Origin of the sequence: Streptomyces sp. NPDC048441, assembly GCF_043200235.1 — a bacterium.
Taxonomy (GTDB): domain Bacteria; phylum Actinomycetota; class Actinomycetes; order Streptomycetales; family Streptomycetaceae; genus Streptomyces.
In genome coordinates this window covers 1-57,671 of the sequence record NZ_JBICXM010000008.1, presented here as the reverse complement: position 1 = coordinate 57,671, position 57,671 = coordinate 1, and the positions used below count along the sequence as shown (strand labels likewise).

Annotated in this window: 34 protein-coding genes and 1 riboswitch (1 of these 35 running past the window's edge); of the genes, 12 read left to right on the top strand and 22 right to left on the bottom strand. The window is 70.8% G+C overall.

The window, feature by feature from the left end:
- The 4 genes in view from ACGFSB_RS20960 to ACGFSB_RS20945 are tightly spaced (at most 10 nt apart) and all read left to right on the top strand, a layout consistent with a single transcriptional unit that may run on beyond the window.
- Nucleotides 1-17,684: the 3' portion of an SDR family NAD(P)-dependent oxidoreductase gene (locus tag ACGFSB_RS20960; protein ID WP_393401283.1), read on the top strand. It extends 2,488 nt beyond the left edge of the window; the window shows 17,684 of its 20,172 coding nt (coding positions 2,489-20,172); its start codon lies beyond the left edge, outside the window; it ends in the stop codon at nt 17,682-17,684.
- Nucleotides 17,681-18,952, top strand: coding sequence for a hydroxymethylglutaryl-CoA synthase family protein (locus ACGFSB_RS20955; protein WP_393401281.1), 1,272 nt, complete (start codon nt 17,681-17,683; stop codon nt 18,950-18,952). Before ACGFSB_RS20960 ends, ACGFSB_RS20955 begins: the two co-directional genes overlap by 4 nt.
- 10 nt (nt 18,953-18,962) lie before the next feature.
- Nucleotides 18,963-19,232, top strand: coding sequence for a phosphopantetheine-binding protein (locus ACGFSB_RS20950; protein ID WP_393401279.1), 270 nt, complete (start codon nt 18,963-18,965; stop codon nt 19,230-19,232).
- Nucleotides 19,225-20,481, top strand: a complete 1,257-nt coding sequence (locus ACGFSB_RS20945) for a beta-ketoacyl synthase N-terminal-like domain-containing protein (protein ID WP_393401277.1) — start codon at nt 19,225-19,227, stop codon at nt 20,479-20,481. The genes ACGFSB_RS20950 and ACGFSB_RS20945 overlap by 8 nt, the downstream gene beginning before the upstream one ends.
- Before the next feature lie 107 nt (nt 20,482-20,588).
- On the opposite strand, the gene ACGFSB_RS20940 is transcribed toward ACGFSB_RS20945, so the two are convergent.
- The gene (locus ACGFSB_RS20940) at nt 20,589-21,302 is read right to left on the bottom strand and encodes a Crp/Fnr family transcriptional regulator (protein ID WP_393401274.1); all 714 of its coding nucleotides are present in this window, start codon (nt 21,300-21,302) and stop codon (nt 20,589-20,591) included.
- Nucleotides 21,303-21,693: 391 nt separating this feature from the next.
- Between ACGFSB_RS20940 and ccrA the strand changes: the two genes are divergently transcribed.
- From ccrA to ACGFSB_RS20920, 4 genes are read left to right on the top strand one after another with little or no spacing between them, the layout of a single operon-like run.
- Nucleotides 21,694-23,070, top strand: a complete 1,377-nt coding sequence (gene ccrA, locus ACGFSB_RS20935) for a crotonyl-CoA carboxylase/reductase (protein WP_393401272.1) — start codon at nt 21,694-21,696, stop codon at nt 23,068-23,070.
- 36 nt (nt 23,071-23,106) lie between these two features.
- Nucleotides 23,107-24,609, top strand: coding sequence for a class I adenylate-forming enzyme family protein (locus tag ACGFSB_RS20930; protein WP_393401270.1), 1,503 nt, complete (start codon nt 23,107-23,109; stop codon nt 24,607-24,609).
- Nucleotides 24,606-25,982, top strand: coding sequence for an MFS transporter (locus ACGFSB_RS20925; protein ID WP_393401268.1), 1,377 nt, complete (start codon nt 24,606-24,608; stop codon nt 25,980-25,982). Before ACGFSB_RS20930 ends, ACGFSB_RS20925 begins: the two co-directional genes overlap by 4 nt.
- A 37-nt stretch (nt 25,983-26,019) precedes the next feature.
- Nucleotides 26,020-27,339 (top strand): cysteine--tRNA ligase, encoded by a 1,320-nt coding sequence (locus tag ACGFSB_RS20920; protein ID WP_393401266.1) that lies wholly within the window; start codon nt 26,020-26,022, stop codon nt 27,337-27,339.
- A gap of 32 nt (nt 27,340-27,371) precedes the next feature.
- Here the strand turns inward: ACGFSB_RS20920 and ACGFSB_RS20915 are convergent, their stop codons facing one another.
- The 4 genes from ACGFSB_RS20915 to metE all read right to left on the bottom strand — a co-directional run bounded on the left by ACGFSB_RS20915 (nt 27,372) and on the right by metE (nt 35,069).
- Nucleotides 27,372-29,213: a protein kinase gene (locus ACGFSB_RS20915; protein ID WP_393401263.1), complete on the bottom strand. Its 1,842-nt coding sequence runs from the start codon at nt 29,211-29,213 to the stop codon at nt 27,372-27,374.
- A 157-nt stretch (nt 29,214-29,370) separates the two neighbouring features.
- On the bottom strand, nt 29,371-31,743 hold the full coding sequence (locus ACGFSB_RS20910; protein ID WP_393401261.1) for a SpoIIE family protein phosphatase: 2,373 nt from the start codon (nt 31,741-31,743) through the stop codon (nt 29,371-29,373).
- Between the two features lie 72 nt (nt 31,744-31,815).
- The gene (locus ACGFSB_RS20905) at nt 31,816-32,628 is read right to left on the bottom strand and encodes an amidohydrolase family protein (RefSeq protein ID WP_393401259.1); all 813 of its coding nucleotides are present in this window, start codon (nt 32,626-32,628) and stop codon (nt 31,816-31,818) included.
- Nucleotides 32,629-32,756: 128 nt separating this feature from the next.
- Nucleotides 32,757-35,069 (bottom strand): 5-methyltetrahydropteroyltriglutamate--homocysteine S-methyltransferase, encoded by a 2,313-nt coding sequence (gene metE, locus ACGFSB_RS20900; RefSeq protein ID WP_393401257.1) that lies wholly within the window; start codon nt 35,067-35,069, stop codon nt 32,757-32,759.
- 160 nt (nt 35,070-35,229) lie between these two features.
- Nucleotides 35,230-35,448: riboswitch (cobalamin riboswitch) on the bottom strand.
- Nucleotides 35,449-35,530: 82 nt separating this feature from the next.
- Between metE and ACGFSB_RS20895 the strand changes: the two genes are divergently transcribed.
- Complete coding sequence (locus ACGFSB_RS20895) at nt 35,531-35,899, top strand: hypothetical protein (RefSeq protein WP_393401255.1); 369 nt, start codon at nt 35,531-35,533, stop codon at nt 35,897-35,899.
- Between the two features lie 43 nt (nt 35,900-35,942).
- Here ACGFSB_RS20895 and ACGFSB_RS20890 read toward each other — a convergent pair whose 3' ends face one another.
- The 11 genes from ACGFSB_RS20890 to ACGFSB_RS20840 form a co-directional block, all read right to left on the bottom strand.
- Nucleotides 35,943-36,776: a carbohydrate ABC transporter permease gene (locus ACGFSB_RS20890; protein WP_393401252.1), complete on the bottom strand. Its 834-nt coding sequence runs from the start codon at nt 36,774-36,776 to the stop codon at nt 35,943-35,945.
- Between the two features lie 6 nt (nt 36,777-36,782).
- Entirely contained in the window at nt 36,783-37,628 is an 846-nt protein-coding gene (locus tag ACGFSB_RS20885) for a carbohydrate ABC transporter permease (protein ID WP_393401979.1), read from the bottom strand.
- Between the two features lie 113 nt (nt 37,629-37,741).
- Nucleotides 37,742-38,986, bottom strand: coding sequence for an ABC transporter substrate-binding protein (locus ACGFSB_RS20880; protein ID WP_393401249.1), 1,245 nt, complete (start codon nt 38,984-38,986; stop codon nt 37,742-37,744).
- Nucleotides 38,987-39,153: 167 nt separating this feature from the next.
- Entirely contained in the window at nt 39,154-41,910 is a 2,757-nt protein-coding gene (locus ACGFSB_RS20875) for a fumarate reductase/succinate dehydrogenase flavoprotein subunit (RefSeq protein ID WP_393401247.1), read from the bottom strand.
- 13 nt (nt 41,911-41,923) lie between these two features.
- Nucleotides 41,924-42,739, bottom strand: coding sequence for an ABC transporter ATP-binding protein (locus ACGFSB_RS20870; RefSeq protein WP_393401245.1), 816 nt, complete (start codon nt 42,737-42,739; stop codon nt 41,924-41,926).
- 7 nt (nt 42,740-42,746) lie between these two features.
- A complete protein-coding gene (locus tag ACGFSB_RS20865; RefSeq protein WP_393401243.1) occupies nt 42,747-43,589 on the bottom strand; it encodes an ABC transporter permease in 843 nt (280 codons plus the stop codon).
- Nucleotides 43,586-44,935, bottom strand: a complete 1,350-nt coding sequence (locus ACGFSB_RS20860) for an ABC transporter substrate-binding protein (protein ID WP_393401240.1) — start codon at nt 44,933-44,935, stop codon at nt 43,586-43,588. Before ACGFSB_RS20860 ends, ACGFSB_RS20865 begins: the two co-directional genes overlap by 4 nt.
- 67 nt (nt 44,936-45,002) lie before the next feature.
- Entirely contained in the window at nt 45,003-45,230 is a 228-nt protein-coding gene (locus tag ACGFSB_RS20855; protein ID WP_266479325.1) for a ferredoxin family protein, read from the bottom strand.
- A 69-nt stretch (nt 45,231-45,299) separates the two neighbouring features.
- Nucleotides 45,300-46,070, bottom strand: a complete 771-nt coding sequence (locus ACGFSB_RS20850) for a GntR family transcriptional regulator (protein ID WP_393401237.1) — start codon at nt 46,068-46,070, stop codon at nt 45,300-45,302.
- A gap of 133 nt (nt 46,071-46,203) precedes the next feature.
- A complete protein-coding gene (locus ACGFSB_RS20845; RefSeq protein ID WP_393401235.1) occupies nt 46,204-46,935 on the bottom strand; it encodes a hypothetical protein in 732 nt (243 codons plus the stop codon).
- Nucleotides 46,932-47,717: a TioE family transcriptional regulator gene (locus ACGFSB_RS20840; RefSeq protein ID WP_393401234.1), complete on the bottom strand. Its 786-nt coding sequence runs from the start codon at nt 47,715-47,717 to the stop codon at nt 46,932-46,934. The genes ACGFSB_RS20845 and ACGFSB_RS20840 overlap by 4 nt, the downstream gene beginning before the upstream one ends.
- A 69-nt stretch (nt 47,718-47,786) precedes the next feature.
- Between ACGFSB_RS20840 and ACGFSB_RS20835 the strand changes: the two genes are divergently transcribed.
- Together ACGFSB_RS20835 and ACGFSB_RS20830 are read left to right on the top strand one after the other, a co-directional pair.
- Nucleotides 47,787-48,995, top strand: coding sequence for an erythromycin esterase family protein (locus ACGFSB_RS20835; RefSeq protein ID WP_393401231.1), 1,209 nt, complete (start codon nt 47,787-47,789; stop codon nt 48,993-48,995).
- Between the two features lie 169 nt (nt 48,996-49,164).
- Nucleotides 49,165-49,428: a DUF1206 domain-containing protein gene (locus ACGFSB_RS20830; protein WP_393401228.1), complete on the top strand. Its 264-nt coding sequence runs from the start codon at nt 49,165-49,167 to the stop codon at nt 49,426-49,428.
- On the opposite strand, the gene ACGFSB_RS20825 is transcribed toward ACGFSB_RS20830, so the two are convergent.
- The 4 genes from ACGFSB_RS20825 to ACGFSB_RS20810 form a co-directional block, all read right to left on the bottom strand.
- Nucleotides 49,425-50,213 carry a VOC family protein gene (locus tag ACGFSB_RS20825; protein ID WP_393401225.1) on the bottom strand — a complete coding sequence of 263 codons (789 nt, stop codon included), beginning with the start codon at nt 50,211-50,213 and terminating at the stop codon, nt 49,425-49,427. The genes ACGFSB_RS20830 and ACGFSB_RS20825 overlap by 4 nt on opposite strands.
- A 104-nt stretch (nt 50,214-50,317) precedes the next feature.
- On the bottom strand, nt 50,318-51,919 hold the full coding sequence (locus tag ACGFSB_RS20820) for a sigma-70 family RNA polymerase sigma factor (protein WP_393401223.1): 1,602 nt from the start codon (nt 51,917-51,919) through the stop codon (nt 50,318-50,320).
- A gap of 168 nt (nt 51,920-52,087) precedes the next feature.
- Nucleotides 52,088-53,260, bottom strand: a complete 1,173-nt coding sequence (locus ACGFSB_RS20815; protein WP_393401221.1) for a serine hydrolase domain-containing protein — start codon at nt 53,258-53,260, stop codon at nt 52,088-52,090.
- A 114-nt stretch (nt 53,261-53,374) separates the two neighbouring features.
- Nucleotides 53,375-54,253, bottom strand: a complete 879-nt coding sequence (locus tag ACGFSB_RS20810) for an alpha/beta fold hydrolase (protein WP_393401219.1) — start codon at nt 54,251-54,253, stop codon at nt 53,375-53,377.
- Nucleotides 54,254-54,366: 113 nt separating this feature from the next.
- Here ACGFSB_RS20810 and ACGFSB_RS20805 point away from each other — a divergent pair, with 113 nt between their 5' ends.
- Nucleotides 54,367-56,346 (top strand): BTAD domain-containing putative transcriptional regulator, encoded by a 1,980-nt coding sequence (locus ACGFSB_RS20805; RefSeq protein WP_393401217.1) that lies wholly within the window; start codon nt 54,367-54,369, stop codon nt 56,344-56,346.
- 11 nt (nt 56,347-56,357) lie between these two features.
- On the opposite strand, the gene ACGFSB_RS20800 is transcribed toward ACGFSB_RS20805, so the two are convergent.
- Nucleotides 56,358-57,320, bottom strand: coding sequence for an electron transfer flavoprotein subunit alpha/FixB family protein (locus ACGFSB_RS20800; protein WP_393401215.1), 963 nt, complete (start codon nt 57,318-57,320; stop codon nt 56,358-56,360).
- A gap of 39 nt (nt 57,321-57,359) precedes the next feature.
- The coding region (locus ACGFSB_RS20795) for an electron transfer flavoprotein subunit beta/FixA family protein (RefSeq protein ID WP_393401213.1) at nt 57,360-57,671 on the bottom strand (312 nt) is incomplete at its 5' end.

Here is a 57,671-nt window from a genome sequence, read left to right as displayed (position 1 = left end):
CCGATGGCGGTATGCACCCGCCCGGCGACGCGGCGGAGCGGGCCCGCCCCGACTGCGGACGCTGGCCCATGCCGAGTGCTGTCGGACTCGACGCGCTCGGCCAGTGTCTGTCGGGCCCCGAGGGCAGGACCCTCGTCATCTACGGCGAACCCGACGCGTTCGAGGCGGTCATGCCCCTGGCGAGGACCGTGCACGGCGCCCCCGCCGACACCCCGGACGCGGCCCCGGCCACGCGCCCGGCCGACGCCTCCGAGGACGTGGCGATCGTCGGCATGGCAGGCCGCTATCCGCAGGCGCCCGACCTCGCGGCCTTCTGGTCCAACCTCGTACAGGGCAAAGACTGTGTCACCGAGGTGCCCGCGGAGCGCTGGCGGCACGACGACATCTACGACCCGCGTCCCGGCGTCCCCGGACGCACCTACGGGCGCTGGGGTGGATTCCTCGACCACCACGACCACTTCGACGCGCCGTTCTTCGGCATATCCCGCAGGGAAGCCGAGCGCATGGATCCGCAGGAGCGGCTCTTCCTCACGACCTGCTGGCAGGCCCTGGAGAACGCGGGACACCCGGCGCTCGGCCGCACGGCGCGCAGCGTCGGTGTCTTCGCCGGTGTCATGTCGCACCACTACCAGCTCGTCGAGGGCGCCGAGGACGCGGTGGCACCGCTTGCCATGCACGCGTCCGTCGCGAACCGGGTCTCCTTCGCCCTGAACCTCACCGGGCCGAGCATCGCCATCGACACGGCCTGCTCATCGGCTCTGACCGCACTGCAGCTGGCGGTCGCTTCGCTGCGCCGCGGCGAGTGCGCCATGGCCCTCGTGGGCGGCGTCAACGTCATGACGCACCCGCAGAAGTATCTGCAGATGGCCCAGGGCAAGTGGCTTTCGACCGACGGCCGGTGCCGCAGCTTCGGCAGTGACGGCAGCGGATACGTACCCGGCGAGGGCGTGGGCGCGCTGGTGCTCAAGTCCCTGGACAGCGCGCGGGCGGACGGGGACCACGTCTACGCGGTGATCAAGGGAGCCGCTCTCAACCACAGCGGTCGCACCAGCGGATTCACCGTGCCGAGCCCCACCGGGCAGGCCGAGCTGATCCGCGGCGCCCTGCGCACCGCGGGGGTGTCCCCGCACCAGATCGGTTACGTGGAGGCGCACGGCACCGGCACCGAACTCGGCGACCCCATCGAGGTGGAAGGGCTGCGGCAGGCCTTCGACCAGGACGGGGGTGAGACGGACGGCTGGGCCATCGGATCGGTCAAGTCCGTCATCGGTCACCTGGAGAGCGCGGCAGGGGTCGCCGCCGTCACCAAGGCGGTCCTGCAGCTCGCCCACCGCCGCATGGTTCCCTCCCTGCACGCCGAGGTGCTCAACCCGCACATCGACTTCGCGGCCGCCCGCGTCACGGTGCAGCGCGAGGGCGCGCCGTGGCCGGAGCCGAAGAGCGGTGGGCTGCGGCACGCGGCCGTCAGCTCCTTCGGGGCGGGCGGAGCCAACGCGCATGTGATCATCGCCGAGCCGGACAAGCCCACGGGAGCTCCGCAGGACGATGGCCAAGGGCCAGACGGTGCGCAAGAGCCAGACGGTGCGCAAGAGCCGGGCGGCGCACACCTGTTCACCCTTTCAGCCCGCGACGACGCTGCCCTGCGGCGCTACGCCCAGAGTTTGCGCGACTACCTCACCAGGCCGCCGGGGCCCGACCCGCTGACCGGCCGCCCGCACGGTCCCTCCTGGCTGCGCGACCTCACGCACACGATGCGCGTCGGTCGCACCCCCATGCCGGTGCGTCTCGCGACCGTCGCCCGGGAGACCGGTGACGTCGTGCGGTGTCTCGACCGCTATCTCGACGGCCTGCCGCCAGGGCCGGACGACGCGCGCGGCACGCCGTCCGCCGAGGTGCGGCGGCCCGCGCCGGACGCCGACCCGGGACGGCTGCTCGCCGCGGACCGGATGTACGAGGCCGCCGTCGCGTGGTGCGCGGGCGCTGAGACGGACTGGTCCCATGGCCCGGGTCCGCACGGCCGTGGCGCCCGCCGCATCCCGGTCCCGGGCTACCCGTTCCTGGAACAGCCCTACTGGCTGGGGGGCTGGCACGGGCGTACGACGGACACGGACACATCGCACCTCGCGGCACCACAGCTCACTCCCGCGACGGAGGTATCGGCCGCCGCTCCCGTACCTGCGGAGCCCGTACCCGCAGATCCCGTATCACCCGCACCGGCCGCGACCGGGTCCGGCGGCGCGCCGCGCGAGGACGTCCTGGCCGCCGTCCGCGAGGCGCTCGGTGACCAGCTCTACCTGGCTCCCGAGGAAGTGGATCTGCAACTGAGCTTCGGGGACATGGGAGTTGACTCGCTCGCCGCTCAACGCCTGCGGGCGTACCTGAACGAGCGCTTCGGCGTGGACCTGGACTCCGTGGCCGTCTACGACCATCCGACCGTGCCGCGCCTCGCGGCGCACGTGGCCGAGTTGGCCGCCCTGTCCGGCGCCACGGCGAAGGCCGCCGCCGTACCGGAACCCGCCGTACCGGAACCCGCCGTACCGGAGTGGCGCGCCCCACTCCCCGACCCGCTCCCCGCCCCACTCCCTCCGCCCCCCGCCGCCGCACTCGACCCGGCGCCCGCCCCGCAGCGGCCGCATGACGGTCGGGACGAGGACATCGCCGTCATCGGCATGGCGGCGCGGTATCCGGGAGCCGCGGACACCACGGAGCTCTGGGCCGACCTCGCGAGCGGCCGGTGCCGGATCGCCGAGGTTCCGCCGCGGCGATGGGACGTCGGCTCCGTCTTCGCGCCCGCGCCCGCTCAGCCCGGACGCACCTACAGCAGGTGGGCCGCGATGCTGGACGGCGTCGACGAGTTCGACGCCGGATTCTTCGCGATCTCTCCGCTGGAAGCCGACCTGATGGACCCTCAGCACCGGCTCTTCCTCATGGAGGCGTGGAAAGCCCTGGAGGACGCCGGGTACGCCACGGGCCCCGGCCCGGCCACGTCGTGCGGAGTGTTCGTCGGCTGCGAGGCACGCGACTACGGGCAGTTGCTGCACGAAGCGGGCCAATTCGACTCCATCCACGGTGCGTTGGGCTGCATCCCGTCGATCCTGGCCAGCCGCATCGCGTACTTCCTGAACCTCACAGGCCCGACCCTCGCCGTGGACACCGCATGTTCCTCGTCGCTGGTCGCCGTGCACCTCGCGGCCCAGAGCATCCGTCAGGGGGAGTGCGAGACGGCCATCGCCGGCGGGGTCTCGCTGATGCTGACACCGCAGATGCTGGTGCGCACCAGCCAGGTCGGCATGTTGTCGCCCAGCGGCACCTGCGCCCCCTTCGACGTCTCGGCGGACGGCACCGTCCTGGGCGAGGGCGTAGGCGTCGTGGTGCTCAAGAGCCTGGCGCGCGCCCAGGCCGACGGCGATCACATCCACGGTGTCATCCGCGCGTCGGGCATCAACAACGACGGCAGGACCAACGGCATCACCGCGCCGAGCGCCACGTCCCAGGCCGCGCTGATGACGCGGGTCCACCGGGCGGCAGGCATCCGCCCCGAGGACATCGGCTTCGTGGAGGCGCACGGCACGGCGACACCACTCGGTGACCCCATCGAGGTGAAGGCCCTGCACGACGTCTTCCGCGCGGACACGTCACGCCCCCCGCTGCCGGGGATCTGCGGGATCGGATCGCTGAAGGGCAACGTGGGGCACACCACGATGGCCGCCGGAGTGGGCGGCCTGATCAAGGCGCTGCTCTCCCTCCGGCACCGGCAGTTGCCGCCGACCCCCGGCTATCGTGCGCCCAACCCGGAGATCGACCTGACCGACAGCCCGCTGCGGGTCATCACCGAACTGGAGGACTGGGCACCCGGATCCCGGGGCGAGCGGATCGCCGTGACAAGCAGCTTCGGCTTCAGCGGCACGAACTGCCATGTCGTGCTCGCCGAGGCGCCCGCGCCCGCCGTCCCTGCCAGGCCCGACACCCCCGTGGCCGTCCCCGTGTCGGCGGCGGGCCCGCGGCAGCTCACCGAGAGCCTGACCCGCATCGCGGACGCCCTCACCGGCGTGGAGTGCCTGTCCGACGTCGCGTACACGCTGGGCGCCGGGCGCCGCCATCTCCCCGTACGGGCCGTGGTAGTGGCCCGTGGCGTCGACGACCTGCGCGGCAAACTGCGCGCGCTGGCCCGCGGCGAGACGCCCCCCGGCACCTACCGCGGGCCCGTGGACGGCGACTTCGCGGACGCGCGTCCCGTGACCGCCACGCCGGGCGGCCCGGCCCCGGTGACACTGGCCGACTGGCAGCGTCTTGCCGAGGCGTACGTCGACGGAGCGGACCCGGACTGGGCTGCGCTGCCGCGCGGTCGGCGCGTCCCGCTGCCCGGCCACGCCTTCGCCCGCGAGCGCCACTGGGTGACCGCGGAGCCCGGCCCGGCCGTCTCCGAGCCGCCCGGCACCTCCGCCGCCCACGCGGCCACGGTCGTACGCGAACTCCTGCCGGACAGCTGGCTCGTGGCCCACCACCAGGTAGCAGGGACCCCCGTGCTTCCCGGCGTCGCCTGCCTCCAGATGGCGGCGGAGGCCGCCGCGGGCCGCGGGCGTGCGCTGCCGCTGCGGATCGCCTCGATACGCTGGCTGCGCCCCCTCGAAGTGACGGAGCCCCGGCAGGCGGCACTCCTCATCGGCGAGCCGGAACCGGTGTCGGGCGACCAGTCCTTCGAGTTGACCGACGACGGTGACCTCCACGCCACCGGAACCCTGAGGAGCGCGCCGGACCGCCCGCGGCCGCTCGACCTCGAAGAGATCGGCCGACGCTGCACGCACACGCGTGACGCCGACGCCGTCTACCGCGCCTACGCCGATGGCGGCATCACGTACGGCCCCGCGTACCGGCTTCTCGAGCAGGTGCGGTTCGGAGCCGACGAGGCGCTGGCACGGATCGCCGCGCCCGGCACGGCAGGGGCGCACCACGGCCCGCACCACGACCCGCACCCCGCGGTGCTCGACGCGGCACTCCAGGCGGCGTCCGTCCTCACGGCAGGGCAGGACGCGGAAGGCCCCCTGGTCCCGTTCGCGCTCGACAGCTTCGACCTGTGGAGCGTGCCCCAGAACGTCTCGTACGCCCATGTGGTCCGCGAAGGCGAGGGCCGCTACCGCATCCGCGTGACCGACGCCGGAGGGCGGGTCCACGCGGAGTTCTGTGGCCTCGTGGTGCGCCGCGCCGCCGACCCGCTCCAGGGCATGGTGCACGTCCCCGCGTGGCGCCGCGGCGAACCGCCGCGGGAGCGTGCCGCATACGGCGGTACCGGCCGCGTCGCCGTGCTGCACACTCCGGCGGGCGGCGCCCTTGCCAGGGCCCTCGTCGACCGGTGCGGGCAGCGGGCGTGGGCGATGCCGCTGGAATCCGCCCTGGACCGAGCGGACGAGCTCCGTGAAACGGACGAGATCCATGTGCTCGCCGCCGTGGCGGACGCCGAGCGGCCGCCCGAGGACGACGACACCCTGCTGAGGGTGTTCCGGCTGATCAAGCGGCTCATCGCGGACGGCGCCGACCAGCGGCCCCGCACGCTGGTCTGCGTCACGGACCGTGCGGTGCCCGCGGTCGAAGGCGACCGGGTCCTGCCGCACACGGCGGGACTGATCGGCCTTGTCCGCAGTGTGGCGGCCGAGTTCCGCCGGTGGCGGGTGACCTGTGTCGACATCGGCGCGGACGACTGGGCCGATGCCGGGGCCACGGCCGGACGGCTGCTGGCCGAGGACGGCTCCGCGCGGCTCGTCGCGCTGCGCGGCGGCGTACGTCTGCTGCCGACCGTGCACGCCCGCACGCTGCCGCCGCCCGAGCGGGCCCCGCTGCGGAACGGCGGAACCTATCTGCTGGTCGGCGGAGCAGGCGGGATCGGGTTCGAACTGAGCAAACACCTGGCGGCCACATACGGGGCCCGCATCGCCTGGGTCGGCCGCCGCCCCGCCGATGACGCGATCGCCGCCCGGACGGCGGAAGTGACCCGACTCGGCGGCCAGGCGCACTACTTCCAGGCCGATGTCGCCGACGAGGCCGCCCTGCGCGGTGCCGTCGCGGACGTACGGCGCCGCGTCGGCCGGATCGACGGGGCCTTCCACAGCGCCCTGGAGCTGCGCGACCGCACCATCACGCAGCTGACGGAGGAGGACTTCACCGCCGCCCTCGCCCCGAAGGTCACCGGAGCCGCGGTGCTGGGCAGGGCCCTGTGCGAAGAGCCGCTGGACTTCCTGATGTTCTTCTCGTCCGCCGCGTCGTTCATCGACAACCCTGGGCAGGCCAACTACGCAGCTGCCGGGACCTTCGAGGACGCGTACGCACGCCATCTCGACGCGCTGGTCGACACGCCCGTATCGGTGCTCAACTGGGGGTATTGGGGGACGACCGGGGCAGCGTCCACACCCGAGGACCGCGCGCGGTTCGCCGCGGCGGGAGTGGGCACCATCGAACCCCGACAGGGCATGGCGGCCGTGGCACGCGCGCTGGCCGGGGACGAGCGGCAGCTGCTCGTCGTCAAGGCACAGCCGCACTGGCTCGACCTGTTGCGCGGTGCACCCGTCGAGCCCACGCCGCCGGTACCCGGACCTTCGCACACCGAGGCTCCTCTCGGCCGACGGGTGCTGGAGTATCTCCGCCAGGTCTTCGCCGAGGTGCTGCGACTCGACGAGGCCCGGATCTCCGCGCGCTCCACCTTCGACAACTTCGGGGTGGACTCACTCGTCGGCATCTCGATCCTGGCCCGTCTCGAACACGACCTCGGTGACCTGCCGTCCACGCTGCTCTTCGAGTACCAGACGCTGCGGCAGCTGGCGGAATACCTGGTGAAGGACCGTCCGGAGCGCCTCGGAAGCGTGCTGGGGGAACCCGAAACGGACCAGGACCCAGCCCTCCTGGAAGCGGTGCCCACCCCCGCCACCGCACACGCACTCCCCGAGACGCCCACCACATCACCGCTCACGGAACCCATCGCCATCATCGGCGTCAGCGGACGCTTCCCGGGCGCCCGTGACCTGAGTGCCTACTGGGAGCAGATCTCCCGCGGAGCCGGCGGCATCACCGAGATACCCGAGGACCGCTGGGACTGGCGCCCGTACTTCGACAGCCGTCGAGGGCGCCCCGACCGCACGTACTGCCGCTGGGGCGGATTCCTCGACGGCGTCGCCGACTTCGATCCGGGGTTCTTCGGGATCCTGCCCCGGGACGCGCGCGCCATGGACCCGCAGGAGCGCTTGTTCCTGGAGACCTGCTGGAATCTCCTGGAGGAGTCGGGCCACCTCGGCGAGCACACCAGGCGCACCCGTACCGGGGTGTTCGTCGGGATGATGTACGGCACCTACGGAGAGCTGGGCGCCACGGCGTGGGCGCAGGGGCGGCTCAGCGGTGTAGCGCACGCGCCCTACTGGTCGGTGGCCAACCGCGTCTCGCACTTCTTCGACTTCCAGGGCCCGAGTTTCGCCGTGGACTCCGCCTGCTCGTCCTCGCTCACCGCCGTCCACCTCGCCTGTGAGAGTCTGCGCCGCGGCGAGTGCGAGGCTGCCGTCGCGGGCGGGGTCAGCCTGATTCTGCACCCTTCGCACCACGTGTCGCTCTCCGCGATGAACATGCTGTCGAGCGACGGCGCGTGCAAGGTCTTCGACGCCCGCGCCGACGGCTACGTGCCCGGCGAGGGAGTGGGCGCGGTCCTGCTCAAGCCGCTGTCCCGGGCCGTCGCCGACGGGGACGAGATCTGGGGCGTCGTCCGGGGCAGCTCGGTCAACGCCGGTGGCAGGACCAGCGGGTACACCGTGCCCAACCCCAACGCCCAGGCGGATCTGGTGGCCGATGTGCTGCGCAGGGCCGGGGTCGACGCGGCGTCGATCGGCGCCATCGAGGCACACGGGACCGGGACAGCGCTCGGCGACCCCATCGAAGTGGCCGGTCTCGCCCGGGTGTTCGGGGGCACCGGCACACCGGAGAGCTGCGCGATCAGCTCGGTCAAGGCGAACATCGGGCACCTGGAGGCGGCGGCGGGCATCGCGGGCCTGACCAAGCTGCTGCTCCAGCTCAAGCACGGCATGATCGCACCGTGCGCGGGGCTCGACGAGATCAACCCGAAGATAGATTTCACCGGCACCCCGTTCTACACGCCCCGCGTCCTGACGCCGTGGCCCCGCCGGGGAGACGGCGGTCCGCCCCGCAGGGCCGGACTCAGCTCCTTCGGCGCAGGCGGTGCCAATGCTCACCTCGTCATCGAGGAGTACCTCGGACAGGACGCCGAGCGGCCGGAGGATGACGACCCGGGTACGGGTGAGGACCAGCTCTTCCTGCTCAGCGCGCGCGGCCCCGAGCAACTGCGGGCGCACGCCGCCGCGGTGAGCGCCGACCTCGCCGATGCCACGCAGGACCGGCGGGCGCGGACAACCCTGCGCGGGCTGGCTGCCACCAGCCAGCTGGGCCGGCCGGAACTCTCGGAACGGCTCGCGGTGACGGCGCGGAGCATCTCCGAACTCGCGGATCAGCTGGGGGAGTTCGGTCGCGGAGCGGACCCGTCCGGCGGCCGGACGGTGGCGGGGCGGGCCGAGGACGGGCTGCCGGGACAGGACCTGTTCGCGGACGGCGAGGGCGCCGATTTCGTTTCCGGTCTGGTCGCGCGGCGGCGCCTCGCCGACCTCGCGCGGCTGTGGGTGAGCGGCGCACGCGTCGATTGGCGCCCGCTGTGGCCGGGGCGTCCGCCCCGCGGTGCGGCTTTCCCGACGCAGCCCTTCCGGCGCTCCCGCTACTGGGCCGATGTACCGTCCGGCTCCACCGGTGCGGAGCGGAACAGCGCGCCGTCGCGGTCCGTGGAACGAGTCCTCGACCCGGCGGCGAGCTACCTCACAGAGCACGTCGTCGCCGGTACGGGACGGGTACCGGGGGCGGTGCTGCTCGAGCTGCTGCGCGCGGCGGCGGCCGACGCTGTCGGGGGCGACGACCCCGTGCAGTTGGAGGACATCGCCTGGGTGAGCCCGCTGGAGGGCCGGGCGGGGCGGTGTGCCGTGCGCGTCGTGGTGGAACACGACGGTGCCAACGATCTGCGCTGCAGCGTGATCGACCCCGAGGACCGGGGCACGGTGTACGCCCGAGCGCGTGTCACCGTACCCACGCGGGCATCGCGGGCATCGCGGCCGACGGGGCTGCTTGACCTTGACGGGAGTCGCAGGCGTTGTGACCGGCGGACCGAACCGGACGACCTCTATGAGGAGTTGTCGCGGGGAGGCCTGGAGTACGGAGAGCGGCTCCGCGTCCTTGAGGAGGTGTGCTGGGGAGCGGGGGAGTGCGTGGCCACGCTGCGCGCCGAGTCCGGCCCCCGGGCCGCGGAAGCAGGTCACGAAGGTGCGGGGTGGACGCCGGAGCTCGTCGACGGCGCCTTGCAGACCCTGGCCGTTCTGGGGGACGGCTCGGCCTACCTGCCGGTGGGGATCGCCCGCGTGACGAGCCGCGGTCCGCTGTCCGGCGCCTGTGTGGTGCACGCTCGTGAGACGGGCGACGTCACCGACGCCGCCGATGGGACCGGCGGGACCGGCGGGACCGCGTCGGCCGCCGGAAAGCGTCGTGCCGTACGCCGGTTCGACGTGACCCTGACGGACAGCACGGGCACCGCGCTGCTTGAGCTGGCCGGTGTCACGCTCGCCCGTGCGGCCATGGCGCCGGGCGCCGCCGTGCGGCCGGACATCGGTACGCCGCGGTCCGGGGTCCGGTACCTGCGGCCGCACTGGCGGCAGGCACCGCTGCCCGAACCGGGGCCGTGGGCCGGGCGCGTCCTGGTGGCCGGCGCGGAGTGTGACGTCCTGGACGCATGTGTCCTGCGGTTGACCGACCTCGGCGCGGAGTGCGTACGGGCGGTGCCGGGTGCCGTCGGCGCACGGCTGTCGGACGGCACGTTCACCTACGCCAACCGGGCGGACGTCGAACGGCTGCTCACCGAGGCGGGCCCGGCGCCCGACGCGATCCTGCACTACGCGGGTGACGCCCTCCTCGACCCGGCAGGACCGGACGCCGGGCTCGATGCCCGCATCGACGCGGGGTTCCACCAGTTGTTCGCACCGGCCACGGCGCTTCTCGCGGGCCGTGGCCGCACCCGGCTGGTGGTGGTCTCGGGATACACGGCACCGGAAGGCGTGGCGCAGCCCCACTTCGAGGGCCTGTCGGGAACGCTGAAGACGCTCGCCCTCGAGCACAGCGGGTGCTCCGCCACTCAGGTGGCCATGGAGCCCGATGAGCCCCGGCAGCTCGCCACGCGCCTGGTCGACGAGGTGCTGCTCAGGGCCGCCGGAGAGAGCGATGACACCGACGTCGCCTACCGCCGGGGGCGGCGGCTGCGCCGTGAACTCGCTGATTTCGCCCAGGAATCGGAACCGGAAGCGGCCACGGAACCGGCCACGGAAGCGGACCGCCGGTGGCGGGACGGCGGGACGTATCTGATCACGGGCGGGGCAGGGGCGCTCGGACTGCACTTCGCCGGGCACATCGCCCGGCGGCGGAACACGACGGTCGTCCTGGTGGGCCGCTCGGAGCTGGACGCCGCACGTGCCGACCGCATCGTGGAACTGGGGCGCCGAGGTGACGGCAAGGTCGAGTACCGCAGGGCCGACCTGACGGACGCGGGCTCGGTGCGTGCACTCGTCGCCGAGATCCGGGCGCAGCACGGTCCGCTGCGCGGCGTCATCCACGCGGCCGGGGTGGTGCGCGATGCCCGCGCGGTCAACAAGTCGCGCGAGCAGCTGGCGGAGGTGATCGACCCGAAGGTACGTGGGGCGATCCACCTCGACGTGGCCACCCAGGACGAACCCCTGGACTTCTTCGTCCTGTTCTCGTCGACCAGCGCCGACATGGGGAATCTCGGCCAGGCGGACTACGCGTACGCGAACGGATTCCTGAACGCGTACGCGCGACAGCGGAGGGAGTGGGGCCGACCCGGCCGTTCCCTGTCCATCGCCTGGCCGTTGTGGCGGGAAGGCGGAATGAGCGTGGACGAGGCGACGCTGGAGCTGTTCGCCCGTCGCTGGGGCCTTGTCCCGTTGGAGACCGAAGCGGGGCTGCGCGCCTTCGACCAGGCGCTGGCGGGCGAGGAGAGCGTGGTCGCCGTCCTTCAGGGCCCACCGGTCGCCGACCCGCCGGGCACGCCGTCGGATCGGCGCCCGGACGCGCCGGTGGAGCCTCCTGCCGTTCAGGACGCGGCACAACAGGTGGACGACGATGCCGAGTTGGGCCAGGAAGTGGAGCAGGGGCTGCGGGAGCTCGCCTGTGACTTCCTCCTGGTGCCCGCGGCGGAGATCGACCCTGGCGTGGAGCTGATGGACTTGGGCTTCGACTCGGTCTCGCTGACCCATCTGGTGAACCAGATCAACGAACGTTATGGACTCGACCTGCTGCCCACCGTCCTCTTCGAGATGCCCACGCTCACCGCCCTCGCCGAGTATCTGGCGGTGGAGCACACGGAGTCGATGTCGAGGCACCATGTGCGGGAGCGGCCGCGGCACGGGCAGGCGCGGCCCCAAGGAAACTCGGAGCCCCAGGACCGGGGAGAGCAGCGCCACGAGCCGCACCCGGCAGACGAGCCGCGCCCTGCCGAAGAGCCGCGCCCGGCCGGTTCGCCCGCCACGCCCCCCGTGGAGGTCGCCGTGGTGGGGATGGCGGGCCTGCTGCCCGGCTCGGCGGACCTCGAGGAGTTCTGGCGTCACCTGACCGCCGGTGACGACTTGGTGGGGCCGGTGCCCGAGGACCGGGAGGATCTGCTGGCCGAACCCCGTACCCGGGGGCTGCGGGGCGGATTCCTGCGGGGGGTCGGTGAGTTCGACGCCCGGCGGTTCGGTATCTCGCCGCGCGAGGCCGCCCTCATGGATCCCCAGCAGCGCCTGTTCCTACAGGTGGTCCACAGCGCGCTGGAAGACGCCGGGCACCGGCCGAGCAGCCTGGCCGGTTCCGACACGGGGCTGTTCGTCGGGGTGTCCGCGCTCGACTACGACGAACTCCTCACCCGCCACGGAGTGGAGGTCGAGGGCCACACCGCGACCGGCATCTCGCACGCGGTACTCGCCAACCGCGTCTCGCACCTGCTTGACCTGCGCGGGCCGAGCGAGGCGGTGGACACCGCTTGTTCCAGCGCTCTGGTCGCGATGCACCGGGCCGTGCACTCCATCCAGCGGGGGGAATGCGGGGCCGCCATCGTCGGTGCCGCGAGCCTCACGCTGGCCCCCGGGCTCTTCATCGCCTTCAGCGAGTCCGGAATGCTCAGCCCCGACGGACGCTGCAAGACCTTCGACAAGGACGCCGACGGGTACGTACGTGGCGAGGCGGTCGGCGCGCTCCTGCTCAAGCCGCTGTCCCGGGCGGTCTCCGACGGCGACCACGTCTACGCCGTGATCCGCGGCAGCGCCGTGGGGCACACCGGCCGCACCGCGTCCCTGACGGCTCCCAACCCCCGGGCCCAGTCCGACGTCCTGGTACGTGCGTACCGGGAAGCGGGCTTCGATCCGGCCACGGTCGGCTACCTGGAGGCACACGGCACCGGAACCGGTCTCGGTGACCCCATCGAACTGGACGGAATCCGCAAGGCGTTCACACAACTCCACGCGGACCGGGGTGCGCCGCTCCCGTCGGAGCCGCAGCTCCTGATCGGCTCCGTCAAGACGAACATGGGTCACGCGGAGGCGGCGGCGGGCATGGCCGGTGTCCTGAAGGTCCTGCTCGCGCTGCACCACGGCGAGCTGCCCGCCACGCTGCACTTCCGGGAGCCCCATCCCCATCTGCGGCTCGACGGCACGCCGTTCGTGATCGCGGACCGGCTCCGCTCCTGGGAGCCGGTGCCTGTCGCGGACGCCGGGGGAGGCGCGGCTCTGGTACGCCGGGCGGGCGTGAGCTCGTTCGGATTCGGCGGGACCAACGCTCATCTGGTGCTGGAGGCCACAGTGAAGCCCGAGCCGGAGGCGGAGCCCGCGCGGACCGGCACCGCGAGCGCCGGCCCCTGGCCGCTGATTCTGTCCGCTCCCGACGGCGAGCGGCTCGCCACCTACGCGGCGCGGCTCGCGGACTTCCTCGACCAACACCCTGAAGTGGGCGCCGACGAGGTCGCCCACACGCTCCAGGTGGGACGGGAACCGCTCGCCGAACGGGCGGCCACGATGGTCGGCGGACGGGGCGAAGCGCTACGGGCGCTGCGGACCCTGGCCGACGGCGGCTCGGCGGAGACCGGGAGCCGCGGTCTTGTCCGAGGGCGCGCCCGACGGGGCGCGGGCGTCTGCGCGGACAGCGACCCCGAAGCGGCGGTCCGTGCCTGGGTGGAAGGCGCGGAGGTGGACTGGCAGGCCCTGCGGTCCGGACGCCCGACCCGTCGTGTCCCCCTGCCGACGGCCGAATACGCCACGAGCCGCCACTGGTTCAGCGCCCCCGTGTCTCCCACACCCCCTACCCCCACGCCACCCACACCCCTCACACCCCCCACTCCCATACCGCAAGGGCCGACCCCGGCGACCGGCCCGCCCGCTTCTCCCATCCTTGACCGGACCGAGCCGGAGGCAGCGATGTCCACGTCCGATACGCACCCGTCAGCGGTGTCCATGCCCCAGGTACGGCTGGCCCCGCTCCGCCCCACCGCCCCGAACCCGCAGGCCGGCACGCCCGCGGCCCCCGCGGCCCCCGCGATCCCCGAGACTCCGGTGGCCCCGGTGGCTTCTGGTCCCACCGCGGCGCCCCCGAGCGGTCTCCCCGACGAGGTGGACGACGTGGTGGACGTCGTCCGCACCCATGTATCCGGCGTCCTGGGGATGCCGCCCGAACAGCTCACCCCGGACGCCGACTTCACCGACCTGGGCCTGGACTCCGTCTTCCGCCTGGAACTCGTACGGCTGCTCAACGACACGTACGGTCTCGATCTGAAGGCCGCGGATCTGTACACGGCCCAGACCATCGACGAACTGGCCCTCCAGACCGCCGCGGTGCTGCGCGGACGTGCCGACCGGCCCCACGACGAGGCGACCGAGCCCGTACCACCCACCGCACCTGCCACCACAACTCCCCTTGCCCCTCCCACCGCGACACCCTCCGCGGCCCTCTCCCAGTTCCTCGCCGCGACGCTGGGACGGCCGCTCGACGAGGAGCTCCGTTTCGTCGACAACGCGATGACGTCGTTCGACATGCTCCGTGTCGTCAGCGCACTGGAAGGGCACTTCGGAGCGCTGCGCAAGACGCTCCTCTTCGACCTGCCCACCCTCCCCGAACTCACGGAACACCTGGTGGCAGCCCATGGCTCCGACGCGGTGCGCTCACTCACGGCACCGGACTCCGACGCGCCAGGCACGCAGCCCGCGGTCGGCACGGAGCAGCAGGGCGCGGAACCCGACGGGGCACTGGTGATCGCGCGGTCCGCGCTCGACGGCTCCGAGGAACTCGCCGAGCACGTGGCCCGGATCACGGAGCGGCACGGCAGGGAGACGGGTCTCGCAGGACGGGACATCGCACCGCTCATCTTCCTTGGACGCTCTCGCGAGGGCTACTTCACCTTCTCGCGGCGCGACGACGCCCTGTTCGCCTGGAGCTACACGGGCACCGACACCTACTTCACGGAACTCGTCGCCGACTGGCTGGCCTACGCGTCCCGGAACGGACTCAAGGCCAACTTCCTCTCCCTCGAACCGCTCACCGAGGTCGCGGGGACGCCGATGTACGCGACCCTCTTCGGCGCGGTGCAACGCCTGGAGAAGCTCTCGGAGTTCACGCTCAAGGGCGGCCGGATGAGCCGTCTGCGCTACATGGTGCAGCGCTTCGGCCGCGAAAGCGACGTACGCGTCGAGGAGTACCTTTCGGGCTCCGATCCCGCCGTGGACGCGGACATCGCCCAGCTCATCGACCTCTGGTCCGGCACCAAGCAGATGGTGAACCCGTACGTGCGGCGGGTGCGCACGGAGGTCGGCGAAGGCCGTCTCGCGTCCCGCCACCGGACCTTCCTGACCTACCTCGACGGGCAGTTGAGCTGCGCCGTGATCATCACCCGCATCCCCTCCGAGTCCGGCTATCTGCTGGACGTCGAGTTCTACCGCGAGGACCTGCCACCGGGCGGTATCGAGCACGCGATCATGCACATCATCGACGTACTGGTACGGGAGAAAGTCGAACTGCTCAGCTTCGGCGGCAGCTTCGGCGGCAGTTCCGATGACGGGGCCGACACGTCCCCGAACCAGGCCCCCGACGTCGCGCAGGCGCTGCGTGAGCTGAACTCGGTGGGCATCTTCACCAGCAGCAACTACCAGTTCAAGAACAAGTTCCGGCCCACCAATATCCCGCTTTACCTGTGCCAGCCGGCCGTGGGCCCCCGCTCCACGGCCCCGGAGCTGATCATGATGTTCGCCGACCCGGACGTGACGGACGGTGCGCCGCGGACCGACGCCGGGCCCGCCGCGCCGCCGCGCGAGCGGCCACCGCGTCCGGCCCCGCCCTCGGACGCGCCCTCGGATGCGGCGGCGCGGGACCGCCGTTCCCTGCTCGCCGCACACGGCTACAACCCGGCCCTGTTCCCGCACGCCGCCACGGAGACCGACCTCCTCACCGACTCCTGGGCCGAACGTGAGGATCCGTACATCGCCGAGAGCGTGGCCGGGCTGAGCGCGCGAGCCGCGTCGGATCTCGTACGACCGTCCTGGCTGCCGTTCGACGAGGTCTTCCTCACCGGGTCGGGGCGGGGCGCGGAGGCGAGGCTCTGCCGGGCCTGGCCGGGGCGCCGGGGAGCCGTCCTGCACAACGGCCTCTTCCCCACCCTGCTCTTCAACCTCGCGGAACACGGATTCGCCCCGCAGGCCGTACCCGTCGAGGCCTCCGGCCCCGACGGCACCGGCTGGGCCGATGTCACCCCGCGCGCACTGGACGCGGCGGTGGGCAGGCTCGGCGAGGACCCGGCCTTCATCGCCCTGGAGCTGGGATGCAACGCCTCGGGCGGGCGGCCGATGTCGCCGGAGGGCCTGCGCGCCGTCCGCACGTGGGCCGATGGCCGGGGGCTGCGCATCCTCCTCGACGCCACGCGGGTCGCGGAGAACGCCTGGGCGGTCGTCGAGCGGTCGGGGAGGCCGGATGGCGAGGTCTTCGATGTCGTACGCGAACTGCTCACGCAGGCGGACGCGGTGACGATGAGCCTGTCCAAGGACTTCCTCGTTCCCTACGGCGGGCTCGTGGCGACCGGGCGGGGGGAACTCGCCGACCACCTGGCCCGGCAGGCCGAGTCCCACGGCACCGAACTGCATCTGACGGGGCGCCGGGCCGTCGCCCGCGCGGTGACGGAGACGGACGCGGTGGCGCGCGCGACCCGGCGGCGCAGGGCCGCGGTGCGTGCCCTGTGGGCGCCGTTGCACGCGGCGGGACTTCCGGTGCTGCCCGCCGAATCCGGGCACTGTGTGCTCCTCGACACCGGGCAGCTGCCGGAACTCTCCGCGCTGGAGCACTCGATGGCGAGCTGCCTGGCCTGGATCTACGAGCACACGGGAATCCGCGCGGGGGTGCATCTGGCGACTGCCGCCGCGGATGCGGCGGACGCGGCGACCGCGGCGGACACGGACGGGCAGCGGCTCGGACGGTGCATCAGGTTCGCCGTGCCCGTCGGGATGCCCGAGCAGGACGCGGCCGCCGCTGGTGACCGCCTGGCCGAACTGCTGCGGAACGGGCCCGCCCCGACGCCCCTCGTCGGGGTCGAAGGACCCGTGGGCGCGTCCGGCTCGCCCGCCCGCGCCCGCTACTACCCGGTGGACCAGGTGCCGCACGAGCTCCGCGAACGAGTGCGACACGACGACGGCGCGGGACCACCGCCGGACGAGAACGGACGGATCATGCACGAGCGGGTGCCGGGGGCACGCCGGGTCCTGCTGCCCGCACCCGGTGGGACCGTGGAGGCGTACGACCTCGGTACGGGGCCCTCGGTGGTACTCCTGCACCCCTTCAACATGGGAACGGGAGTCTTCGCCGACCAGTTCGCGGCCCTCACCGACCGCTACCGGGTCATCGTGGTGCATCACCCCGGGGTCGGCGCGACGACGGCTGCGGACGACCTGAGCGTGCCCGGGATCTGCGACCAACTCCTGACGGCACTACGTGAGTTGGGTGCCGATGAGCCCTTCCACTTGGTGGGCGCCTCGTTCGGCAGCCTGCTGGCGCAGCAGTTCGCGCTGCGCCACCCCGATGTGACGGCATCTCTGACGGTCCTCGGCGGCTCCTACAAATACGCGAACCGGGTCGGCGGCCTGAGCACCCTGGACCGGGTGGTCGCGGAGGACTTCGACCATGTCCTGGACGGCGCGCCCGAGGCGGACGCGGCACGCCTGCGCCGTGACCGGGAGCGGCTGTGCCGGACGCTGCTGCGCAGCGAGAGCATGGACCCGCTGGTGGGACTGCGCTACCTCGACCTGTTCGACGCCGCGCCCGACCTGCTGGCCGAGCTGCCGGGCATCACGGTGCCGACGCTGATCGTCCGGGGCAGCCAGGACTCCGTCATCTCCCTCAAGACGTCCCACGTCATGCACGGCCTGATCCCCGAAGCGCGGTACATCGAGCTCCCGGGTGCCGGACACTTCCCCTCGGTCACGCACGCCGCCGAGGTGAACTCCGTCCTCGGGGAGTTCCTCGACGGGCGTACGGGAACCGCACCCCCCGAGACCTCGGAGCGCGACGTCACCGGAGGTGCCCGGTGAACGGCACCGTCACCCACGACACGGGGCCCGCCGCGGGGACCGGGCGCTTCGGCATCGAGGCCCTCGACGTCTACGGCGGCGTGGCCTGCGTATCGGCCCAGGAGGTGTGTACGGGACGCGACCTCGATCCGGGACGCTTCGGCAACTTGATGATGACGCGGCGTTCGGTCGGGCTGCCCTTCGAGGACCCGGTCACCAACGCGGTCAACGCGGCACGGCCGCTGCTCGACCGGCTCGGCTGCGCCGATCGCGTCGGCACCCTCATCACCTGCACCGAGTCAGGCCTCGACTACAGCAAGTCCGTGGCCTCGTACGTCCACGACGCGCTGGGCCTCGGGCGCAACTGCCGTCTGCTCGAGGCGAAGCAGGCTTGCTACTCGGCGACCGGAGCCCTTCAGCTCGCCGCCGGGTACATCGCCTCCGGTGTCGACCCGGGTGCCAAGGTGCTCATCATCGCCACCGACGTCTCACTCGCCGACGCCGAGGCCGGATACGCCGAACCCGCCACCGGCAACGGGGCCGTGGCCCTGCTCGTCGGGGACGACCCCCGCGTCCTCACGCTGGACCCGGGAGCCTTCGGCACGTACGGCTTCGAGGTCCTTGACACGGCACGTCCCGCACCCGATGTGGAGATCGCCGACGTCGACCAGTCGCTGCTCGCCTATCTCGACTGCTTCAAGAACAGCTTCGCCCACTACCAGAGCCGCGTGGCGGGCGCCGACTTCGTGTCGACGTTCGACCATCTGGCCATGCACACCCCGTTCGCGGGGATGGCCAAGGCGGGGCACCGCAAGCTGATGAGGGAGCTCGCCGGGGCGCGGCCGCAGGCGATCGAGGCCGACTTCGAGCGGCGGCTCGCACCCTCACTGGTCTATCCGAGCCAGGTCGGCAACCTCTTCGCCGGCTCTCTCTACCTGTCGCTCGCCTCGCTGATCGACACGGTGCGGCCGGGCGAGCCACTGCGCGTCGGACTGTTCTCGTACGGCTCGGGCTGTGCCTCGGAGTTCTACAGCGGCGTGATCGATGCTTCGTCCGCCGCCGAGGTGGCCGCCTCCGGAATCGCCGACTCCCTCGCGGCCAGGGCCGAGGTGGACTTCGCCGCGTACGACGCGCTGGTGACCGAGAACGCCGGCTGCCTGCTGCCGGTGCGGAACCGGAAGGTGGACCTCGGCCGTCACACGGCACTGCTCGAACAGGCAGCGCCGCGCCGCCCCCTCCTCGCCCTGACCGCTGTGGAGGATTTTCATCGCAGATACGAGTGGATCTAGGAGAGCTCCGATGGCGACACACGGCATGGCCGCACCCGATGGGGACGACGGCATCCTCGAAATCCTGCGCCGGTGCGTGGTGCGGGTGGTCCCGGAGATCGAGGACGAGGAAGTGACCGGGGAGCGCACGATGGCAGAGCTCGGCTGCAACAGTATCGACCGCGCCGAGATCCTGACCATGGCGATGAGCGAGCTCGACGTCACCGTGCCCGTCTCGCAGTTCAAGGAGGGCAGCGCCCTGGCGACCGTGGCGGCCACACTGCGCCGGCACCATGACTGACCCGCCGGCCTGGCTGGAGATCAGCGGGATCGGTGTCGTCGGTGCCGCGGGTCGGCACGTCGGTGAGCTGACGGACGCGCTGCGTACAGGACGCACCGCCATCGCGGAGACCGGCGCACCGGCCCCTGCCTACGGGGCGTGCCTGGCCGACGTCGACCTGAGCGAGCGACTGGCGTGGCTCAAGGAGCGCGGTCTGCCGCACGACCTGGCGCGGCGGGCGACGAAGCTGGCCGCCAGGTCGCCGCTGCCCGTGCGCGCCGCGGTCTGCGCCGCGCTCGAGGCATGGCTCGACGCGGATCTGATCCGCGCTCCCCATCCGCCGGACCGGGTGGGCCTCGTGGTCGCGGGCCACAACCTGACGGGCCATCACGCGGACGAGTTGCGCCCCGCCTTCGAGCGGAATCCGGCCCACCTCTCGCCGCGCTTCGCACTGCACTGTCAGGACACCGATCACGTCGGCACACTCAGCGCTCTCCTCGGGCTGCGAGGGGAGGGCTTTACGGTCGGCGGAGCCTCGGCGAGCGGCGCGCTCGGCATCATCATGGCGGCGCGGCAGATCCAGTGCGGGGCCGTCGACGCGTGCCTGGTGGTGGGCGCTCTCACCCGGCTCACCGGGATGGAGGCCGGCGGTCTTGTCAACATCGGTGCGCTGGCGGGACGGGACGGGGGCGCCCCTGGGGCGCCGTTCGACGTGCGCCACCGGGGCTTCGTGCCGGGTGAGGCCGCGGCGGCGCTGTTCCTGGAACCCGTGGCACGGGCACACAGCCGTACGCCGCACGCCCTGTTGGCTGGATTTGCCACCCGCTTGGACGGCAACGCGCTCGCTGACCCGTCGCAGGAGGGGGAGGCCGCCGTGATGCGCGGGGCCCTCGACGCTGCCGGGATCACACCGGAGCACGTCGGGTACCTCAATGCCCACGGCACCGCATCGCCGCGTGGCGATGCCACTGAACTCGCCGCCGTCCGCGAGGTGTTCGGCCCCGCGGTCGGCGCGTTGCGGATCAACTCGACCAAAGCGGTCACCGGTCACTGTCTGGCGGCCGCCGGGGTGGTGGAGGCGGTGGCCACGGCCGTGCAGCTGAGGCGGGGGTTCCTGCATCACGTGCCGGGACTCGAACGGCCCGTCGACGAGGGGCTGAGGTTCGTCCGGGGCGGCGCCGAGCAGCGGCGCGTTCGCTTCGCCCTGTCCAACAGCTTCGGATTCGGGGGAATCAACGCGAGCCTGTTACTGGCCGCGGCGCGTCGTTGATCGAGCTCCGGTGGCGACCGGGCTCCGGTACATGTGAATCGCCAGTGGGAGCGCTCCGAAGTCGGAGCGCTCCCACTGGCGATTCGCGGCCGGTCCTGCGGCGGGGATCAGGAGATCGTGTCGAAATACGAGCAGAGCCTGGATTCGTCGATGACGAAGGAGGCGCCGGGGAGCGAGCTGATGAGGCCGTGCCGACGGAATTTCTTGAGGAAGTAACCAATGCGTGAGCGTGTGGTGCCCACGATCTCGGAGAGTTCCTGCTGGGTGATCTGCTGGTGGATCACGCGATGGCACCCATGGCCGATTCCCAGCCGCCGGGACAGTTGCATGAGGGTGGCTGCGAGGCGCTGCTCGCTGTTGGTCGTGACCAGCTGGGTGATGCGTTCCTTCTGTTCCGTGAGGCGGCGGGTGAAGTACCGAAGGGCTTCCTCGTGGGCCGTATTCGCGGTCAGGATCTGCAGGAAAGCACTTAAAGGGATCTGGAGCAGTCGCGTCGGTTCCATGGCCACGGCGGTGGAATCCCGTACCGGGTCGACCAAGCAACTTTCCCCGATGATATCCTCGGCGCAGTTTATTTCCAGTAAGCAGGTCTTTCCGCATCGGGTGAGGGATGTGACCTTCACCCAGCCGTCGCATATGAGGTAGACGTTTTCGTCCCGCTGGCCGAGAGTGTATACGTATTCTCGTTTTGAGAGCCTTATGGTCTGACATCGGCTCCCGCGGAGTTCTGCTGCTTCTTTGAGTAGCTCGCGAAACCCGGCGGGTGGTTCTTCGTGCTTCAGCCGGGAGCTCGTGGGGGGAGCGAGTACTGGTGCAAGCATTAATCGACCGCGTCCTCTCTGGTGGACCCCATGCCCCGCCTCCTGGGGGTTCTGTGGGGAAGTGGCGATCTCAGGCCTGGCGCTCGGTCTCCAGCTACTGGTGATTACGCTTGCATATGCACCCCCCCCTTTGTATATTCTTTAACATTCCTTTGGGTCGATTTGGTGTCCACCTCCTGGGGTTTGGTGCGTGTAGGGTGAATCTGGCATCAGGTTAGATCGATGGCTTGATTCGAGGGTACTCAATAGTGAGCAATCGCCACCCAGTCGGTGTGTATGGTTCCAGCCATGTTGCGACCTTGTCGTGTTGCTCACGATTGAGCACTGACCGTGACTTCCCTGATGGCATTGTCCCCCTGTCCGTGTGATGTCGAGGGGATGGAATGCGCAAATGCAGCAGATCATGGATGCACTGGAATCGGGTGCGGCTGGTGCGGCTGGTGCGGCCTTAGCGGAATTGGAAATTCCGACTCGGTATCGTGCCGCCGTCGTGCGGCGCGGCGACGTCGGCATTTTCGATGGGGTCAATTCGGAAGATCGCGATCCGGCCAGGTCCCTGCGGGTCGAAGAGGTGCCGACCCCCGCCCTCGCGCCGGACGAAGTGCTCATCGCGGTGATGGCCAGCTCCATCAACTACAACACCGTGTGGAGTTCGATCTTCGCCCCCATGCCGACCTTCCCCTTCCTCGCGCGCCTCGGCCGGGAGACGGAGTGGGGTGCGCGACACGATCTCGATCACCACGTGATCGGCAGCGACGCGGCGGGCGTGGTGCTGCGCACCGGATCGCTCGTCCACAGCCACCGTGTGGGTGACCGCGTGGTCGTCCACGGGGCCTACGCGGACGCGCAGGATCCCGAAGGGCACGACGACGGGATGCTGGGCGCGAATCTGCGGGCCTGGGGGTACGAGACCAACTTCGGTGGCCTGGGCGAGCTCGCCGTCGCCAAGGCCAGTCAAGTCATGCCGAAACCGGCCCACTTGAGCTGGGAGGAAGCCGCCGTCAACGGCGTGTGCAACTCCACCGCGTACCGAATGCTCGTGAGTGAGCGCGGCGCGCGGATGAAGCAGGGCGACATCGTGCTCATCTGGGGCGCCACCGGTGGGCTCGGCTCCTACGCCCTGCAGTACGTGCGGCGGGCCGGCGGCATACCCGTGTGCGTGGCGAGTTCGCCCGCCAAGGTCGAGATGCTGCGGGCCATGGGCGTCGAGGCCGTCATCGACCGCTCCGCGGCGGACTACCGCTTCTGGTCCGACCCGCACACTCAAGATCCCAAGGAGTGGCGGCGGTTCGGCAAGGACGTACGCGCCCTGGTGGGCGACGACCCGCACATCGTCTTCGAGCACCCCGGCCGGGAGACCATGGGCGCATCGGTCTATGTGGCGCGCCGCGGCGGCACCGTCGTGACCTGCGCAGCCACCACCGGCCACATGATCGAGTACGACCAGCGTCACCTCTGGATGAAGCTGAAGACCATCAAGGCCTCGCACATCGCCAACTTCGCGGAGGCGATGCGCGCCAACGACCTGATCGCCCAGGGCGCCATCCAGCCCACCCTCACCGAGACGTACGCCCTCGACGACATCGCGGCCGCCACCACCCGCGTCCACCGCAACGAGCACACCGGAAAGATCGCTGTCCGCTGCCTCGCACCCCACGAGGGCCTGGGGATCGAGGAGCCCGAACGGCGCCGGGAGATCGGCGAGGACCAGATCTCCGCGTTCCGCAGGGCTTCTTCGGGCGTCGGCTCCGCCACGGCACTCGGCTGAGTGATGTCCTCGTCCCGGGAAGGGAGTTGACCGCCCGTGTCGGTCATACCGGATCTGCTGAGTTCCTGGAGTGCCGCGCGGCCGGACAGCATGGCCATCGCCGTGGACGGTGGCGGCAGCCTGACCTACGCGCAGTGGGAGTCCTGTTCCAACGCCGCGGCCCACGCCCTGCTCTCCCGCGGCGTCGGCCGCGGTGACCGAGTGGCCCTCTACTTCACCGGCCTGGAGTGGCTGGAGTACGCGGTCGCCTACATGGGAGTCCTGAAGAGCGGCGCCACCGCGATGCACCTGAGTGACACGCTCCCGCCCGCCGAGATGCGCCGCCGTTTCGACGAGTGCGCGGCCGGTGGCATCATCCACGGCACCCGGCCCGCGCCCTTCACGGCCGACTGGGCGGCCCCCGCCGCCGCGCTCGACGGCGCGAGGACCGACCGGCCCGACGTCGGTCTCACTTCGCAGGACATCGCCGACATCCTCTACACATCGGGGACCACCGGGCTCGCCAAGGCGTTCACCAATCCGCACGGCAACCCCACGCACGGGCGCGGCATCGAGGGAGTGCAGAGCCTCGACGAGTGGAAGCCGGTCATCGCCCCCATCCCGCTCAGCACCACCGCGAGCGTGACGACCCTCGTCACGACGGCACTGACCACCCCCGCCCCCTTCGTGCTCTGTGCCCCCTGGGACGAGGAACGGGTCGCGGCCCTGGTGGCCGAACGGCGAGCGGGCTCTCTGATGGGGACCCCGTGGACCGCGATCCGGATGGTCAACGCGCGCGTCCACACCCGGCACGACCTCACCGGCCTGACGCTGATGGCCTTCTCCTCCGCGACACTGCCCCCCGCGACAGCCCTGGCGCTGCGGGAGATGGTGCCGGGCGTGCGCATCCTCACGGCGTACTCACAGGCCGAGGCCTCACCCGCGGTGATCCTGAACGAGTTCGACCCCGCGCGCCCGCTCGCCACCGGCCTTCCGGCACCGGGTACGGGGCTCATGGTCTGCGACGAGAGGGGCCGATCGCTCCCCGCGGGCGAGGTCGGCGAGATCCGGCTCAGCACCTCCGCACCCGGTCGCCGCTATCTGTCGGACGCCCTGAACCGCACGGAGTTCGTACAGGACTGGAAGCGCACCGGCGACCTCGGCCTGCTGGACGAGGACGGGATGCTGTACCTCGTCGACCGCAGCGCCGACGTGATGCGCGGTGCCGACGGGCGGCCGGTCTACTCCATCGAGATCGAGGCGGCCCTCTACGCACATCCGGCCATCAGCGAAGCAGCCGTGGTCGGGATTCCCGCATCGGGTCGGCGGGGCGGCCGCGAGCGGCAGACGATGGTCGCCGTGGTCGTCTCGGCGGACGGCTCCGTGCCCGAGGACCTCGGCGCCTTCCTCGCCGACACGCTGCCGGGCCGGTGCGTTCCGCAGCGGTTCCTCGCCTGGCCCGACCTGCCGCGCGGCACGACAGGAAAGGTACTCAAACGCGAGGTGTGCGCCCGTCTCACCGCCGACCGCGGAGTGCGGCCGGAAGGGGAGCTCGCATGACCGCCGAAGCGGCGCCCGTGTCCATGACGAGCCCCGCGACCGCCCGCCGTGGCCTGTCCGCCGCCATCGCCGGGGGAGTCGTCGAATCCTTCGACTGGGCATGTTACGGAGTGCTCGCCCCGTCCTTCGCCTCCGACGTCTTCCCCGGTGGCGACCATGGGGCCAAGGTCATCGGGGCCTACGCGACCTTCGCGGTCGGCTTCCTCTTCCGGCCGCTCGGCGGCATGATCCTCGGCCGGATGTCGGACGTGCGCGGCCGCAGGTTCACCTTCTCGCTCAGCGTCACGGTGATCGCCCTGGCCAGCCTGGTCATGGCGGTGACGCCGGGGCACCGCGTTCTCGGGGCGGGCAGTGCGGTCATCTTCATCCTGGCGCGTATCGTCCAAGGGCTCTCGGCCGGCGGCGAGGCGCCCACCGTCGCCGCCTATGTCGCGGAGACGGCGCCGGGCAGCCGCCGCTACCTCTACAGCGCGCTGTCGTACGGCGGACTGATCTTCGGGAGCATCCTGGCCTTCGCGGTGCTCGCCGTGCTCACCGCGGCGGTCGGCAAATCGGGGGTGGAGAACGGAGGCTGGCGCATCGGCTTCGCGGTGTCGGCGTGCTGCGGCCTGGTCGCCCTGTGGATCCGCCGCAGAGCCCCGGAGAGCCCCGAGTACCGCAGGCAGGCTGCCGCGAGCCGGTCCGGTGCGGCCGGCGCCGACGGGCGAGTTCCGCTGCTGCCCGCCCTCCTGGCACACCGCAGGCAGAGCCTCGCCATCTTCCTGATCACCGTCGGAGGGACGGTCGGTTTCTACTTCGGCACCTTGTACCTGCCGACGTACGCCCATGAGGTCGGCGCGGTCGGCAGCGTCACGTCGGCAGCCGTTCAGATCGACCTCGCCATGGTCGGACTGATCGCCGTGATGGCGGGGTTCGGGAATCTCGCCGACCGGATCGACGGGCTGCGCGTCATGCGTGTCACGGCCGTCGTGGAGTGTGTGGTCACCCCGCCGCTGATGATCGCGCTGAACTCCGGGACGCTGCCGTTCCTGGTGGTGGCCGCCTGCTACCTGGTCGCCTTCGCCCCCGGACTCGCCATCGGATACGTCCTGGGAGCGCGCCTGTTCCCCGTGTCGATCCGCTCGGTGGGCTTCGGCATCCCCGGGGCGGTGGCGGGCGCCGTCTTCGGAGGGACCTTCCTGCTGGTCGCCCACGCGCTGAGCAACGCGGGGCACATCACCCTCGTCCCGTGGTACGCGACGGCCTGCGCGGCGCTCGGCGTCGTCGGCGTCTTCCTGATCCGCCCGACGGACTTCTACACAGCGGAGTTCACGGACCCGGCCGCGACCGTCCCGCAGGGCCGGAGGGTGGACGGCGTCGTGAGCGAACGGTGAGGCGGTCCCCGCACCTCGACGGCCGGGGGCCGCGCGCATGACGATTCGGCTGTACGACACCGGAGCCCGACGCGTCCGCGTCTTCACCCCTCTCACGCCCGGCCGGATGTCCATGTACCAGTGCGGCCCCAGCGTGCAGGGCCCGTCGCACATCGGGCACGTCAGGGCGGTTCTGAACGTCGACATTCTGCGCCGCTGGCTCATCCACCGCGGATACGACGTGACGCTCGTGCGCAACGTCACCGACATCGACGACGGGATCATCGAGAAGTCCCGTACGCTCGGCCGCCCTTGGTGGTCCATCGCGTACGAGAACGAACGGGACTTCACCGAGGCGTACGAGGCGCTCGGCTGCCTCCCGCCGACCCATGAGCCCCGGGCCACCGGCCACGTCACCGAGATGGTCGAGATGACGCGGGTCCTTGTCGAACGCGGGCACGCCCACGTCGCCGACGGTGACGTCCGCTTCGATGTACAGGAGTCGGACTTCGCGCTGTGGAAAGCCGCACAGCAGGGCGAACCCAGCTGGGAGACGCCTTGGGGGCGGTGCCGCCCGGCCCGGCACCTGGAGTGCACGGCGATGGCGTACCGCTATCTGGGGTCGTCCTTCGACGTTCACGGCGGCGGGCTCGACCTCCTCTCCGCGCACCATGAGAACGAGTTGGCCCAGGCCACGGCGTACGGATGCGAGTTCGCCACGTACTGGATCGACAACGCCCAGGTCACCCTGAAGGGCGAGCAGATGTCGGAGTCCCTCGGGAACCCGGTCCTCGCGCGTGACGTGGTCAAGCAGTGGCGCCCGATCGTGCTGCGCTATTACCTGAGCACCTCGCACTACCGCTCCGGGATCGACTACAGCCCGCGCGCCCTGGACGAGGCGGCGGAGGCCTTCGGGCGGATCGAGGAATTCGTGCGCAGGGCCCAGATGCTGTCGGGGCAGGCCGATCCGCCCGCCGTGGAGCTGCCCCGCGCCTTCACCGACGCGATGGACGACGATCTGGGGGTACCGCAGGCCCTCGTGGCCGTTCACCACGCCGTCCGCCGCGGCGACGAGGCGCTCACCGAAGACGACAAGGAGACGGCCCTGGAGTGCTTGGCGTGGACACGCGCCATGCTCGGCGTCCTCGGCCTGGACCCGATGGACCCGCGCCGGGCCTCTCGGGGGAGTGCGTCGGCGGCGCCCGGAGCGCCATCGCGCGAGGTCCTCGACTCGCTGGTCGCCACCCTTGTCGCGCAGCGGGAACAGGCCCGCGCGGACCGCGACTGGGCTGCGGCCGATGCGGTGCGCGACAGCCTCCGCGGTGCGGGCATCACCGTCGAGGACAGCCCGTCAGGACCTCGCTGGCGGCTGGCATGACCTCCGGGCGCCCGATGCGACGTACGCGTGAGTCAGTAGGGCACCGTGTCGCAGAAGGTCTCCGCCCAGGCGGAGGCACCGTACTTGTTGGCCGCGCGCACCGTGATGCAGATTTCGTCACCGGAGTACGGGCCCTTGATCGTGTAGCTGGTGCTGCCCGTGGAGTAGATGGTGTCGACGTTCTTCTTGGTGAAGTTGCTGCCCTTGTTGGTGTAGTGGACGTCGTACCTGGTCGCTCGGGGGATCGCCGACCAGGTCATCTTGATGGGCATATCGCACGCGCCGACGCAGGAGTTGGTGTACACGGCCTTGTAACTCTTCATGGCGGGCGGCCGGGAGCCGGACGCGTCTCCGTCGCCCGACCCTGAGCCCGAACCGGAACTTGAACCCGAATCAGAGCCCGAGCCTGAGTCCGAGCCCGAAGAGCCGGACGACCCCGCGGAGCCGGACCCGTCGGCGTCGCCGTCGGCGCCGCTGCCGCCACCGGGCGAACTGCCGCCGCTCTCCTCGGCATCCGGCTCGTCCGACGCGCCCTTGTCGTCCTTCCCCTTCTTGCCGTCATCGCCCTTGTCGTCGTCCCCGTCCTTCCCCTTGCTTCCCTTGGAAGGCGAACTGCTGGGCGCGCTCGGCGAGCCGTTGCCACCAGGAGTGACACTCGCGCTGCTGCCCGGCGGCTTGGCGTGCGTTCCGTCCCCGCCCCCGAAGGGCTGGAGCAGGGCGACCGTGCCGCCGCCGACGGTGATGACGGCGACGATGGGCAGCGCGATGAACGTGCGGCGCTTACGAGGCCGCCGTTCGTGCTCCTGCCTCCGCGTCGTGGCGCCGTCGCCCGCCGGGACGACGCCGGGAGGCCCGCCCTTCGCCCGCAGCCCGACGGTCGCCAGGTCCACGGGCTCCTCCCGCAGCGGCTCCGCCTCGGCGTCGAGCAGCTGCGCGGACTGCTGCGCGAGACGTGCGACGACGCCCGCGGGCAGCCAGGCGCCGCTCGCGGCGCGGGGGAGCGGCCGGTCGGCGTCCTCCAACAGCTCGTCGATGCTGGGCCGTCGGTCGATGTCCTTCGTCAGACACCGGGCGATGAGCTTGCGCAGCGAGGCGTCCTCGACACGTGTCAGATCGGGATCGCCCTCCACGATCTGGAACATCACCGCGTGCTGATTGCTCGCCCCCTGCCCGAACGGCAGCTGCCCGGTCGCCGCATACGTCAGCACGCACCCGAGGGTGAACACATCGCTCTCGACCCCCGCACGTTGCCCGCGCACCTGCTCGGGCGACATGAACCCGGGAGAGCCGATGGCCATCCCCGTACTGGTCAGCAAGGTCTCGACGGAGGTTTCGAGCGCCCGCGCGATCCCGAAGTCGATGACCTTCGTGCCGTCCACGGTGAGCATCACGTTGGACGGCTTCAGGTCGCGGTGCACGATCCCGGCGCCGTGAATGTCCTTGAGCGCCTTCAGCAACCCGTCGGCGAGGGCATGAAGGGCCGCGGTCGGCAACGGCCCGTGCAGCCGTACGACTTGCTCGAGCGAGAGCCCGGGAACGTACCCCGTGGCGACCCACGGCGGCGCGTCGCCGGGACCCGCGTCGAGCACCGGCGCCGTGTACTGCTCCCCGACCTTCCGCGCCGCCTCGATCTCCCGCCGGAACCGCTCCCTGAAGTGCTCGTCGGACACGTGCTCCTCGTGCACCACCTTCACGGCGACGGTCCGCCCGCTGTCCGACCGCGCGAGGAACACCCGCCCCATGCCGCCGGCGCCGAGCCGCCCGAGCAGCAGATACGGGCCGATGCGCGCCGGGTCGCTCACCGCGAGCGGCTTGATACCCCCGTCGACACTTTCGCCCCGCTCATCGCGTCCGTCCCCGTTCGTACCGCTCATGATGGTGTGGTTCCCCCGGCTCTGCTCACCTGGTCAACGGCGTAACTCGGAAGAGAATAGACGTTGTTGATGTACCTGATGACAGTGAGGACGCAGTGAACGGGCGGGACGGTTCTGAGCCTCCTTGTCAACCCATGCCAACCCGCATCAACCCGTCTCAACCCGTCGCGGGAAAGGCCTGTTCGGTCCAGATGGTCTTGCCGGAGCGGGTGTAGCGCGTTCCCCACCGCTGGACGAGCTGCGCGACGATGAACAGGCCGCGCCCGCCCTCGTCGTCCTCGCCGCTGTGCCGCAGATGCGGTGAGGTGTGGCCCGTGTCCGCAACCTCGCACAGGAGGGTGCGGTCACGGATGAGGCGTACTTGGACGGGCCCTTCGGCATACCTGACCGCGTTGGTCACCAGCTCGCTGACGACGAGCTCGGTCGCGAAGGACAGCTCATCAAGGCCCCAGTGGCGCAGTTGCTGGATGGCCAGGTCCCGGGCCCGGCCCGCGGAGACCGGTTGCGCGGGCAGTTCCCATTCGGCGACCTGCGACGTGTCGAGTTCGCGGGTACGGACGAGCAGCAGGGCGGTGTCGTCGGCCGTCGAGCCGCTCGGCAGGAGTTCCGCCACGGCCCGGTCGCAGAGTGCCTCGAGCGACGCGTGCCGGTCGCTGAGCACGCGGCCCAGGGTGTCGAGCCCGTGGTCGATGTCGCGGTCGCGGGCCTCGACCAGGCCGTCGGTGAAGAGAGCGAGCAGGCTGCCCACCGGCAGCTCGAGCTCCATCGACTCGAACGGCAGGCCGCCGAGGCCCAGGGGCGGGCCCGCGGGCAGGTCAGGGAAGGACACTCGGCCGTCCGGGTCGACGACCGCGGGCGGCAGGTGCCCGGCCCTGGCCATCACGCAGCGCCGCGAGACAGGGTCGTAGACCGCGTAGAGGCAGGTCGCCCCGGTGGTCACGTCGGCGTAGCGGCCGTCGGGTGTGCCCAGCCCGCTCCGCTGCTCCTCCGCCGACTGCGCCACCAGATCGTCGAGCCGTGAGAGGAGCTCGACGGGATCCAGATCCATCTGGGCGAACGCGCGCACGGTCGTACGCAGCCGTCCCATGGTGGCGGCCGCCTGCAGACCGTGCCCGACGACGTCCCCGACCACGAGTCCGACCCGGGTGCCGGACAGCGGGATGACGTCGAACCAGTCACCGCCGACCCCTGTGACGTCGTCCGTGGGCAGGTAGCGGTAGGCCAGGTCGACCGCTGACTGCTGCGGCACGTACTGCGGAAGGAGCTGGCGCTGGAGGGCCAGCGATGCGGTGCGCTCACGGGTGAAGCGGCGGGCGTTGTCGATGGATACCGCCGTACGGGCGACCAGCTCGTCCGCCAGGGCCATTTCGCCGCTGTCGAAGGTGACCGAATCGGTGCCGCGGGTGAAGGTCACGAGTCCCAGCGTGCTGTTCCCGGCCCGGAGCGGCACGACCAGGTCCTTCTCGGCGAGCACGGGCCCGCCCGAGGCGAGGCTGCGATCCTGTGGCGAGCCGGACGGGTACTCCACAGGTGACTGCCCCGGCTTCTCCTGGCCGGGTTTCTCGGACGGGCAGCGGGCGACCCGGACCAGAGACATCGCCGCCGATCCGGTGGTGGACGGCACCTCGCCGTTCAGTACCGCCTTCGCAAGGTCGACCGTGACGGTGGCGGCGAACTCCGGCACCGCCACCTCGGTGATCTTCCTCGCGGTGACCATCACGTCGAGGGCGGTTCCGATTCCGCGGCCTGCCTCGACGAGCAGGGCGAGCCGCTGCTGGGCCTTGTAGCGATCGGAGATGTCGAACGCGTCCTCGCAGACTCCGAAGACGTGTCCGTCGGCGTCCTGGAGCCGGTAGTAGGCGCAGGACCAGAGGTGGTCCGTAGTCGGGTCGCTGGGCGGTCGGCCCTTGAAGTGCAGGTCCAGAAATGATTCCCCGGTGTCCAGTACGTGGCGCATGACCGTGTCGAGAGTGGGCGGATGCCCCTTGGACACGAATCTTCCGTCGGAGTACAGCTCATCGGCCCGCATTCCGCGGAACTCGGCGAAGGGCCGTCCGATCTCCTGTTCGTACGCCGCGTTGCACCAGCTCAGGCGCAGGTCGGTGTCGTAGATGGCCAGGCCGACGGGTGACTGCGTGGCAAGGCCGTGCAACAGGGCGAGGCGGGACTCCCACAGCCGGAGATCTCCCAGCTTCGTGGCGACGAGGACACGCGTCGCCGTGCCCGCGCCCGGCAGGGGGCACACAGCGGTGGCGACGATCAGCTCACGCCCGTCCCGGTGCCGGGCGACGCAGATCTCGTTCCCCCGGAACGGAGGAGAAACGGGGAGCACAGGGTGCGTCGGGCCGGGTGTCAGGAACGTGGCCAGGGGCCGGCCGACGATCTCCTGCGGCGGGTAGCCGAGCAGCCGCTCCGCCGCGGGGCTCCATCCGATGACCGTGTCCTGGGCGTCGACGACCGCCGTGGCCGCCCTGGTGATGTCGAGGGGGCCACGAAAGTCTGTACTCTGCTCCGCGTTCCATGCAGTCATGGCGCCACACCAGCCCCGTTCATCCCCTACAGAATCCGCTGCCCCCGGGGCGGGCACAACCGGACGTGCGGATCAGAGACTGAAGATACGTCGCGCGTTGCCGGACAGGAACAGTTCGGTGGACTCCTCGTCCAGGCCGAGATCACCGAGGTGTTCCAGCGCCTTACCGGGGGTGATCATGGGGTAATTGGTGCCGAACAGCACCTTCCGGCGGCCTCGGCCGCGCAGATAGTCCACCAGCTCGCTCGGGTAGCGGCGGGCGGTGTAGGCGCTGGTGTCGATGTAGACGTTGGCGTGTTTGTCGGCCACCGCGATCATCTCCGTGGTCCACGGGTAGCCGATGTGCCCGCAGACGATGGTCAGCTCGGGAAAGTCGAGAGCGACCTGGTCGATGTAGGGGATGGGGCGGCCGGTCTCGGACGGACGCAGCGGTCCTGTGTGCCCGACCTGGGTGCAGAAGGGGACGCCGAGCTCGACGCAGGCGGCATAGAGCGGGTAGTACAGCCGGTCGGTGGGCGGTAGCTGCCACAGCCAGGGCACGATCCGCAGGGCCACGAAGCCGAGTTCCCGCACGGCGCGATGCAGCTCACGCACGGCCTGGACCGGCCGGGCAAGGTCCGCACCGGCTACCCCACGAAGCCGTCCAGCGGACTGGGCGACGAAATCCGCCACCTCATCGTTGCTGATCAGCGGCCCTTGAGGCCCGTACCAGGCCGCCGAAAGGCCGACCTCGACATCGGCAGCTGCCATCGCGGCCACCGTGGTCTTGACCGGCAACTGCTCTTCGAGGAGGCCCTGTCCCGTCCAGCGGCGCAACGACTCGAACATCTCGTGGTTCGAGTGACGGAGCGTGGGGTGCTGCATCCACGCGTCGATGACCGGCATCAGGTTCCCTGCCTCTCTCCGTGCCGTCGGCCGTGCTGCGGCAGAAGCGGCTAAGCGATCGCTCATGCCGACCCTAGCCGGGAGGGGGCGAAATCGCCCCCTCCCGGCCAAGGCAACTCACCTCAGACCTACGGAAGTTCCGCTCGTACCGTCCGCGCGGCCGCGACGAGGTTCTCCAGCGAGGCACGGGTCTCGGGCCAGCCGCGGGTCTTCAGGCCGCAGTCGGGGTTGACCCACAGGCGCTCTGCGGGGATCGCCTCAAGTCCCTTGCGCAGCAGGGCGGCTGCCTCCTGTTCGCTCGGGACGCGCGGGGAGTGGATGTCGTACACACCGGGGCCCGCCTCGCGCGGGTAGCCGTGCGAGGCCAGTTCCCGGGCGACCTGCATATGGGAGCGGGCGGCCTCCAGGCTGATGACGTCGGCGTCGAGGTCGTCGATGGCCTGGACGATGTCACCGAACTCGGCGTAGCACATGTGGGTGTGGATCTGCGTGTCAGGGCGTACGCCGCTGGTGGTGAGGCGGAACGACTCGGTGGCCCAGTCCAGGTAGGCGGGGCGGTCGGCGGCGCGCAGCGGGAGCGTCTCGCGCAGGGCGGGCTCGTCGACCTGGATGACCGAGGCGCCCTCCGTCTCCAGGTCGTCGACCTCGTCGCGCAGGGCGAGGGCGACCTGGCGTGCGGTGTCGCCGAGCGGCTGGTCGTCGCGTACGAAGGACCAGGCGAGCATCGTCACAGGTCCTGTCAACATGCCCTTGACCGGGCGGTCGGTGAGCGAGTTCGCGTAGCCGGTCCAGCGGACGGTCATCGGCTCGGGGCGTGAGATGTCACCGGCGAGGACCGGCGGGCGTACATAACGGGTGCCGTACGACTGGACCCAGCCGTGCTGCGTGGCGAGGTAGCCGGTGAGCTGCTCGGCGAAGTACTGCACCATGTCGTTGCGTTCGGGCTCGCCGTGCACCAGGACGTCGATGCCCACCTTCTCCTGGAAGGCGATGACCTCGCGGATCTCGGTCCTGATGCGCTCTTCGTAGCCATCCGTGTCGATGCGTCCGGCGCGCAGGTCGGCGCGGGCGGTGCGCAGTTCCGTGGTCTGCGGGAACGAGCCGATCGTGGTGGTGGGGAGCAGCGGCAGGCCGAGGTGGGCGCGCTGGGCGGTGGCCCGCACCTCGTACGGTGCGGAGCGGCGGCCGTCGGCGTCGGTGACGGCGGCGACGCGGGCCCGGACCGCCGGGTCGCGGGTGATGGAGGAGTGCTGACGGGACGCCAGATCGGCCCGGTTGGCGGCGAGTTCGGCGGTGATCGCCGAGGTTCCTTCGGTGAGGCCGCGCGCGAGAGTGACGATCTCGGTGGTCTTCTGGCGGGCGAAGGCCAGCCAGCGCAGGATCTGCGGGTCGATGTCCCGCTCGGCGGCGGCGTCGATCGGCACGTGCAGCAGTGAGCAGGAGGCGGCCACGTCCACCCGGTCGGCGAGGCCGAGGAGGGTGCCGAGGGTGGAGAGCGACTTCTCGAAGTCGTTGATCCAGATGTTGCGGCCGTTGACGACGCCCGCGACAAGGCGCTTGCCGGGCAGCCCGCCGACGGCGGCGAGGCCGTCCAGGTTGGCCGCGGCGGCTTCGGTGAAGTCGAGCGCGAGGCCGTCCACCGGGGCCTTCGCGAGCACGGGCAGTGCGTCGCCGAGCCGGTCGAAGTAGGAGGCGAGCAGCAGCTTCGGCCGGTCGGTGAGCCTACCGAGTTCCCGGTAGGCGCGGGAGGCGGCGTTGAGCTCGGCCGGTGTGCGGTCCTGGACCAGGGCGGGCTCGTCGAGCTGCACCCACTCGGCGCCCGCCGCACGGAGATCGGCGAGGACCTCGGCGTACACGGGAAGGAGCCGGTCGAGCAGGGTGAGCGGTTCGAAGTCGGCGGCGACGCCGGGGGCGGGCTTGGCGAGCAGGAGGTAGGTCACCGGGCCGACGAGGGCCGGGCGGGCGGTGTGGCCGAGAGCGAGGGCTTCCGTCAGCTCGGCGACCTGCTTGGTGGAGTCGGTCGCGAAGACGGTGTCAGGGCCCAGCTCGGGGACCAGATAGTGGTAGTTGGTGTCGAACCACTTGGTCATCTCGAGGGGCGCCACGTCCTTGTTGCCGCGGGCCATGGCGAAGTAGCCGTCGAGCGGGTCGGCCGCGAGAGCGTCACGGTGGCGGGCGGGGACAGCGCCGACCATGACGCTGGTGTCCAGGACATGGTCGTAGTACGAGAAATCACCGGTCGGCACCTCGTCGATGCCGGCGTCGGCCAACTGCTGCCAGTTCGCACGGCGCAGGCCCTGCGCGGTCTCCTTCAGGGCGTCAGCGGTGACGCGGCCCTTCCAGTAGCCCTCGACGGCCTTCTTCAGTTCACGGTGCCGGCCTTGGCGGGGGTAGCCGTACACGGTGGCCCGTGCTGCCGCGGCTGCGGACTTCGCTGTCACGGAAATCTCCTTCGCGAGATGACTCCTGAGAATCCCGGAGACGGGACACGGACGCGAAGGGATGACGAACCGGGTGGGCCGAACCCGCGCCATCGGCGCGCTGCCCACCTGATCTGTACGCCGACCCGCCCACGAGGTCACCGGGATGTCCGCACGTGAGGGTCACGTACGGGCAACGGGCAGGTCTTCGGACTCGCGGGCACATCTGCCGAGGCAGACTCCTACTGGCCGTCGCTTCCCGGATCCTCGGCCGGATCCAGTGCGTATGACGGCGGTCGTTCCCGCTCACCGCTGCGGGGCAGTCCCGGATTCCCACCGGGTTCCCTCTTGCGACGCGCCTGTCTGGCGAACAGGGCGAACCAGCTGCACGGATCAGACTAGAGCACACACCGGGGGCGAGCCAGGATGGGGAGTCGGGGGCTACCGTGAGCCTCAGCAGTACAGGGGGAAGGGGAAGGCCCATGGAGTGGTTCTGGATCGTTCTCATCATCTTCTGGACGGGCGGCTTCGCGTGGGTGGCCGACAACGTCCGTACCGCTCTGCGCAATCGGCATGAGCGGAAGCTGGAACTGATGGAGGCGGCGAAGCAGGAACGCCTGGCTGTCGAAGCGGCATATCAGTCGCCGGAGCCGGTGTGCGGGTGCACGCACCACCTTGCCAAGCACGACAAGCAGGGGCTGTGCCATGAGCGCGTCGAGGTGCCGACGGAATGGGACGAGAACAAGAAGCCGCTGAAGTACGAGGCGGGGCAGTGCGACTGCCAGCGCTATGTGGGGCCGCAGCCGCTGTCGCAGGTGTTCGCGGAGGAACTGACGGACCGGGGCTTCTGATCTGCGGACTGACTGGCCAAGGTAGTGAGGTCATGACCGGTCCTCAGTCGATACCGGACCGCTCCACCCCCGCCACGATCCACCGCTGGAAGCACAGGAACACCACGAGGAGCGGCAGGATCGACACGGCCGCCGCGATGAACAGCTCGTGCAGCCTGATGACTTGGGAGGTGGTGAAGGACGAAAGCGCGACCTGCACCGTCCACGCGTTCCGGTCCTGCCCGATCACCAGCGGCCACAGGAAGGAGTTCCACGCGCCGATGAAGACGATCGTCCCGACGGCCGCGAAGACGGGTCGCGCGTTCGGTACGACGATGCGCCAGTAGGTACGCCAGTAGCCGAGCCCGTCGACCTGCGCTGCGTCCTCCAACTCCCGGGGGAAGCCCAGGAAGTACTGCCGGAAGATGAAACAGGCGAAGGCGGAGAACAGGGTGGGGACGATCAGGCCGCGGAGTGTGGAGATCCAGCCGAGCGACGATACGAGGACGAAGCTCGGTACGAACGTGACGGCTGCCGGGACCATCAGGGTGCCGAGGACGGCGTAGAAGACCTTGTTCGCGTGCCGGTAGGGGATGCGGGCGAGGCCGTACCCGGCGAGGGAGGCGAGCAGCAGCGTGCCGAGCGTCGTCGCGACCGCGATCAGCGCGGAATTGAGCAGGGAGCGGGCGAAGGGGACGGACGTGTCGTCGAAGAGTTCCGTCACGTTCGACCAGCGCAACTGCGGGGGAAACAGGGTCCATTCGGGCGACGTGATGTCCTGCTCGCTCGCAAGGCCGTTGCGGACGAGGAGATAGAAGGGGATCAGGAAGAGGAGGGCGAGCGCGACGAGCAGGACGATCCGCAGCGCCCGCCCCACGCGTACCAGGGCGTTGTCCATCAGTCCTCAGTCCTCCTTCCTGCCGAGTCCGAACCACCGTGCCTGACCCACCGTCACCACCGCGATGATCAACGCGAGGATCACCGCTCCCGCGCTGCCGAGCCCCAGGTTCTGCCCCTGGCCGAGGGCCGTGTAGTAGAGGTAGACGAGCGGCGGGCGTGCGTAGGGCGGGTAACCGCGGGCGTCCGAAAGGAGGTTGTAGAACTCGTCGAAGGCCTGGAAGGCGTTGACCACGAGGAGCAGGACGACCGCGACCGAGGTGGCGCGCAGCTGCGGCAGGGTGATGTGGCGGAGCACCTGCCAGCCCGGCCGTGCTCCGTCCACGGCGGCGGCCTCGTACAGGACGGGGCTGATCCGCTGGAGCCCGGCCAGAAAGAGGATCATGTAGAAACCGGCCTGGAGCCAGAGCCGCACGGTCACGATCACCAGCCAGTACCACGGCGGTTCGGTGGTCGATAGCCAGGCGATCTGGTCGCCCCCGAACCAGCCGAGCACGGTGTTGGCGAGGCCGAACCGCACACCGTTGAAGATCGACATCTTCCAGATCAGGGCCGCGACGACATAGCTGCACGCTGCGGGCAGGAAGAAGACGGACCGGAAGAAGGCCTGCGCGCGGCGCACCCGGTTGACCATCAGGGCGAGGGCGAGCGAGAGCGCGAACGTGGCAGGGACGATGAACGCGGTGAATACCAGGAAGGTCCGCAGACTGCTCGTGAACGTGCCGTCCGACAGCATCGCGCTGTAGTTGTCCAGGCCCACGAAGTCGGTGGGGGTGACGGTGTTGCGGGCGTCGAAGAAGCTGAGGCCGACGCTCCACAGCAGCGGGACGTACGTGAAGAGGCCGAGGCCGATCGCGAAGGGGCCGACGAAGACCCAGAACCAGAGGGTGCGGTTGCGTGTCCGGCGCCGCTGTCCCGCGCTCTGCGCAGCCGGTGCCGCAACTGGCCTTCTGGCGACGGAGGTTGTCACGACTTCTTCTTCACTCGGTCGAGTTCGGCCGACACCTTCCGTACGACCGTCTTCAGCTCGCTCTCCGGGTTGGCGCCGCTCTTGATGATCCGGCTCAGGGCGTCCTGGTATGCGGTCTGACTGGCCTGGGTCCACAACAGCGGCTCGGCGTAGCCGTGTTCGGTGGTGAAGCGGACGGCGTCGGCTGCCGGGCTCTTCCGCAGCCGGTCCGCCTTCTTGGCCAGCGAGAGGCGCGCCGGGATATGGAAGCCGTACGAGAGGGCGAAGTCCTCCTGGTGGTCGGTCCGGTCCACCCACAGCCACTTCACGAATTCCTTCGCGGCTTCCTTGTGCTTGCCGCGCGCGCTGACGACGGCCCCGTACGCACCCACGGGCACGGCGGGCCGACCGGACGCCCCGCTCTTAGGGAACGGCAACACCCCGAAGTCGTCGCCGAGTTCCTTCTGTACCTGGGGCAGCGCCCACAGCCCTGACCACTGCATGGCGGTAAGACCCTGGAGGAACGCGGACGGGTCCGACCAGTCCGTGGGGGCGCCGAGCAGCAGTGACTTGTCGGCGTACAGCTGATGGATCTTGCCGAGAGTGCGGGCCGCGGCGGGGTCGTCGAAGCCGACCTTGCCGTCATCCGTGATCAGCTGAAGTCCACTCGCGTACAAGGGTGTTCCACCAAGAACACCCGCACCCCCGTCATTGCCGAGGAAGAGCCCCTTCACCTTCTTCGTGGTGAGCTTCTTCGCCGCGTCGACGAGCGCGTCGAGAGTGGTCGGCGGATCGATACCGGCGTCGTCGAGCAGGCTCTTGCGGTAGTAGAGCAGCTGCATGTCGACGACCTGCGGGATGCCCCAGATCTTTCCGTCGTACGTCTTCGGGCCGAGCACGGCCGGATTGAAGTCGTCCTTGACGCCGTCGAGCAGCTCGCTGAGGTCGACGACCTGGCCGCCCTGGATCTGATCGAGGGTGGGGTCGCCCTCGAAGACATCGGGGCCGGAGTCGGTGAGCAGCGCGGCAGCGGTCTGCTCGTCGTAACTACCGGGCCGCCACTGCACGGTGACGTCCGCCTTCTGGTAGGCGGCGGCGTACTTCTTCACCGCCTGCTCGACGCCCGACTCGCCGTACTGGTGATACCACTGCGAAAGGGCCGGCCCCGAACCCCCTTCACTGCGCCCGGTGTTGGACCCACAGGCGGTGAGCAGTCCCACGCCCGCCCCCGCGGCCAGCAGTCCTCTGCGGCTGATCGTCATGGTGCGCCCCCTGTCACTCGTCCTTCGATACACAGGTCGATCATGCGCCGCCATTGCGGCAGGGGCATTGCGGCAGTGTGTAGGCGTGGCCGGATTTCTCCCTGTCGGAACGGCGGCCTCGTTCATGCGGACGCGGGGTGGTTGTGCGGACGTGGTGTGACACGGGACTACGCGAGGGCACCCGCCCGGGAAGCGTAGGCGCGGACGTCGGCATCCGGGTCGAGGACCGCCGTGGCGAGCGCGGCGCGGGCGTCCGCGCCGGCGGAGTGCTCATTCGTGGAGTGCTCTTTCGTGGAGTGCTTCAGGAGGGCAAGGACCGCGGCCTTGCGGACATCGGCGTTGGCATCGTCGAGTGCCTTGGTCAGCGCCGGTACGGCGTTGGCGCGTTCGGGATCGGCCGCGCCGAGCGCGGTGGCGGCGCCCGCGCGGACCTGCCAGGACGGGTCGGCAAGCGCGTCCACCGCCGTGACGTCGTACGGGGCGGGGCAGCCCACGGATGCCAGGGAGGTCAGTGCCGCCGCGCGGACCAGGATGTCCGCGTCGTGGAGCAGGGGAGCCAGGGCCGCCGGGGTGGCCAGGCCGCGTGCCGCTGTGACTCGGACCTCGCGGGCCGGGTCGGTGGCGGCTCGGGCGACGGCGTCCAGGGCGTCGACCGAGACCAGCGCGCGCACGGAGGCGATGCGGACCTCGATGTCCGGGTCGTCGAGCGCGAGGGCGTAAGCGGCGGCGTCTCCGAGGCGCAGGGCGCGAAGGACGTCGAGCGCGGTCGCCCGCACCTGGGCGTCCCCATGGCCGAGAGCGTCGAGGAGCCCTCGCGCCAAGTCGGGCTCCGGCACGAGGACTTCGACCAGTTCGAGCAGGGACGCGGCAGCGGCGCCGCGAACCCCAGGATCAGGGTCCGACAGTGTCTCGGCGAGCGCGGGGCCCGTCCCGGTGGGAACGGTCTCGGTGAGCGCTGCCACGGTCGCACGGCGTACGGCGGGGTCCGGGTCGGCCAGGAAGGGGCGCAGGAGGGGGAGTTCGGGCTCGTTCTCGGCGAGGGCGAGCAGTTCCAGGATGCGGGGGGAGTGGGAAGCGGCGGCCACCGTGTCCCGCGACTCGGCGGTGCTGGTGCTGGTGCTGGTGCTGGTGCGGCTGCCGGACCCGACGGGGGCGATGTCCCGCTGCCCGGCGGTGGCCACCTGCTCCGGATGGACCTCGCCCAGATGGCGTGCCGCACCGCCGATCGGCGTGAACTCCTCGACAGGAACGAGGTAGGTCTCAACCGGGCGAGCCGTGAACTCCATTGCCCCGGAAGGGGACTTGTGCAGGTCCAGATGGTGCAGCCAGCCGTCGTCGTCGCGCTGTGGATGATCCGTACGCTCGTGGTAGAGCCCCCACCGTGACTCCGTGCGGGCAAGCGATGAGCGGGCCGCCATCTCGGCGCAGTCCCGGATGAAGTGCACCTCGGCGCACCGCATCAGTTCGTGCGGGGTCTGCGCGCCCATCTCGCCGATCTCGCCGCGCATCCGCTCGAAGTGGTCCACGGCAAGGGAGAGCCGGGCGCCGGATTTGGGTGGCGCGACATAGTCATTCACGAAGCGGCGCAGTTTGTATTCGACCTGCGGCTGCGGAGGCCCGTCCGGGTTGCGCAGCGGGCGGTAGATCAATTCGTGGGCGTCCCGTACCTGAGAGCTGGGCAACTCGCCCTCGTACTCGGTGAATTGAGAGGCATCAGCGCCCGCCAGATCACCGAAGACGAACGCGCCGATCATGTAGTTGTGCGGAACGCTGGCCAGGTCCCCAGCGGCGTACAGACCGGGCACGGTGGTGCGCGCGTGGTCGTCGACGCGTACGCCGGATGCCGAGTGGCCACCGCACAGACCGATCTCCGAGATGTGCATCTCGACGTCATGGGTGCGGTAGTCGTGGCCGCGGTTGGCGTGGAAGGTGCCTCGTGTCGGGCGCTCGGTGGAGTGCAGGATGGTTTCGAGGGCGCTGATGGACTCCTCGGGAAGATGGCTGAGTTTGAGGTACACGGGCCCGCGGTCGGAGGCGAGTTCGGCCGCGAACTCCGACATCATCCGGCCCGACCAGTAGTCGGAGTCGACGAAGCGCTCGCCGTGCCGGTTGACCTGGTAGCCGCCGAAGGGGTTGGCTACATAGGCGCAGGCGGGGCCGTTGTAGTCCTTCATCAGCGGGTTGATCTGGAAGCATTCGATGCCGGTGAGCTCGGCGCCCGCGTGATAGGCCATCGCGTAGCCGTCACCGGCGTTGGTGGGGTTCTCGTACGTACCGTACAGATAGCCGCTCGCGGGCAGGCCGAGGCGGCCGCACGGGCCGGTCGCGAGGATCACGGCACCGGCGCGTACGGTCACGAACTCGCCCGTACGCGTGTTGAATCCGGCCGCGCCGACGGCCCTTCCCCCCGCGGTGAGCACCCGGACCGGCATCACACGGTTCTCGATGCGGATGCGCTCGCGCATCTCGCGGCGGCGCAGCTGCCGGTAGAGGACCTTCTTGACGTCCTTTCCCTCGGGCATGGGCAGGACGTACGAGCCGGAACGGTGCACCTGGCGCACCGCGTACTCGCCGTGTTCGTCCTTCTCGAACTTCACGCCGTAGGACTCCAGGCGTTGCACCATCGAGAAGCCACGGGTCGCCGTCTGGCGGACGGTGGACTGGTCGACGATGCCGTCATTGGCGCGGGTGATCTCGGCTACGTAGTCGTCCGGTTCGGCGCGGCCGGGGATCACGGCGTTGTTGACGCCGTCCATGCCCATGGCGAGGGCGCCGGAGTGGCGGACGTGTGCCTTCTCCAGGAGGAGGACGTTCCGGCCCTGTTCGGCCGCGGTGAGTGCCGCCATGGTGCCGGCCGTTCCGCCGCCGATGACGAGGACGTCGCAGGAGAGCTCCTGGGCGTCGGTGACTGCGGGGATCTGCATGGAAGGGGGCCTCTCAGGTGCCGAGGGATGTCAGAACGGTGCGGCGCAGCTCGGTGGTGGCGGGGTCGCCGTGGGCCGTACGGTCGCGTGGGCGTGGCACGTCGAGTACGTCTACCGCGCGGCTGGATCCGGTGCCGGTGCCGGTGCCGGTGCCGAGCAGGGCGACGCGGTCGCCGAGGAAGAGCGCCTCGTCCACGTCGTGCGTGACGAAGACGACGGTCGCGCCCGTGCCGCGCAACACGTCGGCGAGCAACTGCTGCATCCCGGCCCTGGTCTGCGCGTCGAGCGCGCCGAACGGCTCGTCCATGAGGACGGCCCGGGGCTCGGCCGCGAGGGCGCGGGCGAGCTGGACACGCTGCCGCTGCCCGCCCGAGACGCGGTGGGGGAGTTGGGTGCCGTACCCGCCGAGGCCGACTCGCTCCAGCCAGCCAGCGGCCGTAGCGCGACGCTCGGATCGCCTCAACCCCTTGATGGCAAGGGGTAGTTCGACATTGGCCCGGAGAGTGCGCCACGGCAGCAGCGCGTCGTCCTGGAAGATCAGGGCCCGCTCGGCGTGGGGTGCGGTGATGGGGCGATCGTCCTGGCTGACCTCCCCGCCGAGCGGAGGCAGGAGTCCGGCCAGGGTGCGCAGGAGGGTGGACTTCCCGCATCCGGAAGGGCCGACGACGGTGAGGATCTCGCCGGGCGCGATGTCCAGTTCAAGACCGTCGAGTACGGCGGCGCCGTTCCGGCCGATCGACGCGTCACGCAGGGTGAGCCGGGTGCCGCGTGGCGGGGCGAGCGCGGGGCCTGGGGTGATGGCGATGGCGGTTTCGGGGGGTGTGGTCATGGTGGGGTCACGCCTCCTTGTGGGTGTGGGCGCCCGACTGCCGTGCCCGGCGCGGCCGTTGCGGAGGCGCTGATGCCTCGATGCGGGACTCCGTCCGTGGGAGCCATCGCGTCACACGGCGGCCGAGTACCTCCACCGCTGTCGACGTCAGCCAGCCGAGCGCGCCGATCGTCACCATGCCGACGAAGACGCCGGGGTAGTCGACCACCGTGTAGTCCTGCCAGGTGCGGTAGCCCACGCCGTACTCACCGGAGATCATCTCCGCCGAGATCACACAGATCCACGAGACGCCGATGCCCACGGAGAGCCCGCCGAGGATGCCGGGCAGCGCCCCCGGCAGGACCACTGAGCCGAGGATGCGCCACCGTCCGCCGCCCATCGTGAGGACCGCCTCCTCCCAGACCGGGGTCAGGGCGCGCACCGCGTGCCGGGTGGAGACCATGACGGGGAAGAACGCCGCGGTGCAGGTGATGAAGACGATGCCCTGTTCATTGCTGGGGAAGAGCAGGATCGCCACCGGTACCAGGGCGATGGCCGGTATGGGCCGCAGCACTTCGAGGACGGGGCCGAGCAGGTCGGCCGCCAGACGAGAGCGGGCGATCGCCGTGCCGACGGCCACACCCGCGACCGCCGCGAGCGCGAAGCCGGTGAGGATGCGGCTGAGGCTGTCGGTGAGGTCCTGCCAGTACGCGTCGCTGCCGATGCGCTGCCCGAACTCCCGCGCGACATCGACAACCGTCGGGAACTGCTCGAAACGCAGCCACATGTTGACGTCGAGCGCCGTCAGGAGCTGCCACAGGCCGAGCGCTGCGGCGAGAGACAGGATGCGGAGGAGGTGACGCCACGTCACGATGCCTGCTTCAGCGCTTGGTTGTACGAGACGGTACGAGCGCCCGGATGCGCCTTGGTGTAGGCCGCGGCGGTGGAGGGAGTGACGAAGGGCAGCAGTTTCGTGCCGTCTGCCACCCACACGGCCTTGTCGGCGAACCAGGAGGTCTCGGTGGTCGTGTCGGGGACGTACGCGGCTCGCACCTTGCCCCGCTGCTTGGCCGCCTGACGCAGCAGCTCCGCCGGAGTGGCGAAGGACCGCGTCTTGTTCTCGCCCTTCAGCCAGAGCTCGCTGCGCGGCGGCGCGGGGGTGGCGGCCTGGGCGGTTGCGTAGCCGTCGCCGTACGCCTTCCTCACGTACCGCTCGTCGACGAAGGCGTCCACATCCACGTCGCCCACCAGCTTCGCCGACTTCAGCACGGGCACGTCCTTCTTCAACGCGTCCACAAGGACGGGTTTGACCGAGGGGTCGAAGGTGGCGATGCCGTGCGCGCCGTTGTAGAGGTAGACGACCTCGGGCGGAAGACCGGTGGCCTTCGCCACCGACTCGGCTGCCGCCACCGGCCGCTTGTTGAGATACGTGGTCGCCCTGGCCTGGGCGCGCAGAAAGTCTTCCAGAACCCCCGGCCGCTTCTTCGCGAAGTCCTCGCGTGCGGTGACCCCGTGGAAGGTCGGCAGGTTCAGCTCGGCGCCGTCGTACAGCGCTCGGGCCCGGCCCTGAAACGCGAGAAGCCCCGGCCACGCCACGAACTGCGAGAGCGCGTCCGCGCTGCCGGCCTGGAGCGCCGAAGCGCCCACCGCGGGCTGCTGGTTGAGCTTGTGGATGTCCTCCTCGGGGTCGATGTCCGCCTGCCGCAGCGCCCGTACGAGAGTGCCGTCGGCGGCCGAGCCGACGCTCGTCGAGACCTTCTTGCCGCGCAGGTCCGCCAGCGACGACAACGTCGAACCAGGGTCCGTGACAATGGTGTTGAGACCGCCGCGGAGGTTGTACCCGGTGACGGAGACGAGTTTCGTCGGCCGGTTCAGCTGGGTGCCACGGGCGGCGTTGATCAACAGGGGGAAGTCGCCCATCGAGCCGATGTCGATCTTCCCTGCGGTCATCTGCGCGGTGATCGGCGCGCCGGTGGCGAAGTCCTGCCACTTCACCTTGTAGGTGACGCCCTCACGCTTTCCGCGGGCGGCGAGCTCGCGCTCGAAGTAGCCGAGCGAGCGGAGCAGCGTACCGGCGGTGACGGTGTTGATGGTCTTGGACTGGTAGCCGATGGTGACCGTGACCGTCCCGGGGCCGTCCGCGCTCGCCCCGGCGCAGCCCGCCAGCGGGAAGGTCAGCAGGGCGGCCAGGGAAGTATTGAGTGCTGTGCGTTTCATGGAGCCGGGGCGTTTCGTGGGGCCAGGGCGTTTCATTGGAGTGGGTACCTCTCGACCTTCGCCGGCTTCACCGGAGCAGATAGGGCATGTTGACCGTGACCGCGTCGGTGGGACAGCGGGCGGCGCACGGGCCGCAGTACCAGCACTCGTCGACGTGCATATAGGCCTTGCCGCTGTCCGGATTGATCGCGAGCGAGTCGAGCGGACACATGTCGACGCAGAGCGTGCAGCCGTCGATGCACTTCGACTCGTCGATGGTCACGGGCACGTCGGCGCGCTGGGGGGCCAGAGGCATGGCTGTCTCCCGGAAGGTGATGGAGGGTGTGATCAGAAGGGGATCAGAGAGGGATCAGGCAGAGGGGGATCAGAGAGCGCGGTGGAGGAGCCCGCTCATGGCGATGCGGTCGCCGCGGAAGCGGATGAACTCCAGGTCCACGGGGCGCCCGTCGGCCAGCTGCGTGAGCCGTTCGAGCATGAGTACGGCGGTGCCGCGCGGCGCCTCGAGAACGGCGGCGGAGTGCACGTCGGCGTTGACGGCTTCCAGGGTGATCTCGGCGGTGCCGAGCGGTTGCCCGGTCAGGGTCTCGAGGAGCCGGAACACATCGGTGTTCTCCAGGTCGCAGCCGATGAGACCGGCGCCGATGTCCATCGGGACATAGGTGAGGTCGAGCGAGAGCGGCAGGCCGTTCAGCCTGCGAAGGCGCTCGATGTAGAGCACGTCGGTGTGCTCCACGAGGCCGAGCCGCCGGGCCACGGGTGCGGGCGCGGGGACGGGACCGACCGAACGGACTTCGTTGGTGACGTCGCCGTGTTCGTGCAGGGTCTCGGCGAGGCCCTGTAGCCGGTCGAGGCCGTGCGGATACTTCTCGGACACCACGACGGTGCCGACACCGGGCTGCCGTTCGAGCAGTCCTTCCGTCCGGAGCAGATCAAGCGCCTGCCGGACGGTGTTCCGGGAGACGCGGTAGTCGTCGCCGATCGCGTCCTCGAGCGGCAGCACACCACTGGGAAAGCCCCCGGTGCGCACCTGGTGGCGCAACAGGTCGGCGAGCTGCCGCGCCTGGTCCGCGCGCAGCCGGCGCCGTCGTGCGGCGGCGACCGGCACAGTGGGCTCGCGGATACGTTCGGCTGGCATGTGAGGGACCATACCGACGCCGTCGCGGCCGTGGTGTTGCCGGAGTATTGCGCCACTCAGCGCCTCCCGCGCACCACCTCTGACCTGCGTGTTCGCGAGGCTCGTGGAGAGACCCGCCAGGGGCGGCCGGTGTTCAGGGTGTCCGCACGGGCGGCGCGGCGGTGGCGGTTCGTGTGACGTCGGCGACGAGCTCGACCACATCGGGACCGTACGCCTGCGGATTGACGACCCTGAGCAGCAGGCAGAAGGATTTGTCGCCATGCTTGGCGGCGAGCCTGGAGTGGTGGCGGCCGAGATAGCGGGCCGCGGCGTGATTGGCGTTGGAGTGCTGGCCGCTGACCAGGAAGACCGGACGTCCGCCATCGCCCTGGCCGAAGAGACGGGCCAGGAGGACGTGCTCCACCGAGTCGGGCTGCCAGCGGTAGCGCTCGCCGCCGATCAGGAAGGAGCCCCGGTCCGGGCCCGGCTCGGGATCGGTGTTCATCTGGACGCCGGGCAGCAGTGAGTCCAGATGCGCCGCCGTCCGCAGGTTGGAGATGGGGCCGCCGATACAGAACTCCGTGTGGTCACCTATCCCTTGCTGCGCCGTGTCATGAGCGACGATCTGCGTCTGCGCTCCGCAGTCCTTGATGAGGGCGGAGAGTTCGAGGAGCGCGAAGACATCGCGCCGCGCGACGCTCCAGTCGCCGCCACCCGCCTTCCGGTTGACCACGAGGAGGCACTCGGAGTCGTCCGGAAGACCGAAGAACCGTTGCTTGCGGCGGAGTTTGCGCCGCCACAGATACGTACGGGCGAACCAGCCGAGTGCCGCGGCGACTCCGGTGGCTATCACGCCGAGGACGATGTTGCGCAGGTCGTCGTTCATGCCGGGGGATCGTAGCGTCCGGCTGTAACGGCGCCGGGTCCGCGCTCGCGGATGTACGGCTCCAGCTCGGCGGCCCCAGCCAGCATCGCCCGCCCGCGGGTGGCGAGCCGACCGTGCCAGTCGTGCAGTGCGGCCTCCAGCGGCTCGAGTCCGCCGGCTGCCCGCACCTGGGCGATCAGCGGTGCGATGTGCTCCAACAGGTAGCCGCCTCGCCTGAGTTGGTGGGCGAGACGGGCGTCCCGTACATCGGCCTCGTCGTAGACGCGGTAACCGGTCCGCGCGTCGCGGCGCGGGCGTACAACACCGGCACGCTCCCATTTGCGCAGCGTCGCGGGCCGGATCCCGAGCTTTCCTGCCAGCGGGCCGATGAACGTGCCGTCGGGGCTGGAGTCGAGGCCGGGGCCGACGTCGGGCTTCTCGGACACCGGGGAGGGCTCCAGGTCGCGGAGCGCCCTCTCCACGGCCTGGAGGGTCCGGCGGTCGTCGAGGAGCTGGGCATGGCTCTCGTCGATGAGGCGGAACGCCTCATCGGCCGCGCCCTGGTTCACCGCCCGCATGATCGACGTGGCCGTCCGGTGGCCGTGGCCCGGCAGCAGGGCGAGAAACGTGCGCAGGGCCCGTGCGTGGAGCGCGGTGTAGGTGCGGTAGCCGTGAGGTGTGCGACCGGCTGCCGGAAGGATGCCGGCCTCCTCGTAGTTCCTGATCGCCTGCGTGGACAGACCGTGGCCGCGCGCCAGGTCGATCGGCCTGAGCCGATCACCGCTTTGAAGGTTTTTCCCCATGACACCGATGATAGGCCGACTCTGAAGCGGGAAAGTTTCCATCGAAGGTTCAACGATAGCGTTCAAGGCATGGCTACTGACATCGAGGACACCACCTATGCCGTCCAGGCCGCCGCCCTCATGAGGCTGCTCCCGGCGAGGCCCCGGCTACTCGCCCTTGGCGAGCCCACCCACGGCGAGGACGCGCTGCTCGACCTGCGCAACGAGCTCTTCCGGCAGCTTGTCGAGCAGGAGGGTTACCGCACGATCGCGATCGAGAGCGACTGCATCAAGGGCCTGATGGTCGACGACTACGTGACCTCCGGCACCGGCACCGGCACCCTCGACGAGGTCATGGAGCAGGGCATCAGTCACGGCTGGGGCGCCTCCGCGGCCAACCGCGAACTCGTGCGCTGGATGAGGGAGTTCAACAACGGCCGCCCCGCGTCCGAGCGGCTCCGCTTCGCCGGCTTCGACGGCCCGCTGGAGATCACCCACGCCGAGAGCCCCCGACAGGCCCTCACCGCACTCCACGGCTACCTCGCGGCCCGGGTGGACGCGGACCTGCTTCCCTGCACCGCGGACACGCTCGACCGTCTGCTCGGCGCCGACGACCGGTGGACCGAACCCGCCGCGATGATGGACCCGTCCCGGTCCACGGGGCAGTCGGCGGAGGCGGGCCGACTGCGGCTGCTCGCCGACGATCTGGTGGCGCTGCTCGACCAGCAGGCGCCGCACCTGCTCTCGGAGACCTCGCGGGACGACTGGGACCGGGCACGCCTGTACGGGCGCACCGCGACCGGCCTGCTGCGCTACCACCACTGGATGGCCGACACCTCACCGGCCCGCATGACGCGGCTGTGCGCGCTGCGGGATTCGATGATGGCCCACAACCTGCTCGCCCTCGCCGCTCGGGGTCCGGCACTCGTGCACGCCCAGAACTCCCATCTCCAGCGGGAGAAGAGCTCGATGCGGATGTGGCAGGGGCGGGTGGATTGGTGGAGCGCCGGTGCACTGGTGAGCGCTCAGCTCGGCGAGGAGTACGCATTCGTGGCCACGGCCCTGGGCACGATCAGCCACCGGGGAGTGGACGCCCCGCCGCCGGACACCGTGGAGGGAATCCTGTACGCACTCCCGGAGGACCGCTGCGTCATCGACGCCCGGCGGCTGGCCACCGCCCTCGGCGACATGCGGCTCGCGCCCCGCGAATCCCCTTGGTTCGGCTATGCCCCCCTCGATCCGGCGCACCTGACGGACAGGGACGGCATCGTGTTCGTCAAGGATGTTCCGCAGGGCTAGCAAGTGACCCCGATGTCCGCGAGGTGGTGTGCCATTGCGGCCGCCCCGCCCAGGAGTTCGCCAGGCGAGGACTGCTTCCGCACGAGGCATGGCCGCGCGCGTACCGGGGCACTCGGGAGCCGGGCCGCGTACGGCGCGGCCGGGTTTCCGGGTTTTCCGGGAGGGCTTGATGGCGTCTACTCGAGTGCGAGCAAGCGGCTGGAGCAAGAAGGCCGCCGTCCGCCGCTCGGCGGAGCACGAATCGCTGACCGTGGCGGGCCGGGCGGGCTTTGTCGCCCGTGGCGTCGTCTACGTCCTCATCGGCGCCCTGCCTCTCCGCATCGCCCTCGGCGGCAGCGGTGAACAGGCGACTGGCAGGGCGCGTTGGCGTCTCCTGGGCCTCCGCACGGTGGCGACGACTGTGACCGCGGCTTTGCCGTGCCCTGAGGCCTAGCTGAACTCGGGCATCTCGCCTTCCGTGGTCGTCAGATCGATGACGGTGAAGACCGCGCCCTGCTGGTCGGCGACCGTGGCGAAGCGGCCGAACGGGCTGTCCATCGGCCCGAAGAGCAACCGGCCGCCGAGCTTGGTGACCGTGGCGATCGCGGCGTCGCAGTTGTCCACGGCGAAGTGCACGTTGACGTGCGACGGCACGTCCGGCGGGAAGTCCTCGGTCATCTTGAGCCTGCCGAGCACCGGCTCGCCACCGGTCTGGAAGAGGCTGAAGTCGACATCGTCGACCTCCATCTTCTTCACCTCGAAGGGGAAGACGGCGGGGAAGAACGCGTCCGTCGCCGCCGGGTCCCGCGTGGTGACCTCGGCCCAGCAGTACGCGCCGGCCTCGCGGGTCTTCTCGAAGCCCTCGTGGATGCCCGGCTGCCAGACGCTGAAGTACGCGCCGCTCGGCTCCTGGGCCGTCACCATGGTGCCGAACTCGCCGACCTGCGTCGGCTCCATCGCGAGCGTGCCGCCGTTGTCGCGGATCTTCGCGGCCGTAGCGGTGGCATCGGGCGACGCGAAGTAGAGATTCCAGGCGGCGGGGCTGTCCATGCCGGGCATCTGCGGCACGACAGCGGCCACTGCCTTGCCGTCCGAGCGCGCCATCGTGTAGCCGCCGAACTCTTCCGAGCCGGCGTCGAACGTCCAGCCGAGCAGCTCGCCGTAGAAGCTCTTCGCGGCCTCCACGTCGGGGAACATCGCGTCCGCCCAACAGGGCGTTCCTTCCGGTTGCGCAGACATCGCGTGAGCCTCCAGTTCTGGCAGTTTCCTGGTGATTTCACGCTATTCGAACGGGCGCCGCTGCGCCCGGCGAACACTGTCTTGTTCAGTTCTGTTCAGTCAGGTCACTGCGCGCCGAAGTTCTGCGTCCACCAGGGGCCGCCCGCGCCCTGCCGGTAGCCGATGCCGATCTCCTTGAAGGAGCAGTTGAGGATGTTGGCGCGGTGCCCGGGGCTCTTCATCCAGGAGTCCATCACGGCGGCAGGTGTGCCCTGACCCGCGGCGATGTTCTCGCCGTAGGTGCTCCAGCGGTAGCCCGCGGCCGTGACCCGGTCGCCGGGGTCGTCGCCGTCGGGGTTGGTGTGGTCGAAGAAGTCGCGCTCCGCCATGTCGTCGGAGTGGCCCTGTGCCGCCTTGCCCAGCTTGCTGTTCTGGGTCAGTGCGCCGCAGCCCGACTTGGCGCGCTCGACATTGACGAGCCTGGTGACCTCTTGGCCGTACGAGGTGCCCGCCGGCGCCTGGGGCGGGCTGCTCGGCCGGGTGGGCTTCGGGGCGGGCTTCGGGGTCTTCGACGGGGTGGGCTTGGGGGACGGCTTCCGTGTCCGGCTGGGGGAGGCGGACGGGGACGGGGAAGGCGATCTGGTGGGTGCGGTGGTCGCGGTGGACGGAGCCGCGGGGCTCGGCGCACGCGGCGCGGTGACCGACTGCGCTTCCGTCTCCTCGTCGTCCGCCGGGCGCGTGGCTGAGTAGATGACCCCGGTCGCGATGACGAGCACGGCTACGCCCGCGGCCACCGTGCGGCCCTTTCGAGGCATCCGGTGGGGGCGCTGGGCGGCATGTCTCGCGGAGGCGCTCCGGGAGCCGGATATGCCGTACGCGTCCCCGGCTGTGTCGTGGGCGTTCGACGCCATGCCGTACGGGTCGGCTGCCGCGCTCACCGCGCGTATCGCGCCGGGGGCGGCAAGCGCGGCGGCCGGTGGCACCAGGGCGAGGCCCACAAGGAGACGCTCGGCGAGGACCAGCCCGGCGCCGTGGCCGGAGCACACCGCGCAGTCACGCACATGCCGGGCCAGCCGCTTGCGCCAGAGGGCCGACGGGGTGCCGTCCCAGGGCGCCACCACTTCGCTCAGGTACGGACACCGGGGCGCCGCCGCCAGCGCGCGGACCACGATCCGGGCCGTCTCCAGCTGGGTCTTCATCCGCTGCACCCGGACCGTGGTGTGCTGTACCGGCAGCTCCATGGCCGCCGAGACCTCCGCGCGGGTCAGCTCGCCAGAGACCTCCAGCCACCAGAGCGACAGGAGCGCGCGGTCGTCGGTGTCCAGCCAGCGAGTGGCCTCGGCCACCTCCCGGCGCTGCCCCACAAGGCCGAGCCTGATGATGGTCAGGTCCACGAAGTCCGCGCCCGGGTCCACGATGTCCTGGGCCTCATGGAGCGGGCTCGGGCTCTTCTGCCCGGACGCGCGCTGCTGCCAGTGCCTGCGGATCTCGTTCATGGCGATCGCCACGAGCCAGGACCGGAAGCTCGCCGGGTCGCGGAGCGATGCCAGGCCCGCGAGCGCCCGCAGCATGGTCTCCTGCACCACGTCGTCGACGTCGGCATGTCCCTCGAGCGCCCGCCCGACGATGTTGTAGACCAGCGGCAGATACCCGGCCACCAGCTCGTCCTGCGCTCGCTGGTCCCCGGTCTGCGCCGCCGTCACCAGAGGATCGTGTTCACCGATCATGGACTGCCTCACTCGCTTTCTTCGTCGGCAGGATGTGGCCCTACACCTGGGAGATCGCGTGAGCGCACGGAAATAACAGAATTCCACCAAGAGAAATCCACGAACGGAAATCTGCGGACAGAAATCTGCGGTGAGCATACGCACCCGGTCAGCCACGCCCCTGAGGGCTCACGCCTCCGACAGGCACTCCCTGACCGCCGCGATGAGCCGCGAGGACCGCGCGTCGCCATGGCCGATCATCCGGTTCGCGGTGTAGGCGAAGCCCACGCCGAACTCGTCGTCCCCGAAGGCGAACTGCCCGCCCGCGCCGTCGTTGCCGAAGCTGCGGGCGCCGAGCATCGGGCGGAAACCCGGTGCGTCGAGCAGGAAGCCCGAACCCCAGCGGGCGCCCAGATCGGGGAAGCCCGACCAGGAGCCGCCCGCGGTGAGCTCACGCAGCACGTCGGTGACGGTATCCCGTGTGAGCAGCCGTGCCGAGCCGTCGACTCCCGTCGCGGCTGCCGCGTACAGCGTCGCGAGACCACGCGCGGACGACACCGCGCCCGCACCGGGAATCTCGGCGCGCAGCAGCGCCGGGTCGTTCCAGCCGTGCGGTACGTCGAGGCCGGGGAAGGCGAACGCCCCGTTCATCGTCACGATCCGCATCACCAGGGACTCGGGGTCGGGGTTCCCCGGCCGACCCGCCGCCTCGGCGAGCCTGGCCAGGTGGGCGACCTCCTCATCGGGCAGGCCGATCCAGGTCCGCAGGCCGAGGCCGTCGCCGATGGCCTCGCGGAAGTACGCGCCCGGGGTGAGGCCCGTGACGCGGCGGATCAGCTCGCCGAGGAGGAAGCCGAAGGTGTGCCCGTGGTACTCGTGGGCGGTGCCCGGCTCCCAGAGCGGCTCCTGCTCCTCGACCGCGCGTACCACCGGAGTCCACTCGGTGATCTCGTCGAAGCTCAGCCTGCGGTCGAGGGCGGGGAGCCCGGCGCGGTGCGCGAGCACCATGCGCGGCGTGATCGCCGTCTTGTCACTCTCGTTCTTGTGACTCTCGCCGCCGCATGCGAACTCCGGCCAGTACCGGGTCACCGGAGCGTCGAGATCCAGGCGTCCCTGCTGTGCGAGGAGATGGACGCAGAGGCTGACGATGCCCTTGGCGCAGGAGAAGACCGGGACGACCGTGTTCTCGTCCCACGCACGCCCGGTCCGCTCGTCCGCGACTCCGCCCCACAGATCGACGACCTTGCGCCCGTCCACGAACACCGCGACGGACGCGCCCAGTTCGCCGAACTCGGCGAAGTTCCGCGAGAAGACGTCCGCGACCGCCCCGTACCGCTCGTCGGCCCATCCGCTGTGCTCCACCGTGTCTTCTCCTCTGCCCGCGCTTCTGTCCAGTGATCGAACGGGAAACCTATGCGGCAGGACCGGCCGACTCCAACGCATTTACGCTCAGCGGCTTCAGCTGCTTCAGCTGCTTCAGCGGGCGAGGAGATCCCGCAGCGCCTTGGCCGTGTCGGCGGGCGCCTCCTCGGCCATGAAGTGACCGGAGGTGACGGGGGTGTGCCGCAGATCCGGGGCCCAGGCGCTCCACAGCGCCACCGCGTCGAAGCCGAGCGCGGCGCCCCAGTCCTGCTGGAGCACGGCGACCGGCATCCGCAGCTGTCCTCCGGCGGCTCGGTCGGCCCGGTCGTGGTCGACGTCGATACCGGCGGAGGCACGGTAGTCGGCCACGATCGAGGGCACAGCGGCACGGCAGGCGTCCAGATAGGCGGCGCGTACGTCGGTGGGGACGGCCCGCGTGTCGTTCGTCCAGATGTCGAGGAAGTGGCCGAAGAACGCGTCAGGGGCGGCGCCGATCAACTGCTCGGGCAGGCCCGGCGGTTGGGCCATCAGGTAGAGGTGGAAGCCGACGGCGGCGGTGGCTCCCCGCATCACGTCCCACATGTCAAGCGTGGGCAGCACGTCGAGGCAGGCCAGGTGCGTGACCGTTTCCGGGTGGTCGAGCCCGGCACGGAAGGCGACCAGGGCGCCGCGGTCGTGCCCGGCAAGCGCGAAGCGGTCGTATCCGAGGGCGCGGGCCAGGGCGACGATATCGGCGGCCATGGTGCGCTTGGAGTATGTGGTGGGGTCCATCTCCACGGGCTTGTCGCTCGCCCCGTAGCCACGCAGGTCGGGGCAGATCACCGTGTGGTCGGCGGCGAGATCGGTGGCGACATGCCGCCACATCAGATGGGTCTGCGGGAAGCCGTGCAGGAGCACGAGGGGCGGGCCGGAGCCGCCGACCGCCACGTTCAGGCAGACGCCGTCCGCGACGGGCACGCGCCGGTAGGTGAAGTTCTTGATGGCAGGAGTCATGCCGCAGAGCCTGCCGGGCGCGAATGAGCATCCAGTGAGCGCGCTACCGTGACCAGGGCCGATGCCCGCGGAAAGGGCGGAGAGGGCGGAGAGGGCGGAAAGGGTGGTCAGGGATGCAGGTCGCGTTCGGGGTGCTTGGACCGGTGGTGGCCTGGGACGGTGCCGGGGAAGCCATCGCGCTGAAGGGCCCGCGGCACCGCGCTGTGCTGGCCCGGCTGATCGTCGCCCGCCGCCGCGTCGTGCCGGTCGCCCGTCTGGTGGACGACCTGTGGGTGGATCCGCCCAAGGACGCGGTCGGGACCGTACGCACCTTCGTGGCCGCGCTGCGCCGTGCCCTCGAACCGCAGCGTCCGCCCCGCACACCGGCCAGGATCCTCGTCACCGAAGGCCCCGGATACGCCCTGCGTGCCGAGCCCGGAGCGGTCGACGCCTGGCGCTTCGAGCAAGCGGTGACCGCTGCCGCGAAACTGCCGCCCCAGGATGCCCTCGACCGCGTCGAGGAGGCGCTCGGGTGGTGGCGCGGCCCCGCCTACGCCGACTTCGCCGACCCCGCCGATGAGCACTGGGCCCGCGCCGAGCGCTCCCGCCTGGGCGAGCTGCGGCTGCACGCCGTCGAGCGGAGGGCCGAGGCTCGCCTCGACCTGGGACGCGCCGCCGAAGCGGTGCCGGACCTGGACGCGCACGTGGCCGAGCACCCCTGGCGCGAGGACGCCTGGCGGCTCCTCGCCCTCGCGCTCTACCGCACCGGCCGTCAGGGCGACGCCCTCGCGGTACTGCGCCGGGCCCGCGCGCTCCTGGTCGAGCAGCTCGGCGTGGACCCCGGCCAGGGGCTGCGCCGCCTGGAGGCCGACATCCTCGGCCAGGCCCGCCACCTCGACCCGGCGCCCGGTACCGGCGACGCCGCGGAGCAGGTGTGGGCCAGGGCCGCCACCGCCTACGACCGGACCGTGGCTTCCGGCGCCCGCGCCCGCCTCGACTCGACGGTGGGCCTGCTGCGCAACCTGGCGGTGACCGGAGGCGGCGGCCTCGAAGCGGCCCGCGAGCACCGTGTGGCGGCCGTCATGGCGGCGGAGGAACTGGGCGACGCGGAACTCACCGCCCGCGTGATCGGCGCGTACGACGTCCCGGCGATCTGGACCCGCGTCGACGATCCCGGCCAGGCCGCACAGATCGTGGCGGCGGCCGAACGCACCCTGGCCGCCCTCCCGCCGGACGCCCACCCGGCGGCACGGGCCCGCCTCCTTGCCACGATCGCCCTGGAGTCACGCGGCACAGGATCGGCACTCGGGCGCCAGGCCGCCCGCCAGGCCGAGGAGATCGCCCGCCGCCTCGGTGATCCCACGCTCCTCGCGTTCGCCCTCAACGGGGTGTTCATGCAAACCTTCCACCGCACGGGCCTGGCCCCGCGGCGCGACGCGATCGGCGCCGAGCTCGTTGCCCTGTCCGCCCGCCACGGCCTGGCCACCTATGAGGTGCTCGGCCATCTCATCCGCCTCCAGGCCCGCAGCGCGCTCGCAGACTTCCCCGGAGCCGACAGCCACGCGGCAGCGGCGGACCGCCTGGCGGAACGTCACGAGCTGCCGCTGGTAGGCGTGTTCACGCGGTGGTACGGAGCGCTGCGGCTCGCCGAGACCGGGCAGGCACCGGCAGCCGAAGCCGCCTATCGGGATGCCGCCGCGCGACTGGAGGGCGCCGGTATGCCAGGCCTGACGCACGGACTGCTGCCGCTCGCCCTGCTGTGCCTGCGCCTACGGCACAGAGAGCCCGCCCCCGACGACGTATGCATCGACTGGGGACCTTACGAGCCCTGGGCCCGCCCATGGGTACTGCTGTCCCAGGATCGCCGGGACGAGGCCGCGTCGGCGCTGCGCCGACTCCCGGACCCACCCCACGACCTGCTGCTCGAAGCCATGTGGTGCCTGGCCGCGCGAGCGGCGATCGCCGTCGACGACCGGGATGTGATGGAGCGCGCCCACGCCGAACTCACCCCTGCACAGGGGGAGTCGGCGGGGGCGGGCAGCGGCTTGCTCACCCTGGGCCCGGTCGCGCGGCACCTCGACGACCTGGCCTCGGCCCTCAGGCGCCCTCGGTGAGGTGAGCCGGTTCAGCCCTTGCGGGTGTTGACCTCTTCGGTGAGCTGGGGGACGACGTCGAAGAGGTCGCCGACCACTCCGTAGTCGACGAGGTCGAAGATCGGGGCCTCGGCGTCCTTGTTGATCGCCACGATCGTCTTGGACGTCTGCATACCCGCCCGGTGCTGGATCGCACCCGAGATACCCGAGGCGATGTACAGCTGCGGCGAGACACTCTTGCCGGTCTGGCCGACCTGGTTGGAGTGCGGATACCAGCCCGCGTCCACCGCGGCACGCGAGGCACCCACCGCCGCACCCAGCGAATCGGCGAGGGACTCGATGAGGTGGAAGTTCTCCGAACCGTTCACCCCACGCCCGCCGGAGACCACGATCGCGGCCTCGGTCAGCTCCGGACGCCCGGTCGACTCCCGCGGCGTACGCGCGGTCACCTTGGTGCCGGTGGCCTGCGCCGAGAAGGACACCGACAGGGTCTCGACGGTACCGGCGGCCGGGGCGGCCTCCACCGGGGCACTGTTGGGCTTGACCGTGATGACCGGAGTACCGCGGGTGATACGCGACTTGGTGGTGAAGGACGCGGCGAACGCGGCCTGCGTGGCCACCACACCCTCCGCGCCGGCCTCCAGGTCGACGGCGTCGGTGATGATGCCCGACCCGATGCGCACCGCGAGGCGGGCGGCGATCTCCTTGCCCTCCGCGGAGGAGGGCACCAGGACGGCAGCCGGGGAGAGGGCCTCAAAGGCGGCCTGAAGGGCATCCACCTTCGGCACGACCAGATAGTCGGTGAACTCCGGGGCATCGGCGGTCAGCACCTTGACCGCACCATGCTCGGCCAGCACCGTCGCGGTGTCACCGGCACCGGCGCCGAGCGCCAGGGCGACGGGCTCACCGATACGACGGGCCAGCGTCAGCAGTTCCAGGGTGGGCTTGCGGACGGCACCGTCCACGTGGTCGACATAGACAAGAACTTCAGCCATGACTCTTCCAATTTCCTTGACGTGTCAGCGAATCAGGGACTAGACGAACTTCTGGCCCGCGAGGAACTCGGCGAGCTGCTTGCCGCCCTCGCCCTCGTCCTTGACGATCGTGCCCGCCGTACGGGCCGGACGCTCGGTCGCCGAGTCGACCTTCGTCCAGGCACCCTCCAGGCCCACCTGCTCGGCCTCCAGGTCCAGGTCATCCAGGTCGTAGGCCTGCACCGGCTTCTTCTTCGCCGCCATGATCCCCTTGAAGGAGGGGTAGCGCGCCTCACCCGACTGGTCGGTCACCGACACCACCGCCGGAAGCGAAGCCTCCAACTGCTCGCTCGCGGAGTCGCCGTCCCGGCG

Coding starts and splice junctions, on each gene's coding strand:
- ACGFSB_RS20905 (WP_393401259.1), bottom strand. CDS start 32,628: ATGCCGGTCATCGACGCGTGGATGCAGCACCCCACGCTCCGTCACTCG.
- ACGFSB_RS20830 (WP_393401228.1), top strand. CDS start 49,165: ATGGCGTCTACTCGAGTGCGAGCAAGCGGCTGGAGCAAGAAGGCCGCC.
- ACGFSB_RS20875 (WP_393401247.1), bottom strand. CDS start 41,910: ATGCAGATCCCCGCAGTCACCGACGCCCAGGAGCTCTCCTGCGACGTC.
- ACGFSB_RS20855 (WP_266479325.1), bottom strand. CDS start 45,230: ATGCCTCTGGCCCCCCAGCGCGCCGACGTGCCCGTGACCATCGACGAG.
- ACGFSB_RS20920 (WP_393401266.1), top strand. CDS start 26,020: ATGACGATTCGGCTGTACGACACCGGAGCCCGACGCGTCCGCGTCTTC.
- ACGFSB_RS20840 (WP_393401234.1), bottom strand. CDS start 47,717: ATGGGGAAAAACCTTCAAAGCGGTGATCGGCTCAGGCCGATCGACCTG.
- ACGFSB_RS20895 (WP_393401255.1), top strand. CDS start 35,531: ATGGAGTGGTTCTGGATCGTTCTCATCATCTTCTGGACGGGCGGCTTC.
- ACGFSB_RS20870 (WP_393401245.1), bottom strand. CDS start 42,739: ATGACCACACCCCCCGAAACCGCCATCGCCATCACCCCAGGCCCCGCG.
- ACGFSB_RS20880 (WP_393401249.1), bottom strand. CDS start 38,986: ATGACGATCAGCCGCAGAGGACTGCTGGCCGCGGGGGCGGGCGTGGGA.
- ACGFSB_RS20825 (WP_393401225.1), bottom strand. CDS start 50,213: ATGTCTGCGCAACCGGAAGGAACGCCCTGTTGGGCGGACGCGATGTTC.
- ACGFSB_RS20940 (WP_393401274.1), bottom strand. CDS start 21,302: ATGCTTGCACCAGTACTCGCTCCCCCCACGAGCTCCCGGCTGAAGCAC.
- ACGFSB_RS20890 (WP_393401252.1), bottom strand. CDS start 36,776: ATGGACAACGCCCTGGTACGCGTGGGGCGGGCGCTGCGGATCGTCCTG.
- ccrA (WP_393401272.1), top strand. CDS start 21,694: ATGCAGCAGATCATGGATGCACTGGAATCGGGTGCGGCTGGTGCGGCT.
- ACGFSB_RS20845 (WP_393401235.1), bottom strand. CDS start 46,935: ATGAACGACGACCTGCGCAACATCGTCCTCGGCGTGATAGCCACCGGA.
- ACGFSB_RS20925 (WP_393401268.1), top strand. CDS start 24,606: ATGACCGCCGAAGCGGCGCCCGTGTCCATGACGAGCCCCGCGACCGCC.
- ACGFSB_RS20950 (WP_393401279.1), top strand. CDS start 18,963: ATGGCGACACACGGCATGGCCGCACCCGATGGGGACGACGGCATCCTC.
- ACGFSB_RS20800 (WP_393401215.1), bottom strand. CDS start 57,320: ATGGCTGAAGTTCTTGTCTATGTCGACCACGTGGACGGTGCCGTCCGC.
- ACGFSB_RS20810 (WP_393401219.1), bottom strand. CDS start 54,253: ATGACTCCTGCCATCAAGAACTTCACCTACCGGCGCGTGCCCGTCGCG.
- ACGFSB_RS20805 (WP_393401217.1), top strand. CDS start 54,367: ATGCAGGTCGCGTTCGGGGTGCTTGGACCGGTGGTGGCCTGGGACGGT.
- ACGFSB_RS20820 (WP_393401223.1), bottom strand. CDS start 51,919: ATGATCGGTGAACACGATCCTCTGGTGACGGCGGCGCAGACCGGGGAC.
- ACGFSB_RS20835 (WP_393401231.1), top strand. CDS start 47,787: ATGGCTACTGACATCGAGGACACCACCTATGCCGTCCAGGCCGCCGCC.
- ACGFSB_RS20915 (WP_393401263.1), bottom strand. CDS start 29,213: ATGAGCGGTACGAACGGGGACGGACGCGATGAGCGGGGCGAAAGTGTC.
- ACGFSB_RS20860 (WP_393401240.1), bottom strand. CDS start 44,935: ATGAAACGCACAGCACTCAATACTTCCCTGGCCGCCCTGCTGACCTTC.
- ACGFSB_RS20850 (WP_393401237.1), bottom strand. CDS start 46,070: ATGCCAGCCGAACGTATCCGCGAGCCCACTGTGCCGGTCGCCGCCGCA.
- ACGFSB_RS20910 (WP_393401261.1), bottom strand. CDS start 31,743: ATGACTGCATGGAACGCGGAGCAGAGTACAGACTTTCGTGGCCCCCTC.
- ACGFSB_RS20945 (WP_393401277.1), top strand. CDS start 19,225: ATGACTGACCCGCCGGCCTGGCTGGAGATCAGCGGGATCGGTGTCGTC.